General features: G+C 72.5%; 54 protein-coding genes and 1 riboswitch (1 of these 55 only partly in view). Of the genes, 26 read left to right on the top strand and 28 right to left on the bottom strand.

Annotated elements, in window-relative coordinates; translation table 11 throughout:
• The 3 genes from ACLQ2R_RS34225 to ACLQ2R_RS34215 all read right to left on the bottom strand — a co-directional run.
• A protein-coding gene (locus ACLQ2R_RS34225; protein ID WP_425965560.1) for a TetR/AcrR family transcriptional regulator crosses the window boundary here: on the bottom strand, positions 1-186 show its start. It extends 444 nt beyond the left edge of the window; 186 of the gene's 630 nt are visible here — the first part of the coding sequence; it begins with the start codon at positions 184-186; its stop codon lies off the left edge, out of view.
• A gap of 81 nt (positions 187-267) precedes the next feature.
• Entirely contained in the window at positions 268-1815 is a 1548-nt protein-coding gene (rox, locus tag ACLQ2R_RS34220; protein WP_425965559.1) for a rifampin monooxygenase, read from the bottom strand.
• A gap of 456 nt (positions 1816-2271) precedes the next feature.
• On the bottom strand, positions 2272-3618 hold the full coding sequence (locus tag ACLQ2R_RS34215; RefSeq protein WP_425965558.1) for a PLP-dependent aminotransferase family protein: 1347 nt from the start codon (positions 3616-3618) through the stop codon (positions 2272-2274).
• A 168-nt stretch (positions 3619-3786) separates the two neighbouring features.
• Here ACLQ2R_RS34215 and ACLQ2R_RS34210 point away from each other — a divergent pair, with 168 nt between their 5' ends.
• Positions 3787-4416, top strand: a complete 630-nt coding sequence (locus tag ACLQ2R_RS34210; RefSeq protein ID WP_425965557.1) for a LysE family translocator — start codon at positions 3787-3789, stop codon at positions 4414-4416.
• A gap of 58 nt (positions 4417-4474) precedes the next feature.
• Here ACLQ2R_RS34210 and ACLQ2R_RS34205 read toward each other — a convergent pair whose 3' ends face one another.
• From ACLQ2R_RS34205 to metE, 4 genes are all read right to left on the bottom strand, one after another.
• Positions 4475-4690: a hypothetical protein gene (locus ACLQ2R_RS34205; RefSeq protein ID WP_425965556.1), complete on the bottom strand. Its 216-nt coding sequence runs from the start codon at positions 4688-4690 to the stop codon at positions 4475-4477.
• Between the two features lie 15 nt (positions 4691-4705).
• The gene (locus ACLQ2R_RS34200; protein ID WP_425965555.1) at positions 4706-5455 is read right to left on the bottom strand and encodes a helical backbone metal receptor; all 750 of its coding nucleotides are present in this window, start codon (positions 5453-5455) and stop codon (positions 4706-4708) included.
• Between the two features lie 47 nt (positions 5456-5502).
• Complete coding sequence (locus ACLQ2R_RS34195) at positions 5503-6579, bottom strand: enoyl-CoA hydratase/isomerase family protein (protein WP_425965554.1); 1077 nt, start codon at positions 6577-6579, stop codon at positions 5503-5505.
• A gap of 25 nt (positions 6580-6604) precedes the next feature.
• Positions 6605-6769, bottom strand: a riboswitch (cobalamin riboswitch).
• A complete protein-coding gene (gene metE, locus ACLQ2R_RS34190) occupies positions 6731-8431 on the bottom strand; it encodes a 5-methyltetrahydropteroyltriglutamate--homocysteine S-methyltransferase (protein ID WP_425965553.1) in 1701 nt (566 codons plus the stop codon). (Overlaps the previous riboswitch by 39 nt.)
• On the opposite strand from metE, the gene ACLQ2R_RS34185 reads away from it, so the two are divergent.
• Positions 8409-8909: a FecCD family ABC transporter permease gene (locus ACLQ2R_RS34185; protein WP_425965552.1), complete on the top strand. Its 501-nt coding sequence runs from the start codon at positions 8409-8411 to the stop codon at positions 8907-8909. The genes metE and ACLQ2R_RS34185 overlap by 23 nt on opposite strands.
• On the top strand, positions 8906-9649 hold the full coding sequence (locus ACLQ2R_RS34180) for an ABC transporter ATP-binding protein (protein ID WP_425965551.1): 744 nt from the start codon (positions 8906-8908) through the stop codon (positions 9647-9649). The genes ACLQ2R_RS34185 and ACLQ2R_RS34180 overlap by 4 nt, the downstream gene beginning before the upstream one ends.
• 397 nt (positions 9650-10046) lie before the next feature.
• Here ACLQ2R_RS34180 and ACLQ2R_RS34175 read toward each other — a convergent pair whose 3' ends face one another.
• From ACLQ2R_RS34175 to ACLQ2R_RS34165, 3 genes are all read right to left on the bottom strand, one after another.
• Entirely contained in the window at positions 10047-10352 is a 306-nt protein-coding gene (locus ACLQ2R_RS34175) for a winged helix-turn-helix domain-containing protein (RefSeq protein WP_425965550.1), read from the bottom strand.
• Positions 10349-10792 (bottom strand): hypothetical protein, encoded by a 444-nt coding sequence (locus ACLQ2R_RS34170; protein ID WP_425965549.1) that lies wholly within the window; start codon positions 10790-10792, stop codon positions 10349-10351. The genes ACLQ2R_RS34175 and ACLQ2R_RS34170 overlap by 4 nt, the downstream gene beginning before the upstream one ends.
• A 490-nt stretch (positions 10793-11282) precedes the next feature.
• The gene (locus ACLQ2R_RS34165) at positions 11283-11945 is read right to left on the bottom strand and encodes an SDR family NAD(P)-dependent oxidoreductase (protein ID WP_425965548.1); all 663 of its coding nucleotides are present in this window, start codon (positions 11943-11945) and stop codon (positions 11283-11285) included.
• Between the two features lie 64 nt (positions 11946-12009).
• On the opposite strand from ACLQ2R_RS34165, the gene ACLQ2R_RS34160 reads away from it, so the two are divergent.
• The 21 genes from ACLQ2R_RS34160 (at position 12010) to ACLQ2R_RS34060 (ending at position 35268) form a co-directional block, all read left to right on the top strand.
• Positions 12010-12831, top strand: coding sequence for an IclR family transcriptional regulator (locus ACLQ2R_RS34160; RefSeq protein WP_425965547.1), 822 nt, complete (start codon positions 12010-12012; stop codon positions 12829-12831).
• 303 nt (positions 12832-13134) lie between these two features.
• The gene (locus ACLQ2R_RS34155) at positions 13135-13974 is read left to right on the top strand and encodes an ABC transporter permease (protein ID WP_425965546.1); all 840 of its coding nucleotides are present in this window, start codon (positions 13135-13137) and stop codon (positions 13972-13974) included.
• Positions 13975-13989: 15 nt separating this feature from the next.
• Entirely contained in the window at positions 13990-15042 is a 1053-nt protein-coding gene (locus ACLQ2R_RS34150; protein ID WP_425965545.1) for an ABC transporter substrate-binding protein, read from the top strand.
• A gap of 13 nt (positions 15043-15055) precedes the next feature.
• The gene (locus ACLQ2R_RS34145) at positions 15056-16498 is read left to right on the top strand and encodes an FAD-dependent oxidoreductase (RefSeq protein ID WP_425965544.1); all 1443 of its coding nucleotides are present in this window, start codon (positions 15056-15058) and stop codon (positions 16496-16498) included.
• A complete protein-coding gene (locus ACLQ2R_RS34140) occupies positions 16498-17268 on the top strand; it encodes a hypothetical protein (protein WP_425965543.1) in 771 nt (256 codons plus the stop codon). Before ACLQ2R_RS34145 ends, ACLQ2R_RS34140 begins: the two co-directional genes overlap by 1 nt.
• Complete coding sequence (locus ACLQ2R_RS34135) at positions 17258-18067, top strand: ABC transporter ATP-binding protein (RefSeq protein WP_425965542.1); 810 nt, start codon at positions 17258-17260, stop codon at positions 18065-18067. The genes ACLQ2R_RS34140 and ACLQ2R_RS34135 overlap by 11 nt, the downstream gene beginning before the upstream one ends.
• Complete coding sequence (locus tag ACLQ2R_RS34130; protein ID WP_425965541.1) at positions 18067-19461, top strand: MmgE/PrpD family protein; 1395 nt, start codon at positions 18067-18069, stop codon at positions 19459-19461. The genes ACLQ2R_RS34135 and ACLQ2R_RS34130 overlap by 1 nt, the downstream gene beginning before the upstream one ends.
• On the top strand, positions 19455-20030 hold the full coding sequence (locus ACLQ2R_RS34125) for an ureidoglycolate lyase (protein WP_425965540.1): 576 nt from the start codon (positions 19455-19457) through the stop codon (positions 20028-20030). Before ACLQ2R_RS34130 ends, ACLQ2R_RS34125 begins: the two co-directional genes overlap by 7 nt.
• On the top strand, positions 20027-22390 hold the full coding sequence (locus tag ACLQ2R_RS34120) for a xanthine dehydrogenase family protein molybdopterin-binding subunit (protein WP_425965539.1): 2364 nt from the start codon (positions 20027-20029) through the stop codon (positions 22388-22390). The genes ACLQ2R_RS34125 and ACLQ2R_RS34120 overlap by 4 nt, the downstream gene beginning before the upstream one ends.
• Positions 22387-23241, top strand: coding sequence for an FAD binding domain-containing protein (locus ACLQ2R_RS34115; protein WP_425965538.1), 855 nt, complete (start codon positions 22387-22389; stop codon positions 23239-23241). The genes ACLQ2R_RS34120 and ACLQ2R_RS34115 overlap by 4 nt, the downstream gene beginning before the upstream one ends.
• Positions 23238-23711 (top strand): (2Fe-2S)-binding protein, encoded by a 474-nt coding sequence (locus ACLQ2R_RS34110; RefSeq protein WP_425965537.1) that lies wholly within the window; start codon positions 23238-23240, stop codon positions 23709-23711. The genes ACLQ2R_RS34115 and ACLQ2R_RS34110 overlap by 4 nt, the downstream gene beginning before the upstream one ends.
• Positions 23708-24277 carry a nuclear transport factor 2 family protein gene (locus ACLQ2R_RS34105; RefSeq protein WP_425965536.1) on the top strand — a complete coding sequence of 190 codons (570 nt, stop codon included), beginning with the start codon at positions 23708-23710 and terminating at the stop codon, positions 24275-24277. Before ACLQ2R_RS34110 ends, ACLQ2R_RS34105 begins: the two co-directional genes overlap by 4 nt.
• Positions 24270-26180 (top strand): NAD(P)-binding protein, encoded by a 1911-nt coding sequence (locus tag ACLQ2R_RS34100; protein ID WP_425965535.1) that lies wholly within the window; start codon positions 24270-24272, stop codon positions 26178-26180. Before ACLQ2R_RS34105 ends, ACLQ2R_RS34100 begins: the two co-directional genes overlap by 8 nt.
• A gap of 74 nt (positions 26181-26254) precedes the next feature.
• Entirely contained in the window at positions 26255-26602 is a 348-nt protein-coding gene (locus ACLQ2R_RS34095; RefSeq protein ID WP_425965534.1) for a hypothetical protein, read from the top strand.
• Positions 26603-26604: 2 nt separating this feature from the next.
• Positions 26605-27780, top strand: coding sequence for a CynX/NimT family MFS transporter (locus ACLQ2R_RS34090; RefSeq protein ID WP_425965533.1), 1176 nt, complete (start codon positions 26605-26607; stop codon positions 27778-27780).
• A complete protein-coding gene (locus tag ACLQ2R_RS34085; protein WP_425965532.1) occupies positions 27780-29399 on the top strand; it encodes an FAD-dependent oxidoreductase in 1620 nt (539 codons plus the stop codon). The genes ACLQ2R_RS34090 and ACLQ2R_RS34085 overlap by 1 nt, the downstream gene beginning before the upstream one ends.
• A 67-nt stretch (positions 29400-29466) precedes the next feature.
• Positions 29467-30660 carry a CaiB/BaiF CoA transferase family protein gene (locus ACLQ2R_RS34080; RefSeq protein WP_425965531.1) on the top strand — a complete coding sequence of 398 codons (1194 nt, stop codon included), beginning with the start codon at positions 29467-29469 and terminating at the stop codon, positions 30658-30660.
• Positions 30661-30710: 50 nt separating this feature from the next.
• A complete protein-coding gene (locus ACLQ2R_RS34075) occupies positions 30711-31550 on the top strand; it encodes a cyclase family protein (protein WP_425965530.1) in 840 nt (279 codons plus the stop codon).
• Entirely contained in the window at positions 31543-32979 is a 1437-nt protein-coding gene (locus ACLQ2R_RS34070; RefSeq protein WP_425965529.1) for an MmgE/PrpD family protein, read from the top strand. Before ACLQ2R_RS34075 ends, ACLQ2R_RS34070 begins: the two co-directional genes overlap by 8 nt.
• Complete coding sequence (locus ACLQ2R_RS34065; RefSeq protein WP_425965528.1) at positions 32966-34432, top strand: dihydroorotase; 1467 nt, start codon at positions 32966-32968, stop codon at positions 34430-34432. The genes ACLQ2R_RS34070 and ACLQ2R_RS34065 overlap by 14 nt, the downstream gene beginning before the upstream one ends.
• Positions 34429-35268, top strand: a complete 840-nt coding sequence (locus ACLQ2R_RS34060) for an HpcH/HpaI aldolase/citrate lyase family protein (RefSeq protein WP_425965527.1) — start codon at positions 34429-34431, stop codon at positions 35266-35268. The genes ACLQ2R_RS34065 and ACLQ2R_RS34060 overlap by 4 nt, the downstream gene beginning before the upstream one ends.
• Positions 35269-35292: 24 nt before the next feature.
• Here ACLQ2R_RS34060 and ACLQ2R_RS34055 read toward each other — a convergent pair whose 3' ends face one another.
• From ACLQ2R_RS34055 to ACLQ2R_RS34040, 4 genes are all read right to left on the bottom strand, one after another.
• On the bottom strand, positions 35293-35652 hold the full coding sequence (locus ACLQ2R_RS34055; RefSeq protein ID WP_425965526.1) for a hypothetical protein: 360 nt from the start codon (positions 35650-35652) through the stop codon (positions 35293-35295).
• 7 nt (positions 35653-35659) lie between these two features.
• Positions 35660-36568, bottom strand: a complete 909-nt coding sequence (locus ACLQ2R_RS34050; protein ID WP_425965525.1) for a hypothetical protein — start codon at positions 36566-36568, stop codon at positions 35660-35662.
• A 202-nt stretch (positions 36569-36770) separates the two neighbouring features.
• Positions 36771-37022 (bottom strand): class I SAM-dependent methyltransferase, encoded by a 252-nt coding sequence (locus ACLQ2R_RS34045; protein ID WP_425965524.1) that lies wholly within the window; start codon positions 37020-37022, stop codon positions 36771-36773.
• A 189-nt stretch (positions 37023-37211) separates the two neighbouring features.
• Entirely contained in the window at positions 37212-37865 is a 654-nt protein-coding gene (locus tag ACLQ2R_RS34040) for a TetR/AcrR family transcriptional regulator (RefSeq protein WP_425965523.1), read from the bottom strand.
• A gap of 191 nt (positions 37866-38056) precedes the next feature.
• On the opposite strand from ACLQ2R_RS34040, the gene ACLQ2R_RS34035 reads away from it, so the two are divergent.
• Positions 38057-38755, top strand: coding sequence for a hypothetical protein (locus tag ACLQ2R_RS34035; RefSeq protein WP_425965522.1), 699 nt, complete (start codon positions 38057-38059; stop codon positions 38753-38755).
• A gap of 151 nt (positions 38756-38906) precedes the next feature.
• Here ACLQ2R_RS34035 and ACLQ2R_RS34030 read toward each other — a convergent pair whose 3' ends face one another.
• From ACLQ2R_RS34030 to ACLQ2R_RS33990, 9 genes are all read right to left on the bottom strand, one after another.
• Positions 38907-39989 (bottom strand): hypothetical protein, encoded by a 1083-nt coding sequence (locus tag ACLQ2R_RS34030; protein ID WP_425965521.1) that lies wholly within the window; start codon positions 39987-39989, stop codon positions 38907-38909.
• Positions 39986-40894 carry a hypothetical protein gene (locus tag ACLQ2R_RS34025; protein ID WP_425965520.1) on the bottom strand — a complete coding sequence of 303 codons (909 nt, stop codon included), beginning with the start codon at positions 40892-40894 and terminating at the stop codon, positions 39986-39988. The genes ACLQ2R_RS34030 and ACLQ2R_RS34025 overlap by 4 nt, the downstream gene beginning before the upstream one ends.
• A 559-nt stretch (positions 40895-41453) precedes the next feature.
• Positions 41454-42830 carry an alkaline phosphatase family protein gene (locus ACLQ2R_RS34020; RefSeq protein WP_425965519.1) on the bottom strand — a complete coding sequence of 459 codons (1377 nt, stop codon included), beginning with the start codon at positions 42828-42830 and terminating at the stop codon, positions 41454-41456.
• Positions 42827-43954, bottom strand: a complete 1128-nt coding sequence (eboE, locus tag ACLQ2R_RS34015; protein WP_425965518.1) for a metabolite traffic protein EboE — start codon at positions 43952-43954, stop codon at positions 42827-42829. Before eboE ends, ACLQ2R_RS34020 begins: the two co-directional genes overlap by 4 nt.
• The gene (locus tag ACLQ2R_RS34010) at positions 43954-44808 is read right to left on the bottom strand and encodes a TatD family hydrolase (protein ID WP_425965517.1); all 855 of its coding nucleotides are present in this window, start codon (positions 44806-44808) and stop codon (positions 43954-43956) included. Before ACLQ2R_RS34010 ends, eboE begins: the two co-directional genes overlap by 1 nt.
• Entirely contained in the window at positions 44808-45443 is a 636-nt protein-coding gene (locus ACLQ2R_RS34005) for an EboA domain-containing protein (RefSeq protein ID WP_425965516.1), read from the bottom strand. Before ACLQ2R_RS34005 ends, ACLQ2R_RS34010 begins: the two co-directional genes overlap by 1 nt.
• Positions 45440-46363 carry a sugar phosphate isomerase/epimerase family protein gene (locus tag ACLQ2R_RS34000; RefSeq protein ID WP_425965515.1) on the bottom strand — a complete coding sequence of 308 codons (924 nt, stop codon included), beginning with the start codon at positions 46361-46363 and terminating at the stop codon, positions 45440-45442. Before ACLQ2R_RS34000 ends, ACLQ2R_RS34005 begins: the two co-directional genes overlap by 4 nt.
• Positions 46360-47244 (bottom strand): SCO3242 family prenyltransferase, encoded by an 885-nt coding sequence (locus tag ACLQ2R_RS33995; protein ID WP_425965514.1) that lies wholly within the window; start codon positions 47242-47244, stop codon positions 46360-46362. The genes ACLQ2R_RS34000 and ACLQ2R_RS33995 overlap by 4 nt, the downstream gene beginning before the upstream one ends.
• Complete coding sequence (locus ACLQ2R_RS33990; RefSeq protein ID WP_425965513.1) at positions 47244-48392, bottom strand: inositol-3-phosphate synthase; 1149 nt, start codon at positions 48390-48392, stop codon at positions 47244-47246. Before ACLQ2R_RS33990 ends, ACLQ2R_RS33995 begins: the two co-directional genes overlap by 1 nt.
• A 1117-nt stretch (positions 48393-49509) precedes the next feature.
• On the opposite strand from ACLQ2R_RS33990, the gene ACLQ2R_RS33985 reads away from it, so the two are divergent.
• Positions 49510-50706: an RNA-guided endonuclease InsQ/TnpB family protein gene (locus tag ACLQ2R_RS33985; RefSeq protein WP_425965512.1), complete on the top strand. Its 1197-nt coding sequence runs from the start codon at positions 49510-49512 to the stop codon at positions 50704-50706.
• Positions 50707-50750: 44 nt separating this feature from the next.
• Here ACLQ2R_RS33985 and ACLQ2R_RS33980 read toward each other — a convergent pair whose 3' ends face one another.
• The 5 genes from ACLQ2R_RS33980 to ACLQ2R_RS33960 all read right to left on the bottom strand — a co-directional run bounded on the left by ACLQ2R_RS33980 (position 50751) and on the right by ACLQ2R_RS33960 (position 56058).
• On the bottom strand, positions 50751-51491 hold the full coding sequence (locus ACLQ2R_RS33980) for an ABC transporter permease subunit (RefSeq protein WP_425965511.1): 741 nt from the start codon (positions 51489-51491) through the stop codon (positions 50751-50753).
• Positions 51488-52372 carry an ABC transporter ATP-binding protein gene (locus ACLQ2R_RS33975; RefSeq protein ID WP_425965590.1) on the bottom strand — a complete coding sequence of 295 codons (885 nt, stop codon included), beginning with the start codon at positions 52370-52372 and terminating at the stop codon, positions 51488-51490. The genes ACLQ2R_RS33980 and ACLQ2R_RS33975 overlap by 4 nt, the downstream gene beginning before the upstream one ends.
• A gap of 86 nt (positions 52373-52458) precedes the next feature.
• Entirely contained in the window at positions 52459-53112 is a 654-nt protein-coding gene (locus tag ACLQ2R_RS33970) for a response regulator (protein WP_425965510.1), read from the bottom strand.
• Positions 53109-54236, bottom strand: coding sequence for a sensor histidine kinase (locus tag ACLQ2R_RS33965; RefSeq protein ID WP_425965509.1), 1128 nt, complete (start codon positions 54234-54236; stop codon positions 53109-53111). Before ACLQ2R_RS33965 ends, ACLQ2R_RS33970 begins: the two co-directional genes overlap by 4 nt.
• 316 nt (positions 54237-54552) lie before the next feature.
• Entirely contained in the window at positions 54553-56058 is a 1506-nt protein-coding gene (locus ACLQ2R_RS33960; protein WP_425965508.1) for an FAD-dependent oxidoreductase, read from the bottom strand.
• Between the last annotated feature and the right edge of the window lie 142 nt (positions 56059-56200).

The raw sequence follows: 56200 nt of genomic DNA, 5'->3' as shown, positions 1-56200 counted from the left end.
CGTGACGTGATGGTAGATGGCCGGTTTCGTCAGGCCGAGCTCCCTGGCCAGGTCTCCCATGCTCGTGGCGTCGTACCCCTTGCGGTTGAACAGCTCCACCGCGGTGCGCAGGATCGCCGCCTGGTCATGGCCGGGACGGCCACGCCGGCGGGCCGGGGTGGAGGCGGCGGAGCCGGTCGTCGTCACCCGTGCAGCATCTCACGCGCGTCCCCGGCGAACCTCCACGGGCCGTCCGGCCGCCAGGGCCGGGGACGGGGGCGGGGGTGATCAGCCGATGGGCTCGCCGAACCAGCGGGAGAGGTGGTCGTCCAGGTCCCGCTGGTCGTCGCCGATCCAGGCGACGTGGCCGTCGGGGCGCAGCAGGACGCCCGGCACGTCCAGCGCCGCGGTGGGATCGGCGAGGTGATCGACCCGGTCCGACCAGCCGCCGGCGCTCAGCCGTTCGGTGCGGTCCAGCAGCAGGCCGCGGCCGCGGTGCAGCAGCCCGTAGAGGCTGCCCTGCTTCACGTCGATGTCGCGCAGGCGGCGGCCGAGCAGGTCGGGGCCCTCGCCGAAGTCGTAGCGGATGCCGATCGCGGTGATCTTCTCGATCAGACGGCGGTTCACCTCCTCGAGGTCCATCAGTTCGGTGAACAGCCTGCGCACGGCCCGCGGGCCCGGTTCGGGGGACGCCAGCGCCACCTGGGCGCGGGTGTTGTCCAGCACGTCCTCGGCGACCGGATGACGTTCGGCCTGGTAGGTGTCCAGCAGCGTCTCCGGCGCCCAGCCGCGGATCTGCGCGGCCAGTTTCCAGCCGAGGTTGAACGCGTCCTGAACGCCCAGGTTGAGGCCCTGCCCGCCCATGGGCGGATGGATGTGCGCCGCGTCGCCGGCCAGCAGCACCCGCCCGACCCGATAACGGTCGGCCAGCCGGGTGGCGTCCCCGAAACGGGACAGCCAGCGCGGGGAGTGCACGCCGAAGTCGGTCCCGGCGATGGCGCGCAGTTGCCGTTTGAAATCCTCCAGGGTGGGCGGTTCCGTGCGGGCGCTGACCCCCTCGGCGGGGACCACGACGCTGTAGACCCCTTCGCCGAAGGGCCTGAGCCAGAACGGATGACGGCTCGCGCCGATCTCGGCCACCTTGGCGGCGATCTCCTCCTGTGGCGCGTCCGCTCTCATCTCGCCCATGAGCGTGTCGTTCCGTGAGGGCTCGCCGGGGAAGCCGACGCCGAGCAGTTTGCGCACCGTGCTGCGCGCGCCGTCACAGCCGACGAGGTAGCGCGAACGCAGCCGTTCCCCGTCGGACAGCTCGACGGTCACGCCCTCGTCGTCCTGCGTGAAACCGGTTACCGCCTGACCGCGCCGGACCAGCGCGCCCTGTTCGATCACGTGCTCTTCGAGCAGGCGGACGATGACCGGCTGCGGGATGCCCAGCAGGTAGGCGTACGAGGAATCCAGGCCCGTGGGCGCGGGTGTGGGGATGGCGGCGAAGAAACCGCCGGCCGGGCGCCGTCTTCCGTGCGGGAGAATGCGGTCCAGCAGCCCGCGCATCGCCATCAGCTCGAGACTGCGGATGTGCAGGCCGACGATGCGGACGAACGACGTGGGCTCGGTCTCCCTCTCCAGGACGAGGACCCGCACGTCGTGCAGCCGCAGTTCGGCGGCGAGCATCGCACCGGTCGGCCCGCACCCGGCGATGATCACGTCGAACGTGAGGGGCGGGTGGCCGGCGCCGGAGGCCGGCGACGGGAGGACGCGGGGGACGTCGCCCGTCGTGGAGTCGTGCCCGGCCCCGTCTTTCGACGGCGGCTCGGCGGTGACCTGCTGAGAGTGCATGGGTGTTGCCTTTCGGAAGTGCCCTGTTGGGAGGCGCTCCCGGCGACACCTACGTCGATCGCCCGACCGTGACGGCAAGGGGGAGCACCCACATCGATACAGCGTTCATGGGGCTCACCTCCTCGGGCGGTGTCACGATCGACGGAAAGCTACAGGTCCGGGAATCGCCCCGTCCACTCCTTTTCCGATCACGTGATCACGGTTCCGGACGGGCCCGTGCGGTCGCGGTGTCCGTCATCGGCCGGGCCGGTCGGAGGACGCCGTGAACGGGGCCGGCGCGCCGGGTGCCCGCCGGCGCGAGCCCGGGGGACGCACCTCGCCGCCGAACGCGGGGGGCGGATCACCGGCCCGGGCCGCGGGTTCGGGCGATCGGGGTTCCGGCCGGGTTTCGAGGCGCGGGGCCTGGTCCGGGGGAGCAATGCACCGAGGTCCCTCGCCCCGTTGATCCGCCCCGCCTCACTCGGCCAGGAGCTCCTCCGGAGTGGAGCGGGCGAGGCGGGCGAGCGTGGACAGGGCTCGTTCCAGGGTCTCGGCGGGCGGGGAGGCCAGACCGACGCGGACGGCGTTCGGGGCGCGGTACCGGCCCACCGCGAAGGCCGCCGCAGGTGTGACGGCGATGCCCTGGCGGGCGGCCGCGGCGACGAAGGTGTCGGTCCGCCACGGCTTGGGCAGCTCCCACCAGCAGTAGTAGGAGCGAGGATCGCCGCGCACCGCGAACCCGCCCAGCTGCCGGGTCGCGATCTCCTGCCGGAGCGCGGCGTCGCGCCGTTTGGCGCGGGCCACCGTCCCCGCGGTGCTCTCGGCGCCCTCGCCGATCCAGCGGACGGCCGCCTCGATCGCGAAACGCGTGGCCGTCCAGCCTCCGGCGCGCAGGGCCGTCGCGACGTGCGCCGACACGGCCTCGGGCACGACGGCGAATCCCAGCGTCAGCCCGGGGGCGAGCCGCTTGGAGAGGCTGTCGATCAGAAGGACGCGGCCGGGGGCGAAGGCGGCGAGGGGCGGGACGTCCTCGTACAGGAACGACCAGACGGAGTCCTCTATCGCGTGGACGTCGAGCCGCTCCAGCACGTCGGCGATCTCGGCCCTCCGCTCCGGGGGCATGGTGAGCGACAGCGGATTGTGCAGCGTCGGCTGGAGGTAGACGGCGTTGAGCGGGGCCCTGCGGAAGGCGGCCTCGACGGCACCGGGCAGCAGCCCGGCCTCGTCGACGGCCAGCGGCACGAGGGTGACCCCGAGGTGGCCCGCGATGGTCTTGAGCAGCGGGTAGGTGAGCTCCTCCACCCCGACACGGGTCCCGGGAGGGGCGAGCGCGGCCATGGCCCCGGCGATCGCCTGCCGCCCGTTCCCCGCGAACAGGACGCCATCGGGGGAGGGGCGCCAGTCCCCGCGCGCCAGCAGGTCGCGGACGCGGTCGCGGGCCACGGGGGTGCCGGCCGCGCCGACCGGCCGCATCGACGACTCCAGTACGCCGGGCCGCAGCAGGGCGCCCAGGCCGTCCGCGAGCAGCGCCGCCTGTCCGGGCACCACCGGGTGGTTGAGCTCCAGGTCGATCCTGCTCGCGGACGGTTCAGCGAGGGCCGGGCCGGGAAGCGGGGCGGTGGCGCGGACGAAGGTGCCGCGCCCGACCTCGCCCACGGTCAGGCCGCGGCGGGCCAGCTCCTTGTAGACGCGGGCGGCGGTGGAGTCGGCGATGGCGCGCCGCCGGGCGAAGTCGCGCTGCGTCGGCAGCCGGTCACCCGGCCGCAGCCGCCCGGCCCCGATGTCCGCGGCCACCTCGTCGGCGACCAGACGGTAGTCGTTCATGCCCTCTCCTCTCCGGTAAGGATGAAAGCACGACATTGCTCCGAGATCAATTTTTCATATTGCAGTGCGACGGGAGGGGACTTAGGCTCGCGATATTCCGGAGATCGGTGCGAACAATCGTCCGTTGTCGAGGTGGAAGGTCCGGTGACGATGGTCGAGGAAAGCGCTTTGATCGGTGTCGTGTCGATCGCGCTGGGAATGGTGCTGTCCCCTGGCCCGAACATGGTGTACCTGGTGTCGCGGACCGTCAGCCAGGGGCGTCGTGCCGGGATCATCTCCCTGGGCGGTGTCGCGGCCGGGTTCCTGGTCTACCTCGCCGGGGCGAACCTGGGGCTGGCGGTGCTGTTCCACGCCTTTCCGCACCTGCTCACCGTCATCAGGATCGCCGGGGCCCTCTACCTGCTGTGGCTCGCCTGGAACACCGTCAGACCGGGGGGCGTCTCGGTCTTCACCGTCAGGGACATCCCCTTCGATTCCCCGCGCCGGCTTTTCGGCATGGGGTTGATGACCAATCTTCTCAACCCGAAGATCGCCATTCTCTACGTTTCGATCATTCCGCAGTTCGTCGACCTGGAAAAGGGGAACGTGCTGCTCCAGGGTGTCATTCTCGGAGGTTTCCAGATCCTGGTCGCCGTGTCGGTCAACCTGTCGATCGTGCTCGCGGCCGGGGCGATCTCGGGTTTCCTGGCGCGTCGCCCCGACTGGTTGCGGGTGCAGCGGATCGCGATGGGAGGCCTGCTCGGCGTGCTGGCCGTCATGCTCGTCGTCGGCAACGCGGGGACCGCGACTCGGCCATGACCCTCTCGCGTCACCGGGCCGCGTCCGGAGGGTCATGGTGCCGTGAGGGGCACCGTGTTCAGCCGACCCGTCGCAGGGCGCGCTCGCGGCGGGCGGCCACGCTCGAACCGGACTCCCCGCGCACCATCCGCCGCAGCAGGACCGGCGCCAGGAGCAGGCCGAGCACCGCCCAGGCGCCCAGCACCCCCGCGGTCTCCAGGTGCCGCCAGGACTCGCCGATCTCGACGGCGACCGCCGCGTCCGGCAGCAGCGCCGAGCGCATGCCGAGTCCCATCCAGTAGATCGGGTCTCAGCCCAGGGCGGCTCGCAGGACGTCGGGCGCCTCGACCAGGGACGGGCCGTACCAGGTCAGGTGCCGGCCGCTGACCAGCGCGGCCGGTGTCCCGGGGAAGAATCCGGGGCCGTCCTCGGCGGTGAACCGGTAGGGCTCGTCGGGCAGGACCACGAGGTCGGCGCCCGCCGCCAGCAGCTCGGGCAGGGCGATCCCCGGATAGCGTTCGGGGTGGCCGGCGTAGAGGTTGCGGACACCGAGCTTGAGCAGGAGGTCACCGGCGAAGGTGTCGCGTCCCAGGACCATCCAGGGTTTGCGCCAGACGGGGATCACCGCCTTTCGTTCCGCGGTGACCGGGGGAGCGGCCCATGCCCGTTCGGCGGCGGCGAGCCAGTCCGGCTCGGGAAGGCCGCAGGCCAGCGTGAGCATCCGGCGCAGGGAGGCGAACGCCTCCGGCAGGGTGCGGACCCTGGTCACCCAGACCGCCACCCCGGCCGACCGCAGCGCCTCCAGGTCGGCCGGGCGGTTCTCCTCCTCGTTGGCCAGCACCAGGTCCGGCTCCAGGGCGACGATCGCGTTCAGGTCCGGGTTCTTGGTGCCGCCGATCCGCCGTACCGGCAACGGCGCGGGGTGGGTGCACCAGTCGGTCGCGCCGGCCAGCAGGTGCGGCGCGGTCGCGGCGAGCGACTCGGTGAGGGAGGGGACGAGGGACACCACGCGCCGGACGGCGCCGTGCGTCCCGGCGGGGGTGCCGAGGTCGTCGAGCATCGTCGAGGTCCTCCCTGGCCCCGGCCCCGGGCGCGGGGCCGGTGATCTCATCGGGTCCCTCCCGCCAGGCCGAGCTCGTTCTCGCCCAGGGGTGCGAAGAAGCGTTCCACCTCCCGCTCGCCCACCTCGGCCAGGGTGGGGGGCGACCAGCGCGGGGAGCGGTCCTTGTCGATCACCTGGGCGCGGATGCCCTCCACCAGGTCGGGACAGGTCAGGGCCCTGAGTGAGACGCGGTACTCCTGGTCGAGCACCTCCTCCAGGGAGGCGAGCTCCCGGGCGCGGCGCAGGGAGCGCAGGGTGACCTTCAGCGCCGTCGGCGACTTGCCGCCGATCCGCTCCGCGGCCTCCTCGGCCGCGCTCTCGCCGCTGTCCAGCAGCCGCTCCACGATCTCCTCCACCGTGTCGGCGGCGTAGCAGGCGTCGATCCACCCGCGCTGCCCGGCCAGCTCACCGGGGGGAACGGGGCGGGCGAAGGAGGCGACCGTCTCGGTCACCTCCCGCCGGGCCAGCTCGGCGGTGAACGCCTCCAGGTCCCGCGACGGCACGAAATGGTCGGCCAGCCCGCAGGCCACGGCGTCGCCCGCGCCGACGGAGGAGGCGGTGAGCGCCAGGTGGGTGCCCAGCTCGCCGGGCGCGCGCGACAGCAGGTAGGTGCCGCCGACGTCCGGGACGAAGCCGATGCCCGTCTCGGGCATGGCCAGGGTCGTGCGCTCGGTGACGATCCGCACGCCGCCGTGCGCGGAGACCCCGACACCGCCGCCCATGACGATGCCGTCCATCAGGGCGACGTACGGTTTGCCGTACCGGGCGATGCGGGCGTTGAGGTGGTACTCGTCCCGCCAGAAGGCCGCCGAGGCGCCGCCGCCCGCCCTGGCGTCGTGGTAGATGGAGCGGATGTCGCCTCCGGCGCACAGCCCGCGCTCGCCCGCGCCGCCGACGAGCACGGTGACGACGCTCTCGTCGTCGGCCCACTCCCGAAGGGCGGCGTCGATGCGGCGGACCATGTCGTGGGTCAGCGCGTTCAGGGCACGCGGCCGGTCGAGCAGGACGCGCCCGAGGCGGCCGACGACCACGGTCTCGACCCCGACGTCGGTTCCGGGTTCGCGGGCGCGTACCGATGCCATGCGTGTTCGCTCCATCCTCGTGGACAACACGGATCACCCCGCGGCCGGTGTCCTGACTCCCGGATCGACATGCGTCATCAGGCCTTCCCGGCTTTCGCCGGTGGCCGTCGATGTCGCACTTCCCGGTCACAGTGGCGGGACCGCGCTGGATTCACACCGGCTTCCCCGCGCCGCGGGCCTTGCCCACGAACATATAGTTGGACGTCCTAGTAAGTCCAGATCGGCACCCGATCATCGGGTCAGGGAAGAAGGGGCGAGGGCCCGGCGGGCGGACGTAGCGGCTGCCGTAGGACTGCACCCAGCCGTGCTCGGTGGCCACGTGGCCCTCCAGCCGCTCGGCGAAGTACTGGACCATGTCGTTGCGCTCGGGCTCGCCGTGGACCAGGACATCGAGGCCGGCCTCCTCCTGGAAGGCGAGGACGTCGCGGATCTCGGCGGCGATGCGCTCGTCGTAGGCGGCCTGGTCGATGCGGCCCGCGCGCAGGTCGGCGCGGGCTACCCGCAGTTCGTTCGTCTGCGGGAAGGAGCCGATCGTCGTGGTGGGCAGGAGCGGCAGCTTGAGCCGGGCGCGCTGGGCCGCGACCCGCTCGCCGTAGGGGGCGGCACGGCGGCTGTCGGCGCCGGTGACGTCCGCGCTCCGCTCGCGGACGGCCGGGTCGCGGGTCAGCGTCGACTCGGCGCGGGAGCGCAGGGCGGCCCTGTTGTCGTCGAGCAGATCGGCGACGGCGTCCGTCCCCAGGGTGAGGCCCCGGGCGAGAGTGACGATCTCGGCGCTCTTCTGGCGGGCGAAGGCGAGCCAGCGCCGGACCTCGGGGTCGAGGTTCGTCTCCAGTGTGGCGTCGTGGGGCACGTGCAGCAGGGAGCAGGAGGCCGCGACGTCCACGCGGCCGGCGAGTCCGCGCAGCGTCCCGAGCGTCGCCAGGGAGCGTTCGAGGTCGTTGATCCAGATGTTGCGCCCGTCCACGACGCCTGCCACCAGCCGCTTGCCGGGCAGGCCCCCGACGGCGGCCAGGTCCTCCAGGTTGGCCGCCGCGGAGCCGGTGAAGTCGAGCCCCAGGCCGTCGACGGGCGCGGCCGCCAGGACGGGAAGAGCCTCACCGAGCCGGTCGAAGTAGGCGGCGACCAGGATCTTCGGGCGCCGCGTCAGGCCGCCGAGCAGCCGGTAGGCGCGCGCCAGGGCCTCGAGGACCTCCCGCGGCCGATCCTGGACGAACGCAGGCTCGTCGAGCTGGACCCACTCGGCGCCCCCCTCCGACAGGGAGGCGAGGATCTCGGCGTAGACGGGCAGCAGCTCGTCCAGCAGCGAGAGCGGGTCGAAGTCCGCCGCGACGCCGGGGGCCGGCTTGGACAGCAGCAGGTAGGTGACCGGGCCGACCAGCACCGGCCGGGGCCTGTGGCCCCGCAGCAGCGCCTCGTTCAGCTCGCCGAGCTGCTTGCCGGGGTCGGCGGTGAACACGGTGTCAGGGCCGAGCTCGGGCACCAGGTAGTGGTAGTTGGTGTCGAACCATTTGGTCATCTCCAGCGGGGCGGCGTCCCGGGTGCCGCGTGCCATGGCGAAGTAGCCGTCCAGCGCGTCGGCCGCGACGGCGGCCCGGTGACGTCCGGGGACGGCGCCGACCATGACGGTGGTGTCCAGCACGTGGTCGTACAGCGAGAAGTCACCGCAGGGCACCTCGTCCAGGCCGGCGTCGGTCAGTTCGCGCCAGGTGGTGGCGCGCAGCCGGGCGGCGGTGTCGCGGAGCCCGGCGGCATCGACCCGGCCCGCCCAGTAGCCCTCGACGGCCTTCTTCAGTTCGCGGTCGGCTCCCTGTCGGGGGTAACCGTAGACGGTGGCGAGCGAACGCTCGGTCACGGAACTCTCCTTCGCGAGTCACGAAAGACACGTCCGGCGCTCGAGCGAGGACACGGCCGCAGCGCGGGCATGGCTCACCCGCGTGCTCGCCCAGCCCGCCCTCGAGGCCGTCGATGTCGCCGCGGGGGAGGAGACGGCCATCTCGCTCGGCGTGAACGTACACCGCCTGCGCCTGACCCTGTTCGTGCTGACCTCGCTGCTGGTCGGCGTGATGGTGGCCACCAGCGGCGCGATCGCGTTCGTCGGACTGATCGTGCCGCACGCCGCCCGCCTGCTGGCAGGCGCCGACCATCGCCGCGTGCTGCCGGTCACCGCCCTGCTCGGCGCGGTGTTCCTGCAGCTCGCGGACATCGCCGCCCGCACCGTCAACGCCCCGCAGGAACTGGCTCTCAGTATCGTCACCGCCCTGTTCGGCGTGCCGTGCTTTCTGTGGCTGCTGCGCCGCCGCTCGGCGGACCGGGCGGTGAACCTCACGTGAGGCTCGACGTGTGCGGCGTGTCCGTCGCCCTCGACGGCCACCCGATCGTGCACGAGGCCGACCTGTGGGTGGACGAGGGGGAGTTCGTCGGCCTGGTCGGGCCCAACGGCTGTGGCAAGTCCACCCTGCTGCGTTCGATCTACCGGGCGCTGCGCCCCGCGGCCGGGATCGTCACCGTGGGCGGCGACGACGTGCACCGGCTGCCCGCCCGCCAGGCCGCCCGGCGCACCGCCGTGCTCACCCAGGACAGCCCGGCCGACCTCGACTTCACGGTGGCCGAGATCGTCTCCATGGGCCGCACCCCGTACCGGGCCGACGCCGCCGCCGACGAGGAGCTGTGCGCGCGGGCGCTGGAGCGCGTCGGCCTGACCGGCGCCGCCGAGCGGATCTTCGTCACCCTGTCCGGCGGGGAGAGACAACGCGTCCTGCTGGCCCGCGCCCTGGCCCAGCAGAGCGGCCTGCTCCTGCTGGACGAGCCCACCTCCCACCTCGACGTCCGCCACCAGCTGGAGATCCTGCACCTGGTACGCGAGCTGGGCATCACCACCCTGGCCGTGCTGCACGACCTCAACCAGGCCACCGCCTTCTGCGACCGCCTCTACGTGATGAACGCCGGTCGCGTCGTGGCCGGCGGAGCGCCCGCTCAGATCCTCACCCCCGGCCTGATCCGCCAGGTGTACGGCGTGCGCGCCGTGCGGCGCACCCAGCTCGTCTTCGAACGGTTCAAGGAGGAGCGATGATCCCTCGGCTGCGGGCCCTGTCGCCGTCCGCCCGGTTCCGAAGGCACGGTATCGCCGGAATATTGGACATTAGTGATCTACTTTGTAAAGGGCATCGTATTGTAAAAAACAAACGAAAGACGCAAAAGCAACTATGGCAAATGACGGCCGATCCGTGTCCGTCCGGTGTCCGCGTGATGTTCATGGGCGATCCCGTCCCCGCCGAAAGGCGGACACCGGTCGGCGGGGACGGGCACGGCTCGCGCTGACGGGCGGAGCCGTGCCGCTCGTCCTGGACGTGACGGTGACGATACTCCCGGCCGGGCGCGCCACCGATGACCGGCCGGGGTGTCCGTCAGGTCATGACGTGCAGAGGGCCGGTGCGAAACGTGTCGTGGGCCCCGGACGCCCCCGCGTCTCAGGTGCGGTGGGACCCCTCCGTGATCTGCCGGAGGATGGACGTGTAGTCCCGGAAGGCGCCGCGCCCTTCGTCGGTCAGCGCCAGCCAGGTCCGGGGGCGTTTGCCGACGAAGCCTTTCGTCACCAGCACGTATCCGGCCTTCTCCAGCGTGCTGACGTGCTTGGACAGCAGTGAGTCGCTGACCTCGACCGCGTCCCTCAGGAAACCGAACTCGACCGTCTCCGCCGCCGCGAGCATGGCCATGATGGACAACCGCACCGGGGCGTGGATGATCTCGTCGAGCGCGTGCCGTGGATGGCTCACCGATGCTCCGGGGAGCGGAGCATGCGCACCGCGCCGTACAGCAGAGGGGCGCTCGCGATCAGCGCGACCAGTACACCGGCGACCGTGCGCGGGGCGCCCGGCTCCTGCGGGTGCAGGAACATGACGTAGAGGGTCCCGGCCACGGTCGTTCCCATGAACGCGCAGGTGACGGTGTAGGAGAGCCGGGAGTGTAGCCGGCCGTAGACCCGTTGCCGGGAGGCGTGGAGGAGGCCGGTCACGACAGTGACGCCGAGGGCCACAGTGGCGTACGTCATAACCGTCGCCGGGCCGAGCAGCCTGATCAGCCAGTAGCCGGTGACTGCGAGCCACATCCCCAGGAAGAAGTACGCGCCCCGGCGATCGGACTTTCGTACGGTGCCCTGCGCGCGGTCCACTTCGCGGAGGGCGGCCTCCGCCGACAGGCCGTTGTGTTCATGCATGTTTCCTCCTACTCATCTACTTCTCTTGTAGAAGAGTACTTAACCGTCGTTCAAGCATCCAGTCCTGCCCATCGGAGTCCCACGGTCGTGGCCGCGTACGCCCCGCGTGGTCGGCCTGGAGGAGCTTCCGCGAGAGGACGCTCTCAGATCATCCGCCCCCGGCATCGGAGCGGGGCGCGTTCATCACGAGGGCGTCCATCACGGTCGAGGCCGGCGACAGTCCCGATGAGACCGGTGGGCGTGACGGCCCCGATCGGGCACACCGAACCCGCGCGCAAGAGCGCCACCCGCCACGGGCGGCGAACGGGCGGCCGGCCATGCGCGAGGCCGTGACCCGGCCGAAGGCGCCTGGCTCGAAACCCGGCCTCACCGGTGTTCGCCGGAGGTGAGCGGGACGGGGCCGGGCGCACCGGACGTGTTCTTTTCAAGGGGGATCGCGAGCCCGGCCTGACCGGCACGGGCCGCGTCGTGTCCTGGGTGGAAGCGGCCGTCAGCCCATCCACATGCCGCCGTTGACGTCGATCACCGCTCCGGTGACGGACGCGGCGGCGGGGGAGCACAACCACTCGACCGTGCCGGCGATCTCCTCGGGCGGGGTGACCCGGCCGAGGGGGATCTGGCCTCGCAGGTCGTCCAGTTCCTCCTGGGACAGGCGGCTCAGCATCGGGGTCGCCACCGGGCCGGGGGCCACCGCGTTGACCCGGATCCTCCTGGCCGCCTGGTCCTTGGCCAGGTGGCGGGTGAGGCCGATCAGGCCGGCCTTGGCGGTGGCGTAGGCGGGGCCGGACAGGCGGTTGCCGCCGTGGCGGCCGTTGACCGAGCTGAACAGGACGATCGAGCCGCCCTCGCTCATCAGGGGGAGCGCGGCCCGGGTGACGACCAGGGCGGAGGTGAGGTTGTCGTCCAGTACCCGGCGCCATTGGGCGAGGTCGAGGTCTTCGATGCCGCCCTCGCCGACCGATCCGGCGGCGTGGACGACGTTGGTCAGGTGGGGGACGCCGTCGAGTGCCGCCCGTACGGAGGAGGGGTCGCTCGCGTCGTGGCCCAGGGCTTTGTCGATGACGACGAGGTCGTGGCCCAGGGCGCGCAGGCGGTCGGCGCAGGCACCTCCGATGCCGCCCATACCCCCCACTACCAGGGAAATCTTCGCCATCCGGACATTTATAGCAGGATTGAATGAGGCCGGAGGAGCCGGGGCCGGGCTATGCTCTGGGCTTGTGCGGGCGGAGGAGAGTAAGGCGGACACGGCCGGCGGAGCGGCTTCCGCCGACGACGGGCAGACCAGCAGCGGCATCGACAGGGCCCTGCAAGTGATCTTCGCCGTCGCGGCGGCCAGGGAGCCCGACATCGGCGTCTCCGAGCTGGCACGGTCGCTCGGGCTGAGCAAGGCCGTGGTCCACCGGGTGGTCCGCACCCTGGTGGCGGCCGATTTCTTCTCCGTCGACGAGCGCACCCGGCGTTATCGCCTGGGGCCCGGCGCGGTGAGTGTGGGGCTGGCGGCGATGGCCCAGATGGAGGTGCCGAAGATCGCCCAGCCCTATCTCGAACGGCTGGTCGCGCACACCAAGGAGACCGCGACCCTGTCGGTGCGGTACGGCACCCAGCGCATGTACCTGACCCAGGTGCTCTCCCCGCAGGAGATCCGCATGTCGGTGCGGCTCGGGCCGCTCTACCCCCTTCACGCGGGCGGGTCGTCGAAGGCGATCCTGGCCGCCATGGAGCCCGAGGAGATCAGCGGTTACCTGTCCTCGCAGCCGCTGGAGGCGTTGACCGCGATCACGATCCAGGACTCGGCCCGGCTGGCCGGTGAGCTGGAGACCATCCGGGAGCGTGGGTACGCCGTGAGTCTCGGCGAGCGTCAGCAGGGGGCGGCGTCGGTCGCGGCGGCCGTCCGCGAGGCGACGGGCCGGGTCTACGGTTCCATCTCGGTCTGCGGGCCGGTCAGCCGGATCAGCGTCGGCAACATCGAGGAGTACGGCCGTCTGGTCCACGAGGCCGCCACCGAGATCTCCCGCCAGATCGGTTACCGGTCCTCCTGAGCGGAACGCGTCCGGCCGGCTGAGTCCGGCCGGCCTTCGTCGGTGATCGGCCGGATTTCCGGCCCACCTCTCGTCGCCGATGTCGCGGCACCTTCCTCACCTCGTTCGATCACCCTGTGTAGCGACCTGTTGCGCATTTATTGCCTCGTATATGGTGACGAAAGAGACAAATCACCCATTCGTGTTACAAGCTTGAAAAACCACAGATAGATACCTTGACTTGCTTTTGGCGTCACATCTAGCATCACCGTATCCGGTACGGCGTTCCGCCCAGCGATACACCGGAAGCCTGGAGGACAGCGCATGTCGACGCCAGTCAGCGCTTCGGAGGCGACGCGACCCCGCGTCCCCCGGCGTAAGTGGACCGATTCCTCGCTGATGCTGTGGATCACCACGCCTCTGCTGCTGCTGCTCTTCATCGTGGTGTGGAAGGCCTACACCGTGCTGTTCGGCGTCGGGGAGCTGATGCTTCCCCCGCCCGAGACGGTCGGCACGGCACTGGTCGAGCTGATGCAGGGCTCGCTCATCTACGAGGCGATCAAGATCACCCTCTACGAGACGCTGGTCGGGTTCGCCCTCGCCGCCGTCGTCGGGGTGGCCCTGGGCATCGTCCTCGGCAAGGCCCGCAAACTGGAACGGGTCCTGTCGCCGTTCCTCATCGCCACCCAGGTCGTACCGAAGGTGGCCATCGTCCCGCTGTTCCTGCTGTGGTTCGGTTTCGGGACCACCTCCAAGATCTTCATGGCGGCGATCATCGCGTTCTTCGTGATGATGCAGAACACGATCCTCGGGATCCGGTCGATCGAACCCGGTCACCGCGATCTCATGCGCGTCATCCAGGCACCCTGGTGGAAGCGCGTGATCTCGCTGGACATCCCGTCCTCGCTGCCCTACGTGCTCACCGGCGTGGAGCTGGGCATCGTCTTCGCCATCACCGGCGCCGTCGTCGGCGAGTACCTCGGTGGCGACGAGGGCCTGGGCGCCCTCGCGACGATGATGCTGGCCGGCCTCCGCACCGACATGCTCTTCGCGGTCGTGATCGTGATGACGGTGCTCGGTTTCCTCCTCTACGCCGTCACCGCGGCCGTCCGGAGGTTCGCGATCCCCTGGCACGAGTCGTCCGGCCGCCCCACGTCTCTCTAGAACAGGAACACCCACATGGACCGCCGCACGTTCATCCGCGGGGCCGGGCTGCTCGTCGCCACCGCCGCCGGAAGCCAGTTCGTCATCGGCTGCTCGTCGGGCGAGCCCGGCGGGGCGGCCGCCCCCACCACCGGCCCCTCCGGGCAGCAGCTGCGCAACCTCGTCTACATGACCCCGTTCCAGCACATCATCTCCCACTCCGACGTCTACGTCGCCCAGGCCCAGGGGTACTTCGCCGAGGAGGGCCTGCTGATCACGTCGATCGGCGGCACCGGCACGGCCAGCTCCGTCTCGCAGGTGGCCGGCAAGCAGGCCATGTTCGGCAAGGCCGCCGCCGTCATCACCTGCCCGCTGATCGCCGACCAGGACACCCCGATCGTCACGATCGGCCAGAAGGACCAGGTCAGCCAGTACAGCGTGGCGTCCCTGCCGGGCAAGCCGCTGACCGAACCCGGGCAGTGGCAGGGCAAGACCATCGGCGTCATCTCCAAGGGCGGCACCACCGAGTTGCTGCTCGACGCCATGTCGGTCGCCGCGGGACTCGACCCCACGAAGGTCAGGAAGGTCGTCACCGGTGCCGACGTCGGCTCGCTGGAGTTCCTCAACCGGGGCGAGGTGGACGGCTTCATCACCTTCATCGGTTCCGAGACGGCCCTGCGGCAGCGCGGCGTCGAGCTGAACTACCTGAACACCGACCTGTTCGCGCCGCTTCCCGGTGACTCCTACTTCGTCACCACGGAGACCGCGAAGGCCGAGGCCGAGGCGATCACCGGTTTCCTGCGGGCCTGCCGCAAGGCGTGGAAGTTCATGTCCGACACCGCCAACATCGACAAGGTGCTGGAGGCCGTGGGCGTGCTCAACGAGATCGAGGTCTCCGACAAGGCCCTGGCCACCGCGAAGGTCGCCGCCGAGGTCAAGGTCAGCACCCCCAAGAGCGGCGACTTCCTGTCGATGGACACCGCCGTCTGGGAGAGCGGGATCGAGCTGATGCGCAAGTCCGGGATCATCAAGGACACCGCGCGGCCGGTCACCGACTTCATCGACACCACGTTCATCACCTCCGTGTGAAGGGCCTCTCCTGATGCAGCGCACCACGACCGCCGACCTCGTGGTGGTCGGCGCCGGCACCGCCGGGTTGCCGGCCGCGATCGAGGCCGCGGCGCACGGCCTGCGGGTCACGGTCGTCGAGAAGGGCGACCGGCCGGGCGGCACCCTGTGGCGGTCCTGGGCGCAGCTGTCGGCGGGCGGCACCGCCCTGCAGCGGGCCAGGGGCATCGATGACAGCCCCGACCTGCACTTCGACGACGTCATGCGGATCAGCAGGAACACCGCCGACCCGCACCTGGTCCGCCTCGCGGTGGACCACGCGCCCGCGACGATCGAATGGCTGATGGCCTCGGGCTTCGACATGCACCCCGACGCCCCGGCGGTGCTGCACTTCCACGAGCCCTACCTGCTGCCGCGCACCTACTGGGGACGCGACGGGGGCCGGTCGGTGCTGGAGGTGCTGCTGCCGGCGTTCGAGAGGGCGTGCGCGGGTTCGGTGACCATGGAGTACGGCGCCGAACTGGTCGCGTTCCGGGTGGCGGGACCCGGCAGGGTGGCAGGCGTGACGATCCGGGACCGTGATGGAGCGTTCCAGGACGTCGACGCGGAGAACGTGATCCTCACCAGCGGCGGCTACGCGGGCAACCCCGAGCTGTTCCCCCGGCTCACCTCGGGGGCACCGCTCGCCGGGCCGGCCTCGCCGGACGCCGCGGGCTCCGGCCTCATGGCCGCCGTCGCCGCCGGTGGCCGGGTGCGCGGCCAGGAACGCTTCCTCCCCACCTACGGCGGGGTGCTGCGGGAGGGCAGTACGTGGGAGACGGTGGGACTGGACGACTACCCGGCCCTCACCCCGCAGTCGCGGCCCCCGTGGGAGATCCACGTGAACACCCGCGGCGAGCGGTTCGTCGCCGAGGACGCCCCGAGCGTCGACGACCGCGAGAACGCCCTGCTGGCCCAGCCCGGCCTGAGGTTCTGGGTGGTGTACGACGCCGCGATCCGCCGGTCGGCCCCGGCGCTGTTCCCCACCTGGGACGACGCCGGTCTCGACCGGGCCTTCGAGGGCCACCCGTCGTTCGTCGCGGCGGGCGACCTGACGGAACTGGCGCGGGCCGCCGGGATGGACCCCGGACGCCTGAACGGCACCGTGGCGCTCTACAACGCGGCCGTCGCCTCGGGCGCCGACCCCCTCGGCCGGGTCCACCTGCCCGCGCCGATCGCCGAACCCCCGTACTACGCCGTCCTCAACCACGGCACCACGCTGAAGAGCCCCGCCGGCCTGGCCGTCGACGGCCGGTTGCGCGTCCTCGGGCCCGAGGGCCCGTTCGCGAACCTGTGGGCCGCCGGCGAGGTCATCGGCGGCAGCACCTTGTCCGGCAGGTCGTTCGTGAGCGGGATGAGCGTCACCCCCGCCCTCGGGTTCGGCCGGATGCTCGGACGCCGGGCGGCCGGCGTCACCACCGACCCAGGGAGTATGTGATGTGGAACAGGCCTGACGTCGACTTCATCCAGAGCCAGGACGTGCCGTGGCAGTCCGTCGCGGACGGGGCGTTCGGCGCGGCGCAGGGCGGGCGCAAGCGCCTGCTGAGCCGCGACGCCGCGACGGGCGCGGAGACCGCGATCCACCGGCTGACCGGCCGCCACCGCGGCGTGCTGCCGGCCGGGGTGGACCTGTTCGTGATCGCGGGGGAGGGGCTGCTCGACGGGGAGCCCCTGCGCACCGGCGACTACGTTCACGCCCGGCCGGGCAGCGCGATCGACCTGGTGGCCTCGGTACGCGGCCTGACCCTTTACGCCGGATTCTGGGGCGAGCCCGGTCTGGCCCCGGGCACCGGCTCGGGTGAACCGCTCCTGAGGATCACCACCGAACGGCAGGAGTGGGTGCCGGCCGGGTGGAGCGGTGAGGTGCGGCTGGAGGCCGGGGCGATGTCGAAGACGTTGCGCTCCGACGGCGACGTCCACGTCTACCTCGCCGCGATGCTGCCCGGCTGGAAGTCGCCCATGGCCGAGGCCCACCCGGTCTACGAGGAGTCGTTCAAGATCTACGGCGACGTGCTGATGGGGCCGCTCGGGGTGATCCGGGAAGGCGGCTACTTCTTCCGTTCCCCGGGCGTCTTCCACGGCCCGCTCTACTCGCGCGGCGGGACGATGTCGTTCATCCGCTCCGACGCGGCGCCGACCACCGAGTACCGCGCCCCCGGACCCGGCGACACCTGGGACGAGCTCTCGGAGCGTGCGTATGTCCGCTGACCCCACCCCCGGCGGCGGCGCGGCCATCTCGATCAAGGGCGTCGGCAAGGAGTACACCACCGACGCCGGGCCGGTCCGCGCCCTCACCCCGACCGACCTGGAGATCAAGCCCCGCGAGTTCGTCGTCCTGCTGGGCCCCTCGGGGTGCGGCAAGACGACGCTCCTGCGGATGCTCGGCGGGCTCATCATGCCCACCGAGGGCACCATCACCATCGGCGACCGGCTCCTGTACCCCGAGGGCGACGACCGCCCGTCGGGGGAGGCGCTCGGCTCGCTCGGCTTCGTCTTCCAGCAGTCGACGCTGATGCCGTGGCGCAAGGTCTGGAAGAACATCGCCCTTCCGCTGGAGGGCAAGGGCGTCGGCCGCAAGGAGCGCCGCCGGCGGGCCGAGGAACTCGCCGAGACGATGGGCCTGACGGACTTCCTGGAGCACCTCCCGCGGGCGCTCTCCGGCGGCATGCAGCAGCGGGTCGCCATCGCGCGGGCGCTGATCCACCGGCCGTCGATCCTGCTCATGGACGAACCCTTCGGCGCCCTCGACGCGATGACGCGCGACCGGATGAACTCCATGCTCCAGCAGCTGTGGATGGACACCGGCAAGACGACCGTGCTGGTCACCCACTCCATCTCCGAGGCGGTCTTCCTGGCCGACCGGGTGGTGCTGCTGTCGCAGCGGCCCGGACGCATCCAGGACGTCGTGGAGATCGACTTTCCCCGCCCGAGGTCGCTCGACATCGTCAAGTCGCCCCTGTTCGGGGAGATCGTCCAGCACCTGCGCTCCCAGCTCGGTGAGATCTGATGGCCGGCCCGGCGGACACCCCGGCCGGTGGCCCGGCGCGGGGGGCGACCCGCGCGCTGGCCCGCTTCGTGGCGGAGCTGACCTTCGAGGACCTGCCCGAACCGGTGGTCCTCAAGGCCCGCCACCTGCTGCTCGACTTCTTCGGGGCGGCGCTGGCGGGAGGCCGGATCCCGGAGGCGGCCACCGTCACCGAGCTGGTCCGCGCCCGGGGCGGCACCCCCGAGGCGACCGTGCTCGGCGCCGGTTTCGCCACCACCGCGGCGGACGCCGCCTACGCGAACGGGTGCGCGGCCGACGTCCTGGAACACCAGGACGGGTACCGCTTCGGCGGATTCCACCCCTCCCACGCCCTTCCGGCGCTGCTGGCGGTGGCCGAGTCCCGCGACGCCGATCTGCGCGCGCTGCTGACGGCGACGGTGGCGGCCTACGAGGTGGCCAACCGGATCGGCCGGGTCATGCACCCCGGCGCGACCGTCGCCGGATGGTTCCCGGTGGCCGCCGGGTACGGCGCCGCCGCCGGGTGCGCCAGGCTGCTGGGCCTCGACGAGGACGGGATCGTCTCGGCTGTCGGCGCCGCCGGGTTCTTCGTGCCCGCCGTCATGATCGAGGCGATCTTCGCCGGGTTCACCGTGAAGCCCGCGTTCGCCGGGCAGATCGCCCGCGCCGGGGTCGAGGGCGCCCTGCACGCCCAGGCAGGTCTCACCGGCTGGGACGAGGTCGTCGAACACCCCAGGGGACTGGTCGCCCTGTTCCGCGGCGACCGTGAGGACCCCCGCCTGACCGGCGGCCTGGGCCGGGAGTGGACGATCCTGGAGGTCCACCAGAAGCGTTTCGCCGGGTGCCGCCACACCCACGGCGCCGCCCAGGCGTGCGCCGAACTCGCCGCCGAGCACGACCTCGACGTGGCCGAGGTGACCGCCGTCGACGTCGAGACCTACGACGTCGCAAAAGTCCTGGTCGACCGCCCCGCGGGTGCCTCGGTGGTGCCGTGCACGCTGAGCCTGCCCTACGTGGCGGCCGTCGCCCTCGCCGACCGCGACGTCACCGCCGCCCAGTACGCCCCCGAGCGCACCGGCGATCCGCTCGTCCACCGGGTGGCCGCCTCGGTCCGCATCCGGGTCGCCCCCGACCTCGACGCGCGCTATCCGGAGTACACCGCGACCCGCGTCACCGTCACGACCCTCACGGGCGTGCACACCCGCCAGATCGACCTGCCCGCCGGCGACAGCCGCAACCCGCTGACCGGCGAGGAACTGCTCGGCAAGTACCGGGGCTCGGCCGTTCCCGTCGCCGGGGAGAAGGCCGCCGGCCGCGCCGCCGAACTGATCCTGACGGCGTCCGACACCCCCGTACGCGCCCTGATCGCGATCACGACAGGAGGACACCCGTGCTGAGCGCCGACAGCCCGCAACACGTCATCACCCCTCAGCCGCTCACGGCCGCCGACTTCGCCCCCTACGGGGAGGTGATGTCGCTGGAGGCCACCCCCCGGCTGCCGATCGACTTCTACTCCGGGAGGAACGCCGTGCACGGGCCGGTCCGGCTCGACTCCGACACCCCGCCGGAGTTCCTGGTGTTCCGCGTCGGCCTGCGGGGCGAGGACCTGCGCTACCTGGAACGCCACGTCGAGATGACCCAGACGATGATCCCGCTCGGCGGCCACCCCTACGTCGCCGTCGTCGCCCCGCCCGGCGTGCCGCTGGAGGACGGGTTCCCCCCGCTCGACCAGGTCAAGGCGTTCGTGGTGCCTGGTGACGTGTCGATCAACCTCTACCGGGGCACCTGGCACGAACCGCCGTTCCCCTCCGTCGACGGCCAGCTCTTCCTGATCACCAGCCACGAACGGCTGACCCGGGGCCTGCAGCGCCGCCTCGACGAGAACGGCGAGCTCGACGAGCTCGACGTCGAGAAACGCAACCCGTTCCACCGCACGGGCCAGCGGGTCAGGGTCCGGCTGCCGTGAGGGCCATCGGCGCCTCGGTCCGCAAGGCGGACGGAGAGGCCCTGCTGACCGGGCGCGGCCGGTTCGTCGACGACCACGTCCTGCCCGGCATGCTGCACGCCGTCGTCGTCCGCGGCGACGTCGCGCACGCGCGCATCACCGGCGTCGACACCTCCCTGGCCGAGCGCGCCCCCGGCGTCGAGCTGGTGCTCACCGGAGAGCGGGCGGCCCGCCACACCGCGCCGATCCCGCACTTCATCGACCCGGCCGCCCGGGGCGGACGCCGCGCCGAGGTGCGCTGCCTGGCCGTGGGGAAGGTGGTGCACGCCGGGCAGGCCGTCGCCGCCGTGGTCGCCCGTACCCGCCGCGAGGCCGAGGCCGCGGCCGCGCTGGTCGAGGTCGGCTACGAGCGCCTGCCCCACGTGCTCGACGCCGACGCCGCGCTGCTGCCCGGCGCGCCCCGGCTGTACGACGACTGGCCCGACAACGTCATCCTGCACAACCACTACGGCACCGGCGACGTCGGCGCCGCCCTCGAAACGGCCGACCTGGTCGTCACCGAGACGATCCGCATCGGCCGCAGCACCACCGCGCCCATCGAGCCGCGCGGCTACCTGGCCTCCTGGGACGCCTTCGACGAGTCGCTGACCCTGCACGGCTCCGTCCAGAACCCCCACCAGCTTCGCTGGATGCTCTCCCGCAGCCTCGGCCTCGACGAGACCCGGATCAGGGTCGTCACCGCCCGGGTCGGCGGCAGTTTCGGGCTGAAGATGCAGGGCCACCCGGAGGAGACCCTGGTCTGCCTGCTCAGCAGGCTCACCGGCGCGCCGGTGAAGTGGATCGAGGACCGCCGCGAGTGCTTCCTGGCCGGTGCCCGCGAGCAGGTGCACCGCGTCACCGTCGGGGCCACGCGCGACGGGCGCATCGTCGCCGTCAGGGACCGGATCGTCGCCAACGCGGGCGCGGTGACGGCCCAGCCCGGCTGGGCGATGCCCAACATGTCGGCCACCACGCTGGCCTCCGGCTACCTCGTGCCGAACGTCGAGGCCGAACTCCACGTGGTGGCGACCAACAAGCCGCCGCTGAACGCCGCCCGCGGCTTCGGCAAGGACGGCGCCCACTTCGTCATGGAACGCATCGTCGACCTGGTGGCCCGCGGTCTCGGCGCCGACCCGGCGCACGTGCGGCGGGTCAACCTCATCCCGCCGGACCGGTTCCCGTTCCGTACCGCGACCGGCCTGAACATCGACAGCGGCGACTTCCCCGGCCTGCTCGACAAGGTCCTCAAGGCCCTGGACTACGACGCCCTGCGGGAGCGCCGGAGCGAGCTGCGCGCCCAGGGCCGCTACCTGGGGATCGGGCTGGCCTTCGAGCTGACGCCCGAGTCGGCCGACGGGCCCGGCACCTTCGTCTCCGGGTTCGACGTGAGCACGGTCCGCATGAACATGAGCGGCGGCGTCACCGTGCTGACCGGGGTGACCAGTCCCGGCGGCGGCAACGACACCGCCATCGCGCAGATCGTCTGCGACGAGCTCGGCGTGCCGCTGAGCTGGATCCGGGTCGTCCAGGGCGACACCGACCGGTGCCCGAGCGGGTTCGGCAACTTCAGCGGGCGCGGCATGGTCGTCGGCGGAGGGTCGGCCGCACTGGCCGCCCGCGACGTACGGGCCAAACTCGCCGCGGTCGGCGCCCGCATGATGGGCGTCCACCGCGACGAGGTCGAGGTGACCGGCGGCGTGGTGCGGGTCACGGCCGAACCGGAGCGGTCGGTGCCGGTGCCCGACGTCGCCGCCGCCGTGACGACCCGCGCGTTCGCCGTGGCCTCCGAGGTCGAACCCGTCCTGGAGGCCACCCGCGCCTTCAAACCGGGCAACATCAACCACGTCCCGGACGAACGCGGACGCATCCAGCCCTACCCCACCTACTCCAGCTGCCTGCACGCCGCCGTCGTCGAGGTCGACCCCGACACCGGCCTGACCACACCGCTCGACTTCGTGATGGCCCACGACTGCGGCGTCGTCATCAACCCCGCCCTGGTCCGGGGGCAGGCACACGGCGCGATCGCGATGGGCCTGGGCGCGGCACTGACCGAGGAACTCGTCTACGACGAGGAGGGCCGGCTGCTCAGCGACCGCTTCAAGTCCTACCTGCTGCCCCGCGCCGGGGACCTGCCGGCGGTCCGCCTCGAACACCAGGTCACCCCGAGCCCCTTCACCATGTACGGCAACAAGGGCGCGGGCGAGGCCGGGGTCGGCGGCGCGCAGGCGGCGCTGGCCAACGCGATCGAGGACGCGCTGGCGCCCTTCGGCGTCACCGTCACGCAGGTGCCGCTGTCCGCGCCCGTCGTGCTCGACCTCATCGAACGGGCCCGCTCGAAATGATCACACGGAACTTCGCCTACCACGCCCCTGCCGACCTCGACGGGGTCGTGGCCGCGCTGGCCGCGCCGTCCGGGCACGACGTCGTGGTCGTGGGCGGCGGCACGATGGTCGTGCCCGACCTGACCCACGGCCGGATCTCGGCGGACGTCGTCGTCGACCTGTCGCGGGCCGGCCTGTCGGGGATCTCCCGGACCGGCGGGGACACCGGGGACACCGGGGACACCGGGGACACCGGGGACACCGGGGACGTGGTCGTGGGAGCGATGACCACCTACACCCAGCTCCTGCGCGGCGGCGAACCGGTGCCGGCGCTGCGGCGGGTCGCGGGCGGCATCACCGGCGGCCCGCAGATCCGCAACAGGGGCACCGTCGGCGGGTCGGCCTGCTACGCCAACCCCTCCTCCGAGATCCCGGCCGTGCTGGTGGCCCTCGGAGCGGGGCTGCGGCTGGTCTCGGCCGCCGGGGTCCGGGAGGTCGCGGCGGCCGACTTCTACACCGGAGCCTTCACCACCGCGCGAGCGCCCGGCGAGGTGCTGGCGGCGCTCGTGCTGCCCGGCCCGTCCGGGCAGGTCTTCGGCTACCACAAGCTCAAGCTCGCCGAGAGCAGCTGGCCCGTCGCCACGGCGGCCTGCGTGCGCCTGCCCGGCGGAGCGCTGCGGCTCGCCCTCGGCGGGGTCGCGGCCACGCCGCTGCTGGTGCACCTCGAGTCAGGCGATCCCGATCATGTGCGCGAGGCGGTCGGGCGGGTGCTCACCGACCCGTGGAGCGACGTGCTCGCGGGCGGCGACTACCGCCGCCGGGTCGCGCCCGTGGTCGCCCTGCGGGCCATCCAGGAAGGAGACGCGTCATGACCAGGGTCACACTGACCGTGAACGGCCGGGTGCGGGAGATCGACGTCGAGACCTCCACGCTGCTCGTCCACGCCGTCCGCGAGAACCTCCGGCTGACCGGCACCCATGTCGGCTGCCTCACCGGCGACTGCGGCGCCTGCACCGTGCGCGTCGACGGCGCCACCGTCAAGTCGTGCTCGGTGCTCGCGGTCGGCGCGCAGGGCGCCGACCTGGTCACGATCGAGGGCCTGGCGGGCGACGACGGGCTGCACCCGGTGCAGCAGGCGTTCTGGGACGAGTTCGGCTTCCAGTGCGGCTACTGCCTGCCCGGCATGCTGCTCACCGCCTGCGAGCTGCTGGAGAACGACCCCGATCCCGACGACGCCGCGATCGTCGAGGCCGTCAACGGCAACCTGTGCCGCTGCACCGGCTACGCCGCCGTCGTGCGCTCGATCCGCTGCGCCGCCGACCGGATGAGGGAGACCCCGTGACCGCCACCGACGCCCCCGACGCCCCCGACGCCCCCGACGCCCCCGGCGTCACCGACGCGGCCGTCGCGATCGTCGAGGACTTCCTGGGGGCGATCGGCCGGGGCGACCTGGAGTCGGCCGGGACCCACCTGGCCCCCGGCGCCGTGATGATCTTTCCCGGCGACCGCCGTCACGCCTCCCTGCGCGACCTGGCCGTCGCCTCGGCCGGCCGCTACCGGCACGTCGACAAACACCGCACCGAGTACGAGGCGTTCACCGAACCCGGCGGGGACGTCGTCGTCTGGTCGATGGGCACCCTGTTCGGCGAGAACAACCAGGGCGTGCGCTACGACGGCGTGCGCTACGTGGACCGGTTCCGGCTGCGCGCGGGCCGGATCGTCGAACAGCGGGTGTGGAACGACCTGGAGATCAGCGGCGTGCTCCGGGCCCGTACCGCCGGCGAGCTCGACCCCCGGTGGCGCCCGGCCGCGACGACGGCGGCGGCGACGGCGGCGACGGTGGTGCGCCGCTCCGCGACCGCGACCGCGGCCGTCACGGTCACCGTGCGGGAGCGCCGGGATGGCTGAGCGCTACCCGCACGTGTTCGCGCCCCTGCGCCTGGGGGGCCTGACCCTGCGCAACCGCGTCTTCGTGTCGGCCCACACCACCAACTTCGGCGTGGATTTCCTGCCGACCGCCCGCCACGTCGCCTACCACCGGGAACGCGCCCGGGGCGGGGCCGGGCTGATCGTCACCGAGCCGTTGCGCGTGCACGACACGAGCCTGGGCCGCGCGGGCGGGCTGGGCGCCTCCCGGGCCGCCCTGCCGGGCCTGGCCGACATCGTCACCGCCGTACGCGACGAGGGCGCCGCGGTCTTCACCCAGATCACCCACACCGGGCGCCACAGCGACAACGTCTTCCGGCGGACCGCGTCGTGGGGACCCAGCGCCGTGCCCTGGCACACCACCGGGCCGGTCCCGCACGTGATGACCGCCGCCGACAGGAGCGAGGTGCGCCGGGCCTACGTCGCGGCGGCACTGCTGGCGGTGGAGGCCGGATTCCAGGGGATCGAGGTGCACTTCGGCCACGGGCACCTGCTGCACCAGTTCATCTCCCCGGCCGCCAACACGCGGACCGACGCCTACGGCGGCACCGAGGAGAACCGGTTGCGCTTCCCGCTGGAGGTGCTCGACGACGTGCTGGAGGCGGTCGGGTCGTCGGTGCCGGTGGGGGTCCGGATGAGCGCCGACGAACTGCTGCCCGGCGGACAGGACCTCGCCGCCGGGCGGCGCATCGCCGAACTCCTGTCCCGGACCCGGCCGATCGCGTTCCTCGACGTGTCGATCGCCTCCTACACGGTGCCCTCCATCGGCCACCACGTCGCCGACATGAGCGAGGGCCGCGCCCCCTACCTGCCCGAGGCGCTCGCGATCGCCGAGGTCGCCGGCGACGTGCCGGTACTGGCGGCCTGCCGGTTCGTCACCGTCGGCGACGCCGAACGGGCCCTGGCCGGCGGCCGGATCGCGGCCGTCGCGATGACCCGCGCCCACATCGCCGACCCCCACCTGCTCGCCAAGACGGCCCGGGGCCGCGAGGACGAGGTACGGCCCTGCGTGTCGTGCAACTTCTGCATCGGCGAGATCGCCGGGCACCGCGCCATCACCTGCATGATGAATCCCGCCGTGGGACGCGAGGCCGAATGGCCGCCCGTCCCGCCCCCCGCGACCCCGGCCAGGACGGTGCTCGTCGTCGGCGGCGGCCCCGCGGGAATGGAGACCGCCAGGGTCGCCGCCGAACGCGGCCACCGGGTGAGCCTGTGGGAACGGGACGACGACCTCGGCGGCCAGGTACGGACCGGGCGGCGGGGGAGCGGACGGCACGAACTCGACCTGTTGCGCCTCTACGAGGAGCACGCGCTGGAAAGGCTCGGGGTCACCGTCAGGACCGGTACGGAGGTGAGCGCCCCGGAGGTGCTCGCGGCCGGCCCCGACGTCGTGGTGATCGCCACCGGGTCGGCCCGCCGCCGCCCCCTGGACGCCTTCGAACGCCGCTCCTGGCGGGGGAGGACCGTCGTCGTGGTCGACCGGGAGGGCGCCTGGACCTGCGCGTCCGTCGCCGAGACCATCGCCGCGTCCGGCGGGACGGTGCACGTGGTCACCCCGGCGACGTCCCCGCTGTGGGGGGTCACCGAGTACAGCCGGATGACCGCGCTCGAACGGCTGCGAGCCCTCGGCGTCGACATCTGGACCGGCGCCGTCGCCGAGTTCGGCGACGGGCGGGCCGTGGTGCGCTCGTCCCTCGTCTCGGCCGAGACCGTGATCCACGGGGTCACCGACGTGATCGAACTCGACCCTCCCGACGCGCTCGACACCCTGGCCGCCGACCTGGCGGGCAGCGGCCCGGCCGTGCACGTCATCGGCGACGCGCTGGCGCCCCGATCCCTGCTCGAAGCCATGTACGAGGGCCACGCCCTCGCCCGTGCCCTGTGAAGCCCCGCCCGTGAACCCCTGCCCCGTGAACCCCCGCCCTGGGAAAACGACACACGAACGAAGGAGACGCCGCCATGGCGCGCAAACTGGTGATGCTCACCTACAACATCCGGCCCGGATCCGACCTGACCGAGTACGCCGACTTCACCCGCTCGGTGGACTACCCCGCGTTCCGCCAGAACCCCGGCATCCAGGACTACGCGAACTTCGTGGTCAGGGAGAACGTCCGGGGCGAGGAGTGGTTCCGGCACTTCGACCTCATGTTCGTCGACGACCTCGACGCCTTCCACGCCGAGGGGAAGCTGCACTTCGGCGACCCGGTCATCCTCGAGCACGCCGCCCGCTGGCGGGCCAGGTGGGGACAGGACGAGTCCACCGGCTGGCGTACGGACGTGAACATCACCTACGCGGACGAAATCTGAGGGTGAGCGGCCTGCCGGCATCGCGCCGGGCGGTCGCCCTGGCCGTGCTGCTCGGCATGACCTACATGTACCCCGCCTACCTGGTGGGCACGCTGGGCGTGGCGATCCGGAACGACCTCGGCCTCGACAGCGCGGGGCTCGGCCTGACCGTCAGCGTCTTCTACGCCGTCGGCGCGGTCGCCATGTCCCCGGGTGGCCGGATCGCCGATCGGATCGGCTCGCGCCGCGCCCTGCGGTTGTCGGCCGTCCTGACCGGTGCCTGCCTGGCCGGGGTGGCGGTGTTCGGCGGGTCGTGGCCCGGCCTGATGGTCTCGCTGGCCGTGGGCGGGATCGGCTCCGCCATCGGCGCCCCCATCGGCACCGTGCTGATCGTCGACAACGTGCGGGCGGCGCGGCGGCCGATGGCGTTCGGGTTCGAACGGTCGTCGATCCCGGCCTCGACGCTGGTCGCCGGGCTGGCGCTGCCGTTGCTGACCGCGGTCATGCACTGGCGGCTGGTCTTCCTGGTGGGCGGCGTCGCGGTCACCGCGCTGCTGCTGGTGCGGGTGCCCGGCCCGGTGGCCGCGGCCCCGGTGGAACGTTCCGCACGGACGCAGCGGACGCAACGGGTGCCACGGGTGCCACGGGTGCCGCTGACGCCGTTGGCGCCGCTGCTGCTGATCACCGGCGCGTTCCTGCTCGGCTCGGCCGCCGCCACCGCGCTGAGCACGTTCTTCGTGGACTACGGCGTCACGCTCGGCCTGTCCCCGTCCACCGCGGGCCTGGCCCTGGCCGTCAGCAGCGCGGTCGTCATCGCCGTGCGGCTGACCCTGGGCCGGACCCGGTACGGCCGCCTCACGGTCGCCGTGATGATGGCGTGCGGCGCGGCCGGGTTCCTGCTGTTCGTCCCCGGTGAGCGGGGACTGTTCCTGGTCGGCACGCTGGTGGCCTGCGGCGCGGGCTGGGGCTGGACCGGCCTGGTCGCCCTCACCGTGGCCGAGACCTACGCCGCCATGCCGGGCGCCGCGACCGGCGTCGTGCAGTCGGGCGGCGCGGCCGGGGGCATCCTCGGGCCGCTGCTCGTGGGGGCGGCGGCGCACTACCACTCATACGCCGCCGGCTGGTTGCTGGCGGCGGCGTTCTGCGGGCTGGCCGCACTGCTCGTGCTGGTCAACCGGGCCGTATGGAAGGCGACCTGATGAACTTCACCACCCTCGAACGGCCGCCGGCGTCGTGCGACGTGCTGATCGTCGGCAGCGGCGCGGCCGGGCTGACCGCGGCCTGCCGGGCCGCCGACGCCGGCCACCGCGTCCTCGTCGTCGAACGAGCCGCCGTGCTCGGCGGCACCACCGCCGTGTCGGGAGGCGTGATCTGGGCGCCCGGCAACCACCTCGCCGACGCCGACGCCGACGCCGAAGCCGACGCCGACGTAACCGACGACGCCGGCGACGACGCGACCGACGCCGGGCAGGGCGGCAGCGCGCTGCGCCACCTCGTCGCGGTCACCCGGGGGAGCGTGCCACGGGCCCGCATCGAGTGGTTCCTGCGCACCGTCGAGGAGGCCGTGCGCTACCTGTGCGACGAGACCCACGTGGATCTGTTCGCCCTGGAACGCCCCGACTACCGGGCCGACCTGCCCGGTGCCCGGCGCGGGGGGCGGGCCCTGGACAACCGGCCGTTCGACGTCGCCGCGTACCCGGGACTGGAGGGTCTGCTCCGGCCGCCCACCTATCTGCCCTGGCTCACCATGGCGGAACGGGAGCAGGACGGCGGAGCCGACCTGGCCGCGATCGACCGCGACCGCCGCGAACGGGGGACGCGCACGATGGGCGGGGCGCTGGCCGGGGCGCTGGCCGTCTCGGCCCGCGCCCGTGGCGTGGACTTCCTGCTGGGCGCCCGCGCCGTCGGCCTGGAGCGGTCGGGCCACTCGTGGGACCTGACCCTCGAACACCTCGGCCGCGTCACCGCGCGCCGGGCGGTCGTGCTGGCCAGCGGCGGCTTCGAATGGGACCCGGCGCTGCAGCGGGCGTTCCTGCCCTCCCGGCTGACCCCGATCGGGGCCCCGGGCAACGAGGGGGACGGCCTGCTCATGGCGCTGCGTTCCGGGGCGGCGGTGACGGACCTGACCGCGTCGTGGGGGGTGCCGGTCTTCTGTGACCCCGAGGTCCGCTACGAGGGGCTGCCCACCGGGCGGCTCGCCGCCGGGGAACTGACCCGGCCCGGCTCGATCATGGTCGACGGCTCGGGCCGCCGGTTCGCCGACGAGGCGGGCAACTACCACGACCTGACGAAGGTGTTCCGCGAGACCGACCCCGCCACCGGAGCGCCCCGGCACGTGCCCGCCTGGTTCGTGTACGACGCCGGCCACCGCGCCCGGTACCCGGTCGCGGGGACCCCTCCCGGCGGCACCCCCTCCTGGGCGATCACCCGCCCGACGCCGCGTGAACTGGCCCGTGCCTGCGACATCGACGCGGAGGCCCTGGCCGAGACGATCGCGGAGTTCAACGCCGGCGCCGTCGCGGGCGCCGACCGGCGGTTCGGGCGCGCTCCGGCGTCCCTGGCGCCGCTGGCCGAGGGGCCGTTCACCGCGATCCCGGTCGTCGCCGGAACCCTGGGCACCTGCGGCGGTGTGGTCACCGACGACCACGGACGGGTCCTCACCCGTGACGGCACCCCCGTGGAGGGCCTGTTCGCCGCCGGCAACGTCGCCGCGACCGTCCTCGGCGACCACTACCCGGGCGGTGGCACCTCCCTGGCCGTCGCCGTGGCCCGCGCGTACGCCATCGGGGCGGCGCTCGGAGAAGGAGCGCGACATTGACCGCGCACACCCCCTGACATACTCTCTGAGCGGACCGGCGTTCGCTATAGCGGAACAAGGAGTGATCGTGGAAGACGGGCCTCTGACGGGTCTGCGGGTGATCGACGCGTCGACCATCCTCGCCGGACCACTGTGCTGCCAGATCCTCGGAGACCAAGGCGCCGAGGTCGTGAAGGTCGAGCACCCCTCCGCCGGGGACGGCATGCGCGGGCACGGCCCCTCCAAGGAGGGCGTCCCGCTCTGGTGGAAGGAGATCTCGCGCAACAAGCGCACGATCGGGCTGAGCCTTTCCGTTCCGGAGGGCGCACGGCTGTTCCTCGAACTGGCCAGGACGGCCGACGTCGTCGTGGAGAACTTCCGGCCGGGCACCCTCGAACGCTGGGGCGTCGGCCCGCAGGCGCTCCACGAGGTCAACCCCGCCCTGGTGATCGTCCGGATCACCGGCTTCGGGCAGGAGGGGCCCTACGCCGCCCGCCCCGGGTTCGGCACCCTCGCCGAGGCGATGAGCGGCTTCGCCCACCTCACGGGCGAGGCCGGCGGCCCGCCGACCCTCCCGGCCTTCGGGCTGGCCGACAGTATCTGCGGCATCGCGGCCAGCTCGGCGACCATGATGGCGCTCTGGGCCCGGGAGCGGACCGGCCGGGGCCAGGTCGTCGACATCAACCTCCTCGAACCGATCATGACCGCGGTCGGCCCCCAGGCCACCGTCTACGACCAGCTCGGCGTCGTCGGCCACCGCCAGGGCAACCGGTCGGGCAACAACTCCCCGCGCAACACCTACCGCTGCAAGGACGGCCGCTGGGTCGCGGTCTCCACCAGCGCCCAGAGCATCGCCGAACGGGTGATGACGCTGGTCGGCCACCCCGAGGTGATCGCCGAACCGTGGTTCGCGTCCGGGCGGCAGCGGGCGGCCCACGCCGACCTGCTCGACGCCCACCTCGGCGGCTGGATCGCTGGACGCACCCGCGAGGAGGTGATGGCCGAGTTCGAACGGGCCGGCGCCGCCGTCGCACCCGTGTACGACGCCCGCGACCTCACCGAGGACCCCCACGTGACCGGCACCGGCATGCTCACCCGCGTCCCCGACGACGAACTGGGCTCGGTGCTGATGCACAACGTGATGTGGCGGATGCCCGGCGCCCCCGGGCGGATCCGCTTCACCGGCCGGCGCCCGGGCGCCGACACCGACGCGATCCTGCGGGAGCTCGGCCTCGACGCCGACACGGCCGCGGACCTGCGTGAACGCAAGGTGATCGCATGACAGGCGCCGGGACCACCGGCGTGAGGACCGGAAACGGAAGGCGAGGCGACGTGAGCGGCGCCGCTACCACAGACCCGCTGCTGCAGGCGGTCCGCGACGGGGTCGGCATCTACGACCTGGGCCGTCCGCTGACCATCGGCATGCCGCAGTCACCGAACCACCCCCCCTTCTGGCACGCGCTGCCCCGCCGCCACGGCGACATGGTCCGTGCCGACGGCGGCTCCGCCGCCAACGACATGATCACCATGGGCACCCACGTCGGCACCCACATCGACGCCTTCGCCCACGTCTCCCAGGACGGCCGCCTCATCGACGGCTCCGACGCCCGGGCGGCCGGCGTCGGCGGCCGGTTCGCCGAGCTCGGGGCGCACACGATCGCCCCCATGGTGCGGCGCGGCGTGCTGCTCGACGTGCCCGCCGCCCTCGGCGTCCCCGCGGGCTGCGAGCCCGGTTTCGAGATCACCCCCGGCCACCTGGAGATGACGGCCGCCACACAGGGCACCCCCGTGACCGCCGGGGACGTGGTGCTGGTCCGCAGCGGCTGGGGCCGCCTCTTCGGCGACCCCGACCGCGACGTCTACGTCGGCCGCGACTCGGGCGTGCCGGGAGTCGGTGAGGCCGGCGCGACCTGGCTGGCCGACCGGGGAGTCCACGCGGCGGGCGCCGACACGATCGCCTTCGAGTGCCTGGGACCCGGCAGCGGCCACAGCGCGCTGCCGGCCCACCGGGTGCTGCTGGTCGAGCGCGGCGTCTACATCATCGAGACGCTCGACCTGGAGGGACTGGCCGCCGCCGGAGTGCACGAGTTCACGTTCGTGCTGGCCCCGCTGCCCATCTTCGGCGCCACCGGCTCTCCGGTCCGCCCCCTGGCGGTGGTGGGCCGTGGATGAGCCGATCCTCGCGGCCGAGCTGGGCCGGTTCGCCGCCGCCACCCTGTCCGGGCCGCCCCCCGCCGACGTGGTCGCCAGCGTGCGGCAGCGGGTGCTCGACGTGCTCGGACTGTGCGTGGCCGCCTACCGGCTGCCGACCAGCGAGGCCGCCTGCGGCTACGTCGCCGACCAGGGCGGACGGCCCGAGGCGTACGCCGTCGGGATCGCCCAGGCGCTGCCCGCCGCGCAGGCCGCGTTCGCGAACGGCGTGCTGGCGCACTCGCTCGACTACGACGACACCCACCTTCCCTCGGTGCTGCACCCGAGCGCCACGGTGATCCCGGCCGCGCTGGCCGCCGCCCAGGCCTCGGGGGCCTCGGGGGCCGACACGGTCGCGGCGATCGCGGCCGGGCTGGAGATCACCGTCCGGCTCGGCATGGCCGGCTACGACACGAAGCTCGGCAACTCGGTCTTCTTCGAACACGGCCAGCACGCCACCTCCATCTGCGGCACGATGGGCGGCGCCGCCGCGGCGGCCCTGCTCATGGGCCTGGGCGAGGACGGCGTGCGCAACGCGCTGGGCGTCGCCGCCTCGTTCGCCTCGGGCATCATCGAGGCCAACCGCACCGGCGGCACCGTCAAACGGCTCCACTGCGGCTGGGCCGCCCATTCGGCCGTCACCGCCGCGTCGCTGGTCGGGCGGGGCTTCACCGGCCCGCCGACCGTGCTGGAGGGCCGTTTCGGTTTCTTCGAGGCGTTCATCCGCGACGACAAGACCGACCTGTCGCAGGTGCTCGACGGGCTCGGTGACCGGTGGGCGGTACCGGGCATCTTCTTCAAGCCCTATCCGGCCAACCACTTCACCCACACCGCCATCGACGCCGGGCTGGCGCTGCGCGCGCGTGGCCTGCCGCTCGACCGGATCGAGCGCATCGAACTCCGGGTGCCCCACGCGGTGATCCGCACGATCGGCCAGCCGATCGACGGCAAGCGCGCCCCGGAGACCGGCTACCAGGCCCAGTTCAGCGGCCCCTACGCGCTGGTCGCGGGGCTCGTCGGCGGCTCCGGCCTCGGCGTCGGCCTGGACGACTTCACCGACGACCTCGCCAGGGACCCGGGGCGAAGGGCCCTGATGGCGAAGGTCGACGTCGTCGCCGACGAACGCTGCGACGCGATCTACCCCCACCAGTTCCCCGCCGTGGTCCGGGTGCGCACCGACGACGGCCGCGAGTGGACCGAGGAGGTGCTGGCCAACCGGGGCGGCCCGGCCCGGCCGCTCACCGACGCCGAGCTGTCGCGCAAGTTCCGTGAGAACGTCTCCGGCCGCCTGGCCGACGAGACCGCGCGGACCGTCCGCGACCAGGTACTCGCGCTCGACCGGCTCCCCGGCGTCGCCGGCGTGCTGCGCCCGCTCACCCACCTCGAAGGAGTCCCCCGTGACCTCGTTTGATCTGATCATCAAGAACGTCCGGGTCGTCCACCACGACCGGGCCGAGCCAGCGGACGCCGACATCGCGGTGCTCGACGGGCGGATCGCCCGCGTCGCGGCCGGCATCGACCCGGCCCAGGGCCGCACGGTGGTCGACGGCGGCGGGCGGCTGGCGTTCCCCGGCGTCGTGGACGCCCACCAGCACTGGGGCATCTACAACCCGCTCGCCACCGACACCGAGACCGAGAGCCGCGCCTGCGCGCAGGGCGGCGTGACCTCCGCCCTGACGTACATGCGCACCGGGCAGTACTACCTCAACAAGGGCGGCGAGTACGCCGAGGTCTTCCCCGAGGTGCTCGCCGCCTCCCACGGCAGGGCCTACGTCGACTACGCCTTCCACCTGGCCCCGATGACGCGCCGTCACATCGAGGAGATCCCGTCGCTGATCGGCGACCACGGCGTCACCTCGTTCAAGGTGTTCATGTTCTACGGCAGCCACGGCCTGCACGGCCGCTCGGCCGACCAGAACTCCTTCCTGATGATCCCGCCGGACGAGCGCTACGACGTCGCCCACTTCGAGTTCGTCATGCGCGGCGTCCAGGACGCCCGGCGGCGGTTCCCCGACCGTGCCGAGGAGATCTCCCTGTCACTGCACTGCGAGACGGCCGAGATCATGACGGCGTACACGAAGATGGTCGAGGAGGAGGGCACGCTCACCGGGCTGGCCGCCTACAGCGCCTCCCGCCCGCCCCACTCCGAGGGCCTGGCCGTCAGCGTCGCCTCCTACCTCGCCCACGAGACCGGCCTGCCGACGATCAACCTGCTGCACCTGTCGTCGGCCAAGGCCATGGACGCCGCCCTGCGCATGGCCGAGGCGTTCCCGCACATCGACTTCCGCCGTGAGGTCACCGTCGGCCACCTGCTGGCCGACATCACCACCGCGAGCGGCATCGGCGGCAAGGTCAACCCGCCGCTGCGCCCCCGCGAGGACGTCGAGGCCCTGTGGGGCCACGTGCTCGACGGCAAGGTCGACTGGGTCGTCAGCGACCACGCCTGCTGCCGCGACGAGCAGAAGTTCGGCGACCCCCGCGAGGACGTCTTCGTCGCCAGGTCGGGCTTCGGCGGCGCCGAGTACCTGCTGCCCGGCCTGGTCACCGAGGGCTCCAGGCGCGGCCTCGGTTACGGCGAGATCGCCCGCCTGCTGTCGTGGAACCCCGCCCGGCGGTTCGGCCTGCGCACCAAGGGCGCCATCGCCGAGGGGCTGGACGCCGACCTCTGCCTGGTCGACCCCGACGCCGACTGGACGGTGCGCGCGGCCGACTCGGAGTCGGCGCAGGAGTACACGCCCTTCGAGGGCTTCGCGCTCACCGCCCGGGTCACCGACACGTTCCTGCGCGGCCACCGGGTGCTCGACGACGGCAAGGTCACCGGCGACCCGCGGGGCCGCTACCTGGCCCGGCCGACCGGCGCATGACCCCGCGCAGCTACCTCTACGTCCCCGCGGACCAGCAGGACAAGCTCGCCAAGGCCGCCGGGTGCGGGGCCGACGCGCTGATCCTCGACCTGGAGGACGCGGTCGCGCCCGGCGCGAAGGCCGCCGCCCGCGCGAACGCCGCCGCCGCGCTCTCGGCACTGACCGGCGAGGTCTGGGTGCGCGTCAACGCCGGCACCCCGGAGGCGGACGTCACGGCGGTGGCCGTGCCCGGACTGACGGGGATCGTGGTCCCGAAGGCCGAACCCGCTCTTCTGGAGATCGCCGACGCCCTGCTCACCGGGGCCGAGGCGGCGCACGGTCTCGCACCGGGCACGTTCGCGCTGCTCGCGCTGATCGAGTCGGCCGCCGGGGTCGTCCAGGCCGAACGGATCGCCGCCTCGCCCCGGGTGATCCGGCTCGGCGTGGGGGAGGCCGACCTGGCCGGTGAACTGGGGCTGCGCCCCGGCCCGGGGCGGGAGGAACTCTGGCCGATCCGGTCCCGGATCGTCGTCGCGTCGGCGGCGGCGGCCATCCTGCCGCCGGTCGGCCCGGTCGAGACCGCCGTCCGCGACACGGAGACGCTGGCGGCGGGCACCCGGGTCCTGCTCCGGCAGGGGTTCCGGGCCCGCACCGCCTTGTCGCCCCGCCAGCTCCCGCTGATCAACGAGGTCTTCACCCCGTCGCCCGGGGAGGTGGAGGAGGCCCGCGACCTCGTCCGCCGCCTGGCCGGGGCGGGCGGCGTCGCGCTGGACGCCCGGGGCCGGTTCATCGACGCGGCGGTCGCCCGGAGCGCGCACGAGGTGATCGGACGTGCCGGGAGGGTCGCCCACCCGTGAGCGGCCGGGGCGTCGGCCGCGCGGTCAGTCCGCACCCCAGATCGGCCGGCCGGGATCGGCGGGAGGAAGTGCCGACAGGACGTCGTCCACGGTGTTCCAGTCGGTCACCTCGACGTTGCCGGTCATGAGGCGCAGTCGTCCGGCGATCTCGTGGTGCGCGTCGAGGAACACCGTGAGGCCCGAGATGATCTGACCGGTGACCGCCTCGTAGCCGCTCGCGCCGCCCTGGCCCTTGAAGAACGTCACGCCCTCCGCGGTGCCGCCCCAGAAGTCGCCGATGGCGTTCAGTTCCTCGGTGGCCTCGGTGACGAACGCGGCCAGGTCGTTCCCTTCGAGGGTGAACGCGCCCGCCGCCGAGCGGATCTGTGGTTTGTCGAACTCCACGTCGTCCTCAGCCTCCCGCCGGCTTGTGAGCCATGGTGAAGTACAGAAGCGCGCGGCCCAGGGTCTGCTCCCAGGTGGGGACGAGGTCCTGGCCCGACTGCCCGTTCATGGCCTCGTAGGAGGGGCCGTACCCGATCGACCCGCCGGCCATGCGGTTCAGGAAGTTCTGGACGTCCGCGTTCGCGGTCACCTTCCTGGCCAGGGGCGCGGCCGCGTCGAACACCCCGTAGAAGGCGACCGAGGCGGTGAACTCCTTCAGCGCCTGCGTGGTGTTCTCCTGAAACGAGCCGGGTGACTCACCGCGTGCCGCCTTGACGCCCGCCACGGCCGCCACGTCGCCCACGGAGAAGAAGACGCTGCCGATCGTGTACTCCGTCAGCTTGCTCAGCACGATCTTGGCCATGTTGTGTTCCAGCAGCTTCGCCAGCAGCCGGGCCTGCGCCCGCCGGATGAGGATCTGCGTGATCTGGTACGCCGCCCCGGCCTGCCAGGGGAAGGTGGTGATGAAGACGAAACTGGCGAGGTTCGCCAGGGCCAGCGTCCAGTACGCGTCCCGGGCCGCCTCGACCGTCTCGGCGAAGGCCGTGCAGGCCGCGCTGTTGTCGCGGCACCGTTTCGCGAGCTTGGCGGCGTACCCGTCCTCCTCGGCCGGCGGGTACAGCTCGGCGGTGACCGCCGCCTTGAACTCCTCCACCCCGCCCCCGCTGTTCCTGCGCCACACCGACTCCGCGGCCGGGTAGGTGTGGCCGGGGCTCTTCTCGACGCGGTCGGCCAGGCGGGCCCAGACGGCGGCGGCCCGGCGCGCCTTGTCCGGGTCGCCCTCGGGGTGGTCGACGGCCAGCATCTCGAACACGAAGGCGGCGATGCCGAGGGTGCCGAACCCGTAGATGCTCGCGCGACCGGGACTGATCTTCAATGCCGCCGGGCCCTGTCGTTACGGTCGCCGTCCGGCAGTGTGCCGGCGACGAACGGATCTGCCGGTGATGTCATCCTGCCTCCTGGGTCACCCACATGATCTTCGCAATATACACAAAAAAAGTAGGAAATAAGGGTTGTTCTCAACTCGCAGGAGGGCCTTGGCCCGCTTTCCCGCCGAGCTGGACGGCTATACGGACATTTCATTCCACCGCCACGCCGCGCTCGTCCGCCTTGCGCCGGGCCTCGGCCAGCATGTCCGGCGAGGAGTCCAGGCCGACGCACGGGTGCCCGTCGGAGGCGATGGGGATCAGTTTGTGCCCGGTGCCGCATCCGAGTTCCAGTACGTGCCCGCCTTGCCGACCGGCTTCGGCCCGGTAGAAGCCGGCCGCGGGTTCGCTGCCCGGGAACATGAGGTCGTACAGCCTCGCGTGCGCGTAGAACGCTTCACTCATGAGACGTCTCTTTCTTCCGGCTCGTCCGGTGGTGGAGTGCTCGTTGCCCGGCGGCGTCGCGTGCGGGTGTGAGGGGTGGGAGTCACCACGCTGCGCGAGCAGGGCCGCGTGGTCCCCGACGAGTTGCTGTCGTTCGTTGCCCCCGGCCACCGGGAGAACGTCGAAGCTGTGGGTGCCGGAGCGGTTCGGTCAGCGGGTGGCGTAGGCGCGCATGAAGGCGCGGGCTCCGTCGGTCATGATCTGGCGGATGCGGTCGGGGTCGGCGGAAGCGGGGTCGGGCTGGTCGTTGTAGGCCAGCAGGACGGTCAGCGCGGCGAGGTGGTGGGTGGCGGTGCGCACGTCGTCGGTGTCGAGGAGGCCGGCTTTCGTGAAGTGGGTGAGGCGTTCGGCGAGGGCCTGCTCGGCCGGCGCGGTGACGACGTCGTCCTGGCTGCTCGGCTCTCGCCAGCGCCGCTGGGCGACGAGCGCGAACGCGGCGGCGTAGTCGGCGGACCCGACGAGTGTCCTGCCGAGCTCCACGACCAGTGCGGTGATCGCCTCCTGGAGTGCGGCGACGGTGGTGATGGTGCCGTCGTGAGGGAGGTGCCGCTCCAGAGCCTGCTCGATCGAGGCGTTCAGGGCGTCGGAGGTGTCGGACAGGATGGCCAGGAACAGGCGGTTCTTGTCGCCGTAGTAGTCGTAGACGGTGCGCTTGGAGACTCCGGCGTGGGCGGCCACGGCGTCCATGCTCACCGCGTCCACTCCCCGGTGCGCGAACAGCTCGCGCGCGGCGGCGATGATCGCCGCCCTTTTCTCCCGGGATCCTTCGCGTACCTGCTTGTTCGTGCTCGCCGCGTCTGCCACACCCGGAGCCTACACCGGCCGGTGTAGAGCTACACTGCACGGTGTAGTGTTCGGAACGTGCCTGAATCCCCGGCGGCCGCACCGGCCGTGCCGGTCACCGATCGCCGGCCGACCCTCGGCCGAGATCACCGCACCCGCAACGATCCCCGCCCCAGGCGCGCAACCGCTTCCCACCGCAAAGGACGACACCCATGCCGCAGGCACCCACGCTCATCGGCAGACTCGCCGAATCCCTCATGGGCCGCCGCGCTCACGTCCTCGACCTGAGCGAGCCCGCCCCGGGGTTCGTCCACGTGGAGCTGCGCGCCGAGGCGCCACCCGGTGGCTGGCGACCGGGCCACGAGATCCAGATCCGCGCCACCCCCACCCAAGGCCGCCGCTACACCGTGCGCACCGTGAACGACCACGACCCCGAGCACATCACCATCCTGGCCGCCCCCCACACAGACGGCCCCGGCGCGCACTGGATCCGCCTGCTGCACGCCGGCACCGAGTTCACGCTGCTGACCGGACGGCACCGCCCCCTGCGCGAACCCGGAACCCGGCGCCTCTACCTCGGCGACGGCTGCACCCTCGCCACCATCGACGCCCACGCCGCCGGCCACCACACCACCGTCATCGAGGTCCCCCCCGACGCCCAGCGGCCGCTCGCCGACCGCTGGCCCCACCACCACTTCGTCCCCGCCCAGCAAGCACCCGGCGACGCCCTCCAGGCCTGGCTCGAACACGCCACCGCGAACGACACCCTCACCGGCATCGACGGCGCGGTCCTCCTCGGCCACGCCCAGTCCATCCAACGCCAACGCCACGCCCTCCTCGACAGCGGGCTCCTGAGCCGCCGCGCCATCACCACCAAGCCGTACTGGGCCACCGGCAAGCACGGACTGTGAGCAAGCCGACCACCACACCACCACAGCGGCGGCCTGTACTCCCGATGACCGGCAGCACGAGACCAGGTGTTCGCTGACAGGACGCTCCACCGGATGCTCTGCGAGACTGAGGACGGCCGAGCGAGCGGCCGTCCCGGTGCACGAGCGGCCGTCACGGCTGGGAGATGAGCTGGATGCGGATGCTGCCGTCGTAGGGGACCACGATCGTCTGGTCGCGGCCGAGTTTCCACGCCGGGTTGACCAGGAAGAGCCGGCCTCCGGAGGCCAGGAGCAGCCGGAAGCCGCGGTAGCGGTGCGCGAAGCCCGGGTCCTTGCCGGTGGTGGTGAGCGGGATGTGGGTGATGCCGGGGGGAACGTCGCGCAACGGCTCCTTCACGTCGAGGACGACCTCGGCACGCCGGGGCAGTTCGTGCGCGTCCTGCTCACCCCTGCCGATGCCGTAGGCCCACGCGATCGTGGTCAAGGCCCACAGCAGACCGGCGGCGGCCAGGCCCAGCACGCTCACCACGCCGTACCTGGCCAGGCGTGGTGACATGAGCGGCCGGTCGCGGTTCCTGCCGTGGACGTACAGGCCGTACGCCACGGTGGCCGGGCCGGACGCCAGTGCCAGCGGCGTGGTGCCGATGACCACGCTGGTGCTGGGGTCCTCGAGGAATATGCCGATCATCGCGCGGCCGGTCAGGAGGACGCCGACGAGCGCGATCCCGGCGGCCAGGAAGGTGTTGGTCACGTCACCGGGGTGGCGGGCGAGCCGGGCGGACACGGCGGCGTGGACGCCGATGACCGGCAGCGCGCCGAGGCAGAGCAGCGCGGCCGGCACGTGCACGACCTCAAGGCCGTAGAGGAGCAGGTTCTGGTTGGACAGGCCCGTCAGCTCCAGGGAGACGCCGAAGTAGTCGAAGCGGCCACGGGTCGCCAGGTAGCCGAAGTAGACCAGCAGGGCGGTGACCAGCGTGGTGGGGCCCACGGCCTCGGCGAGCTGCCGGATCCGGGCCGGGAGCGTCTCCTGGGCGCCGGGCGTTCCGCTGTCGGACGGCTCCCGGGCGTCGGGGCCGTCCCGGCCGTCGGATGTCCCGGGGACGGGCGCGCGCGTGTGCGTGACGGGCGTCGGCGCCTGGACGGTGGCCGAGTCGTCGCGTGCCGCCGGTGCCGGTGCCGACGGTGCTGGTGCGGGTGGTTCACCCGCACCCGGCCGGCCGGACGTCGGGGGCGGCGGCCGGATCTCGCTCGTCACCGCCCCTCCTCGGTCGGCGCCGGGTCACCGCCGGTCGTGCCGTCGTCCCGGGTGCCCGTGTCCTCCTCCCCGGCCGGAGTGTCCGTGACCTCAGGGGAGGGGGCGGTGTCGTCCGGCGACGCTTCGGGGGACGCCTCGGGAGAGGTGCTCGAACCGCCCTCGCCGTCCGGGGGCGAGGTGGAGGAGTCGCCGATGAAGAACTCGAACCGTGGGACGTTGGTGTCGGTCGTGCCGGTCACCTCCACCGGTGCCTCCGCCGTCGGTGTCAGGCCGCGCCAGTCGCGGACCTCGTCGCAGGGGGCGTCCTCGACGTCGACGCACATGTACCGGAAGCGGACCACCGCCTGGATGACGTACGGGCTGTCGGAGGCGTCGCCCGTGATGATCGCTCCCGCGAGGCACTGGTAGCCGGTCTTGAGCCGGACCCCCTGGCACAGGGGATCGCCGGTGGGCTCGCAGTGTTCGGGGGCCGAGCGGGCGGTGGCGCGGCCGGGGCCCGACACCACGGTGAAGGAGACGGACTCGATCGTTCCGGGGGTGGAGGTCTTGTTGATGATCGTGACGCATCCGGGGCCCCCGGAGGAGCCGTCGAGGCGCACACCGTTCCAGGTGATGCTGCGGCGGTCGTTGCGCGACGCCTGTGGCGTGGACCCGTCGCCGGGCCGCCGTCCGTCGCCCGCACCCGTGCCGGTCGGGCCGCCGGTCGGGTGTCCGGACGCGTCCGTCGCGTCGCCGGGCGTGCTCGCCGCGTCACCGGGGGCGCCGGTGCCGCCCGTGGTGGTGTCGTCGGTGACGCCGTCGGTGGCGCTCGTGCCGCTGCCGACGGGGTCCCCGCCGTCGTTCGTGGCGACGCCGACCAGCCAGGCGATGCCGAGGATCGCCACGAGGCCGAGGATGCCGGTCATTACCAGGACGCGTGGTGGTAATGGCGCCATGGGTCCCCCTGGGGAACGTCGCCGATTCCTTTCCGAGTCCCAGAGTCGGCTCCTCCGGCGGGGAACGCAAGAGTGCCCACATGGTCAATGCGGTATGGCGGTAACGATCGGATATTACGACAAGCGAAATAACGGGAAATATCGTATTTTCTGTGCTTTATCGTGGGTGTCGTGGAGGCGGTACCGACGGGCTGTTCCCCGCCCCTCGCCCGCCGGTCCTCCGGGACGGCGTCGCAGGCCCCGGTCCGCGCCGGCCCGGGTGGTGACCGCGGCGGACGGCGGGACCCGCTCCGTGCCCGGCCCCGCCCCGCGCGTTCATCCGGTCCGGACGGAACGTGAATTCTCTCATGAGGAAAACGCCCGGAACGACCGTAACAGGTGAACGGCCGCGAACAACCCCGGAGAGCGTCCGGAATGCGCGCTCCGGGGATTCTCGGGCCGGGGGGAACCATCACGACAAGGAATGATCGGACTTTTTCTTCGGGCCATCGGCCGGCGAGCCGGAAACCGCTGTGGGCGACGCCGCGGCTCAGCGCAGGGACAGCCGGAGCAGCAGATCCTTGACCTCGGTGGCGGCGATCCGGCCGTCGGCCTCGGAGGGGTCGGAGCAGAGCAGCACCGGCCCGTCGAGGGGGTCGTCGGGCAGGCGGCCGTGTGAGCCCCGGACGGCGCGGGCGCCCGCGTCGAGGCCGACGACGTTCATCGTGTAGCGCATACCGGTCTTCTTGCGCAGCAGCGCCACCGCGGCCCTGCGCTTGGCGGCGCCGGGGGCGGCGGGGTCGAAGAGCAGTTCGGCGGGGTCGTAGCCGGGCTTGCGGTGGATCTCGACCAGGTTGGCGAAGTCGGGACGCCGGGCGTCGTCGAGCCAGTAGTAGTAGGTGAACCAGGAGTCGGGCTCGGAGACCAGGACCAGCTCCCCGGCGCGGGGGTGCGCCAGCCCGTTCCTGGCCTTGCCCTCCTCGTCGAGCACCTCGGCGACCCCGGGCAGGCCCGCGCAGAGCTTGGCGACGGCCGGTACGTCGGCGGGGTCGGCGACGTAGACGTGGGCCACCTGGTGGTCGGCGACGGCGAACGCGCGGGAGGTCCAGGGGTCGAGGTACTCCATGCCGTCCTGGGTATGGACCTTCAGCAGCCCTTCGGCGCGCAGCATCCGGTTGACGTCGACCGGGCGGGAGACGTCGGTGATGCCGTACTCCGACAGGACCACCACGGTGGTGCCGCGCGCGGCGGCGGCGTCCAGCAGGGGGGCCAGGACGGTGTCGAGTTCGGAGGCGGCGGCGGCCGAGCGCGCGTCGGACGGGCCGAACCTCTGCAGGTCGTAGTCCAGGTGCGGCACGTACGCCAGGGTCAGGTCGGGGTCGTGGTCCTTCATGATCTGCTCGGTGGCGCGGCAGATCCAGGTGGAGGAGGCGATTCCCGCTCCCGGGCCCCAGTAGCTGAACAGGGGGAAGGCGCCCAGGGAGGCGGTGAGCTCCTCGTGCAGTTCCGGCGGGTAGGTGTAGCAGTCGGGGTCCTTGCGCCCGTCGGCGCGGTAGATGGGCCGGGGGGTGACCGTCCAGTCGACGTCGGCGCCCATGGCGTACCACCAGCAGATGTTGGCCACGGTGAAACCGGGCCGCTCGCGCCGGGCGGCGTGCCACAGCTTGTCCCCGCCGACCAGCGCGTTGTGCTGGCGCCACAGGAGGACCTCGCCGAGCTCGCGGAAGTACCAGCCGTTGCCGACGACGCCGTGCTCGGCGGGGGTGACGCCGGTGAGGAAGGTCGACTGGGCCGAGCAGGTGACGGCGGGCAGCACGGTGCCGAGTTCGGCCTGGAAGCCGCCGTCGGCGACGGCGCGCAGCCTGGGCATGTGCGCCAGCAGTCTGGGGGTCAGGCCCACCACGTCCAGGACCAGCAAAGACGTCATGCTCTCACTCCCAGGTGGCGCATCTCGGTACGGGCGAAATCCAGCTCGTCGGCGATGCCCGCGGCCAGCCGGTCGGGGGTCTGCGGGCGCAGCGCGACCGGCAGCACGCCCCAGGTGTAGGTCTCCACGTCGAAGTGGTCGCAGAGCGGTTCGGGGCCGCCGGCCAGCTGCGCGAGGGCCTCGCGCAGCACCGGCACGGTGGTGGCGAGCGGCGCCTGCGGCGCGACGTGCAGCGGCACGTGGTAGTGGACCCGCCACGGTCCGGGCAGTTTCCGCTCGAACGCCTCGTCGAGGTCGTCGGCGTCGTCGCCGGCCGCGTTGCGGGTCTGGTGCAGGAAGCGCGGCTCGGCGTACTCGCGCAGGGTTTCCGGGTCGTCGCTCTCCAGGGCCGCGGAGACCTGCACCTTGACGATGGGCAGGCCCGCCTCGGCGTAGCGGCGCAGCGCGTCGGCGGGCCGCTCCCACGCGCACGCCAGGTGGGCGAGGTCCAGGCAGACGCCGAGCCGGTCGGTGTCGACGCCGGACAGGGCGCGCACGGCCTGGTCGGTGGTCTCCACCACGCAGCCGGGCTCGGGTTCGAACGCGACCCGGACGGTTCGGCCGGTGGCGGACTCGACGGCGGCGAGCCCGGTGGCGAGCTCGTCGAGCCTGCGCGTGGCGAGGCCGGACATGTGCTCGTCCCAGGGGTGGCGCCAGGCGAGCGGGAGGGTGGAGATCGATCCCCTGGCGGCGTCGTCCGGCAGCAGGACGGCCAGGACGCGCGCCAGGTCGAGGGTGTAGGCGAGCCGTTCGGGGGTGGTCCAGTCGGGGTGGTAGACCGCGTGCTTGACCACCGGGTCCTGGAACGCGCGGTAGGGGAAACCGTTGAGCGTCACGACCTCCAGCTCCCGCGCGTCCAGCTCGCGGCGCAGCCCGGTCAGGAGCGCGGGGTCGGCGGCGAGCGCGGCGGCGACGGGTGCGGCCAGCCAGAGCCCGAGCCCCAGTGTCTCGGTGCCGAGGCGGGCGCGGATCGGCACCGCGTAGGTGTCGAGCTGCTCGACGATGCCGCCGAGGTCCTCGGCCGGGTGCACGTTGGTGCAGTAGCTCAGGTGCAGCACCTGCCCGCCGGGGTGACGCAGCCGCATCACGACCCTCCGCGCTTGATGGAACTGCCCTCGAACGTGGGCTCCGCGGCCCCGGTGACCTGCGACAGGTCCAGGCGTCCGGACTGGCCGTAGAACTCCACGGGGTTGCGCCACAGCACCCGGTCGACGTCGTCCTCGTCGAACCCGGCCTCCAGCATCGCCCTGCCGGTCTCCAGGGTGAGCAGCGGGTCGGACACGCCCCAGTCGGCGGCGGAGTTGACCAGCACCCGCTCCAGGCCGTGCTCGCGCAGGATCTCCACCATGCGTGGCGGCGACATCTTGGTCTCGGGGTAGATGGAGAAGCCCATCCAGCAGCCCGAGTCGTGCACGATTCCCGCGGTGACCTCGTTGAGGTGGTCGACGGCGACCCGTCCGGGTTCGATGCCGGAGGCGGCGACGACCTCCAGGGTGCGCCGGGTCCCCTTGGCCTTGTCGCGGTGCGGGGTGTGCACGAGCGCGGGCAGCCCGTGGTCGACGGCCATCGCGAGCTGGCGCTCGAAGGCGTCGTCCTCGGCGGGGGTCATCGAGTCGTAGCCGATCTCGCCGACCGCGACGACGCGGTCCTTGTCCAGGTAGCGGGGCAGCAGGTCGAGCACGGGGCGGCAGCGCGCGTCCCCGGCCTCTTTGGGGTTCAGCGCGATGGTGGCGTGGTGCAGGATGCCGAACTGCCCGGCGCGGTAGGGTTCCCAGCCGATCAGCGAGTCGAAGTAGTCGGTGAACGAGCCGGGGTTGGTGCGGGGCTGGCCCAGCCAGAAGGCGGGCTCCACGACGGCGAGCACCCCGGCGGCGGCCATGCGGGCGTAGTCGTCGGTGGTGCGCGACGTCATGTGGATGTGCGGGTCGAAGATCCGCATCAGGTCTCCTTCTCGCCGGCCGGCCGGCCGGGATTCTCGCCGGTCAGGTGGTCGAGCAGCGCGGTCGCGTCGGCGGGGACGTGGCGGCCGGCCGCGGCGCGTTCCTCGGCGAACGCGGCCAGCATCCCTGCCAGCTCGGCGTCGGCCCGTTCCTCCAGGCGGTCCACGGCGGCCAGCGGAACGCCCATGAACACGCACTTGAGCACCGCCTGCCGCCACATGGTCTGGTCGAGGTGGCGGGCGCAGGGGCCGAGCGCGGCGGCCACCAGGCGGGTGTCGTTGGTGCGGATCGCGTCGTGCAGGAGCGGCGTCGTCTCCGTGCCGGGGGGCAGCAGCGGCAGTGCCTTGAGCACGGCGCGTTTCTCGTCGGCGTCGCCGCCGCGGTACAGGTCGGTGACCTGGGCGGCCACCGCGTCCGGCGGGAGCGCGGCGAGCAGGACGGCCCTGGCCGCCTCGTCGGCGCTCCAGCCGGGCGCGTCCGGCAGCGGCGCCCGTCCGGCGCGCCGCCCGGCGGAGGCGAAGTGCCGCGCGAGGGTCGTGGGATCGGCGGCGATGTCGCGCCGGGCGTCGGCCGGCCACTCCTGGCCGAGCGCCGCCAGCAGGTCCTCCGTGCGGGGGGCGGGTGGCGGGGTCATGAGGTCGTCCTTTCCGCGGCGGCGCGCAGGAAGTCCAGGGAGCGGGCGGCCACCTGGGGCGCGGCGTGCGAGTGGCGGGGCAGCTCGACCGCGACCAGGCCCCGGTAGCCGCACTCGGTCAGGGCGCGCAGCACGGGAGGGAAGTCGATCTCCCCTTCGCCGAACTCCAGGTGCTCGTGCACGCCGCGGCGCATGTCGTCGATCTGTACGTTGACCAGGTGGGCGGCGACGGCCCTGACGCAGTCGGGGACCGGGTCGGGCTCCAGGCAGCGGCAGTGGCCGATGTCCAGCGTGATGCCGAACCCGGCCGGTTCGCCGAGTTCGGCGTGGAGTTTGCGCCAGTCGGCGATCGTCTCGACGAGCATGCCGGGCTCGGGTTCGAAGCCCAGCGGCACGCCGGCGGCGGCGGCCCGCTCGGTGACGCGGGCGCAGCCGTCGACGAGCCTGGCCCAGGCCGTGGCCTCGCCGACCGTCTCCGGGCGAACGCCCGCCCAGAACGACACCGCCTCGGCTCCCAGGTCGGCGCCTATGTCCACGGCCCGGCCCAGGAAGTCCAGGCGCGCCTCCCGCTCGTCGTGCAGCAGCGTGGGGGCGTGCTTGCGCCACGGGTCCAGCAGGTAGCGGGCCCCGGTCTCGACGACCACGCCGAGGCCGAGGTCGCCCAGCAGGCCGGAGGTGGCCGCGACCCTGCGTGCCAGTCCCTTCTCGTAGGGGTCCAGGTGGTCGTGGTCGAGGGTGAGGGCGACCCCCTGGTAGCCGAGGTCGGCGATGACGCGCAGCGCGTCGGCCAGCCGGTGGTTGGCGAACCCGTTGGTGCCGTAGCCGAACCTCGGCCCCCCGCCCGGGACCCCGCCCGGGACCACGCCCGGGACCACGCCCGGGACCACGTCGGGGATCGCGTTCGTGTCGCCGGGGCTCATGTGGGGGAGACCTTCCTGGCGAGGGCCCGGCCGAGCGGGACGGCCGCCGCGATCGCGATGCCCTCGCGGGTGGCGCCTCCGCGGGCGACGAGCGCGCCCTGCAGGGCGGGCAGCGCGACGATGCCGGTGCCGACGGCGGCCCGCAGCCGCGGGGCCGACGGCTCGGCGACCGCCCGGGCCTGGGACAGGCCGAACGCGGCGGCGTACCAGGCGGTGAGCCCGGCCCGCACCACCCGCACCGCCCGCGCGGCCCGGGGCGCGCCCGGGGTGTCGCCGCCCGCCAGGGCGGTCGCCACGGCGAGCGCGGCGGTGCCCGCGAGGGTCGCCGCGGGGAGGCCGTGACCGGAGCCGGAGACCTCGGCGCGCGACAGCGCGGTGAGCAGGTAGGTGTGGGCGGCGACGGTGAGGGCCGAGGGCAGCGCCCGGGTGACGCCCGGCCCCGGGGTGGCGCCCAGCAGCACGTCCAGGCCCCGGCACAGCGCCATCGCCGCGGGGCCCGCCGCCGTGTTCTTGGCCATCAGGTCGTAGGACCAGACGGCTGCGGCGAGCGGGACGGCGACCGTCAGGGCCCGGCGGCCGCCGGAGAGCGCGGCCGCCGCCAGACCGGCGGCGGTGAGTCCCGCGGCCAGGCCGAGCGCGGTGCCGGGCGACACGCGGCCGGAGGGGATCGGCCGCTCGGGGCGTTCCACCGCGTCCAGGTGGCGGTCGGCCCAGTCGTTGGCGGCCATTCCCGCCCAGTACAGGCAGACCGAGGAGCAGGCCAGTCCCAGGGTGCGGCCGCCGAGCACCTGCCCGGCGGCGGCACCGGCGGCGACGTCACCGGGCACGGACAGGGCGGCGGGGGCGCGCACGAGCTCCGCGAGATCGCGCACCGACGGCATCAGACCGGCTCCTGTCCGCCGAGGGTGACGGCGAACGCGCGGAGCGTCCGCCACTGGTCGGCCAGCGCGTGCGGCACCGTCCCGAGCGGGTCCTTGAAGAAGAAGGCCAGCTCGCCCAGCGGCCCAATGCGGCCCTGGCGGTGCGCCGCCGCCGTGAGCCTGGCCAGGTCCAGGATCAGGGGTGCGGCCAGGGCGGAGTCGCACCCGTGCCAGGTGAACTCCATGCGCATGGGCGTCCCCAGGAACCCCTCGAAGGTGACCAGGTCCCAGGCGGTCTTGAAGTCGCCGATGTCCTCCACGTACTCGATGCGGGTCTCGCCCTGCGGGGTGTAGCCGAGCGTCTCGCCCAGCACCCGCTGCTTGCTGGCGGCCTTGGCGGCGTTGGCGGCGGGATCGGCGAGGTTGGCGCCGTCCCCCCCGCCCAGGAGGTTCATCCCCGACCAGGTGCGGACCCGCAGGTTACGCTGGGCGAACATCGGGGCGAGCACCGATTTGACGAGCGTCTCGCCGGTCTTGCCGTCGTGGCCGGCGTACGGCAGTCCCCGCAGTTCGGCGAGCCGTTCCAGGGCGGGCAGCCTGGCGCCCGTCGAGGGGGTGAAGTCCACGTAGGGACAGTTCGCGCGGAAGGCGGCGTACGCCGTCAGGGCGCTGGGCGGCAGCAGGTCCCGCGAGCTCGCCAGCTCGGTCTCCAGCAGGTCCAGGTCGGCGTGTGCCGGGTGGGGCCCGGGGGCCGGTTCGGTGGTCGAGACGTTGATGACGACGACCCGCTCCAGATCGTGCCGCAGCCGGAACGAGGTGATGTCGGCGCCGATCAGCTCCGCGGTCGCGGCCTGGTCCCCGGCGAGCGGCACCTGCCGCAGGTCCTCCTCGACCCGCGCGAGCTCGTCGCGCAGGGCCTCCACCAGCCTGGCCGGTACGATCCCGGCCCCGGCCAGGGCGGCCGCCTTCTTCTCCAGCGGGGTCGGGACGATGTCGTGCCCGCCGAAGACCAGGTCTCCCAGACCCGGCAGCCCGGCGCCGTTGAAGCCGGGCAGTTCCGTGACGCAACCCGTCGGCGGGGCGAGGCCGGCGCGCACCGCCAGCGCTCCGATCACGCTCGTGACGGCGACGGACCCTCGGGCTCCTACCAGCCACACTCCCGTGCGCATCTGACCTCCTGTGGTGAGCCGGCCCCTGGGGCATGACGGTTCTCATCCGCCCGGCCGAGGCCGTGCGGTGCCGATGACATCACCGTTTCGGCCATCCGGCCGGAGAGGGATGTCACAGCGGGCATGCGTGGTGGGTGACGTGGAGAGGACGACCCCGCGGCGGGTCGAACCGGGGGGTTCGACCTACCTCCGCGATGAATCGTACTTTGTGCGGATATTACGGATATATGTTTCAGGAACATATTTTTTCGCCAGAGTGTCCTGGTGTAAGGACGGCCGGTCGGGAGGGGCGCCCGGACTGCCCGATCTGGGGATACCGGGATGGGGGAGACCGTCTCGGCCGGGCGCACCCCATACCTTTATGGGGCTTATGGGAAGTTTTGTCGGTTTCATTGGCCGGGTTTCGGTCCGGAGGGAAAGCGGACGTCACGGGCATCGGCGGGCATCGGCGGGTGTCGGCCGACAGGGGAGTGCGGGGCCGGGGGCCGTGGAGCCGGAAGCCGTGGGCCGCTCATCGTTCGACGGCGTTCGGCACGCTGCCGATCGGCCCCCGGCCGGCCGTCCCTGCGACGATCTCCACGTTCAGCATTAGGCAATATCGGACATTAGTAATCTACTTTGTAAAGGGCATCAATCGTAAAAAATAGACAAAAGAGACATAAAGGACTAAAGACAGCTCGCAGAACCCAAGGGTCCTGGAGGGCTGACGAGCTAACCGGCCGATGGCACCGCACGGGACCGGAATCCGGCGGTCCTGGATGAGGCCTTCGGGACGCCTCGGAAGACGCCGCCTGCCCGCCTGCCCGCCTGCCCGTCGAACGGAGGACGGAGACCGTGCGCCGTTCCACAAGGCCCTGGCGCGGGCCGGCGGCGCTCCGAGACGCCAGGGATGGGGGTGGCTACCGAAATGCGGGCTGGTGCTCCGGTCTTCAGGCCGGGGGTGAAGGCCCGCTCGGCCCACCAGGTGTAGGACACCAGGACGGCGCGGGGTTCGCCGTGGCGTTCTGCGATGGTGGGTTCGCCGGTGAAGTGGGCGACGTCGATGCGGTGGCCCAGTCGGTCTCGGAGTTGTCGGACACTCATCCGCTCAGCCATAAGGCAGGGCACCATTGGTGCCGTGCGGCTTCGTTACCGGTACCGGGTCTACCCCGACGCCATCCAGCGCCATACGCTGGCACGGGCGTTCGGGTGCGCGCGGACGGTGTTCAACGACGGGTTGCGCACACGCCGGGATGCCCACGAGGCGGGCCTGCCGTACATCTGCGACGGTGACCTGTCCAAACAGGTCATCACACAGGCGAAGCAGACCGCCGAGCGGGCCTGGCTCGGTGAGGTGTCCGCCGTGGTGTTGCAGCAGGCGCTCGCCGACCTCAACACCGCCTACCGCACCTTCTTCGCCTCCCTGTCGGGCAGGCGGAAAGGCCGCAAGGTTGCGCCGCCCCGTTTCCGGTCGAAGAAGGACAACCGGCAGGCGATCCGCTTCACCAGGAACGCCCGCTTCGCCGTCACGGCGGGCGGGAGGCTGCGTTTGCCGAAGATCGGTGACGTGGCGGTTCGCTGGTCACGCGCTCTGCCGTCGGAGCCGTCGTCGGTCACCGTGATCAAGGATGCGGCCGGTCGTTACTTCGCGTCGTTCGTCGTCGAGACACCAGACGAACCTCTGCGCGAGGTGGCGTCCGAGGTGGGTATCGACCTGGGGCTCACGCACTTCGCGGTCACCTCCGACGGCCGGAAGATCAGCAACCCGCGTATCCTGCGGCGCGCGGCGAAGAAGCTCCGCAAAGCGCAAAAGGCGCTGAGCCGAAAAACGAAGGGTTCAGCGAACCGGGTCAAGGCGCGGGTGAGGGTCGCCCGCGCGCACGCCCGCGTGGCCGACACGCGCCGCGACTTCGCCCACAAGCTCTCCACGCAGATCATCCGTGACAACCAAGCGGTGTACGTGGAGAACCTGGCCGTGTCCGGCCTGGCCCGCACCAAGCTGGCCAGGAGCGTGCACGACGCGGGCTGGTCGGCCTTCGTCGCGATGCTGGAGTACAAGGCCGCCCGGTACGGGCGGACCTTCGCCAGGATCGACCGGTGGTTCCCGTCGTCGAAGCTGTGCTCGGCGTGCGGCACCGTCGCCGGGTCGATGCCGTTGAACGTCCGGTCGTGGATCTGCGCCTGCGGCGCGTCCCACGACCGGGACGTCAACGCCGCGATCAACATTCTCGCCGCCGGACGGGCGGAGAGGTTAAACGCCTGTGGAGGTGACGTAGGACCACCGCTCGCGGTGGTGGACGCCGACGAAGCAGGAAGCCTCAGAGGTGCCGCATGACGCGGCACCGGCTGAACCCCCGGCTTTTCAGGCCGGGGAGCGCGTCAAGCGTCGCGGCGCTGCATCAGCACGGCGCCCGCGATCACGACGACGGCCACCCAGACCAGGTAGACCGCGAACCCGCTCCACGGGCCCAGGGAGCCGTTGTCCTGGCCGGACACGATCAGCGAGCCGGCGTTCGTGGTGAAGTACTCGGCCACGGTCCTGCCCCACCCGCCCGGGAGCTGGCCCGCCACGGTGGGCAGCACCAGGATCAGTGCGATGGCCGACATGATCGCGCCCGGCGTGTGCCTGACCAGCGTGCCCAGTCCCAGCCCGAGCAGTCCGCACGCGGTCAGGTAGAGGGCTGCCCCGAGCGTGGAGCGCATCACCTCGCCCATCTCGATCGACGGCGGCCGGGAGATCGCCAGGCCGACGCCGACCGCTGCGGCCGAGGCGACCGCGCAGACGACCAGCGAGATCGCGACGAACACCACGATCTTGGCGGTCAGCAGTCTCATGCGCCTGGGCACGGCGATGAGGGAGGTGCGGATGCCCCCGGTGCGGTATTCGCTGGATATGGCCAGGACGCCCAGGGTGGCCATGGACAGCGAGGCGAGCATCGTACCGGCCAGGCTCATCGCGATCGCCTGGTCGGCCGGGACCGGCCCTGTGGCGGCGTTCTCGGCCGCGGCGTTGATGAGGGCCGACAGGCCCGTCATCAGCACGGCGGTGACGGCCAGGGTCCACACGGTCGAGCGGACCGAGCGGATCTTGGTCCATTCGGACCTGAAGATGTCGATCATGACGTGAACTCCAGACTGTCCTTGGTGAGCTCCATGTAGGCCGATTCCAGCGAGGGCTGCACGAATGTCAGCTCCTCCAGCGGGATGGCGGCCCTCGCGGTGAGCGTGCCGATCTCGAGCGGGCTCATCGCGGTCACCCGCAGGTGATCCGGGCGCGGTTCGCCCACCCTGATCAGCTCGGCCACCTCGGCCAGCCGGGGTGAGCGCACCCGTACGTACCCTTGCGAGCTGCGCCCGATGAACTCCTCGACGCTCGTGTCGGCGATGAGCCTGCCCTTGCCGATCACGATCAGGTGGTCGGCGGTCTGGGCCATCTCGCTCATGAGGTGGCTGGAGACGAACACCGTGCGTCCCTCGGCGGCGAGTTCGCGCATGAGGGTGCGGATCCACAGGATGCCGTCGGGGTCGAGGCCGTTGACGGGCTCGTCGAAGATCAGGATCTCCGGGTCGCCGAGCAGGGCCGCGGCGATGCCGAGGCGCTGTGACATGCCCAGGGAGAAGCCGCCGACCCTGCGCCCGGCCACCTCCCGTAGCCCGGTGGTCTCCAGTACCTCGTTCACCCGGGTCGCGGGGATGCCGTTGCTCTGGGCGATGGCCAGCAGGTGGTCGCGGGCGCTGCGCCCGCCCTGCACGGCCTTGGCGTCCAGCAGTACGCCGACTTTGCGCAGCGGGTGCCGCAGTTCGTGGTAGGGCCGCCCGCCCACGAGTGCCGAGCCTCCGGACGGGCGGTCGAGCCCGAGGATCATGCGCATGGTCGTGGACTTACCGGCCCCGTTGGGGCCCAGGAATCCGGTCACCAGACCGGGTTTGACGTCGAAGGACAGGTCCGTCACCGCGGTGGTGCCGCCGTAGCGTTTGCTCAGGTTCATTGCGCGAATCACGGTCATGGTTCCAGCGTGCCGTCGCGGGCGGCCGGTTTCCTCCTGCCGGGGAACGGTTCCCGGGGGAGGGTTCTGGGATCGCGCTCCTACTCCCCAGGGTGGATCAGGGCCGCCTCGTAGGCGACGATCACGGCCTGCGCCCGGTCCCTGACGCCGATCTTGGCGAACAGGCTCGTCACGTGGTTCTTGACGGTCGAGGGGGAGAGGGACAGGCCGGCGGCGATCTCCGGGTTCGAGCGGCCGCGGGCGATCATCAGGAGGATCTCCCGTTCCCTGTTGGTCAGCCCGGCCAGTTCGGCGGGTACCGCCTTCGGGCGTGAGGCGCGGACGAAGGTGCCGATGAGCCTGGTCAGCAGGCGTGGCGCGACGGCCGACTCGCCGCAGTGCACCACGCGTACGCCCTCGATCAGCTCCTCGGTGGAGATGTCCTTGGGCAGGAATCCGTCGGCGCCGGCCCTCAGTGCCGCGACCACGTTCTCGTCCAGGTCGAACGTGCTCAGCGCGAGCACCCGGACGCCCGGCAGTTCCGCGGTGATCAGCTCGGTGGCGCGTACGCCGTCCAGGCCGGGCATGTGCAGGTCCATGAGCACCACGTCCGGCCGGAGTCTTCTGCTCAGTTCGACGGCCTGCGCGCCGTCGGCGGCCTCGCCGACCACGTTCAGGTCGGGCTGGGCGTTCAGCATCAGCCTGAAGCCCATGCGTACCAGCTCGTGGTCGTCGGCCAGCAGGACTCTGATCATGGTTTCTCCAAGGGGATGCGGGCGTGCACCCGGAAACCGCCTCCCGGGCGCGGGCCCGTGGACAGGCGGCCGCCGCACAGGGCCACCCGCTCGGCCATGCCGCCGAGCCCGAATCCCGGTACGCCGGTCTCTCTGGCCAGGCCGTCGTCGACCACCTCGACCTCCACCGCGGCCGGCTCGTAGGCCAGTCGCACGTCGGCCCTGGCGCTGATGGCGTGTTTGCGTGTGTTGGTCAGCGCCTCCTGGACGATCCGGTAGACGGCGTGGTCCACGGCGGCGGTCAGCTCGACGGGCTCGCCGGTCACCGCCAGGCTGACGGGGAGTCCCGACGATCTGGCCTCTTCGATCAGTACGGGCAGCCGCTCCGCGTTCAGTCCTGTCGCGGCGTCCGGTCCTTCGTTGCCGTCGGCCCTGAGTACGTCGAGCAGCTGGCGCATCTCCGACATGGCCTGGCGGGCCGTTCGTTCGGCGCTCTCCAGGGCGTTTCTGGCGACGTCCTGCCCGGGGGGGAGCGTGGCCCGCGCTCCGCCGACCAGGGCGTTGATCACGGTGATGTGGTGGGCGACCACGTCGTGCAGTTCCCTGGCGATGCGCCGTCGCTCGGCGCTTACGGCTGCGCCGGCGGTCTCCTGCCTGGCGCGCTCGTTGAGTTCGGCCCTGAGCCGGACGAACTGGCCGATGCCCACGGGGGCGAGGACGCCGAGCAGGGATGCCAGCCAGCCGCCTGTTCTGGGGAGGGTCAGTTCCATGTCGATCGCGTAGACGGCGAAGACCGTCACCGAGGTGATCAGTGTCGGGCGGCCGGTGGTGTAGCGGCCCAGGCTGTAGTAGGCGACGCATGAGGGCAGGCCGAGGAAGGACAGCGAGTGCGTGGCGATGCCCACGGCGCTCAGGGTGGCCACCAGCCCGGTGGTGAGGATCGGCCGGTCACGTCTTGTGAGCAGGCACAGGGAGCTCGCCAGGTGGAGGGCGATGGCCAGGATCACCCGGGTGTCGCCCGGGACGGTCGCGGCGGCGGTGTCCGGGAGTACGGAGACCATGCCCAGGAGCACCGGGACGGAGAGCACGATCACCAGCGTCGTGTCGAAGACCCGGGGGCGTCTGAGGAAATGCGTGATCTTCATGGGGGTTCGTGCCATACGCACGCTGAAACCTCATGTCAGGTTGCTTCGCCGTGGGCCCGGACGGCACGGTGTCCGTGCCGGGTCTCGTCCGGGTGGGCCGTCGCCACTTCGTGGCGCGGGCCGATGCCGTCGAATGTCATTGAATGTCGTTGAATCCCGGCCGGCCGCCGGAACGGTTCTTCTCGTACCTCGTACGCCGAGCGGTCCGGGGGCCCGGCTCGTGGCGTACCGGAGCGGGCGGGGCCGCGTGTGACCTGCGGGCGGGGAGGTCGCGTCCGTGCGGGGCCAGCCTACCCGAGGTCACGCGGGGCCGAGGTCAGGCCCGTGGTGGGGCGTTCCCGGGGGAGCCGGACCGCGACCGGTCCGTGGTGGGGCCATGATCGGCCGGGGCGTGCGCGGCCCGGCCGTCGGTGCCGGCCTCGCATGCGGCGGGGGAGGTCTTCGCCGGCGGGCGGGCCGACGCGCCGCGCAGGACGCGAAGCATGATCTTCGGTGTGAGGAGGCGGGCGGGGGCGTCGATCAGGTTGAGGACGCGCAGGAAGGCCGCGCCGAGCACGGGGTCGGCGGTCGCGGCGGCGTGCAGCCTGTGGACGTAGGCGTTGACGAGGCGCACCTTCGGCGTGCGCCTTCCCTTCACTTCGGGGAAGCGCAGGTCGGTTCCCACCGAGATCGACCAGGGGGCGTCGATGATCCTGGCCGCGCCGCGGAAGAACCGCCGTGCGATCCTCTTGTCCCCGCGGCCGTCTTTGCGGTCGCCTTTCCGGGTGAGCAGATCGGCCAGGAGCCGCGCCTGCAGCGCGGCGACCGTCATGCCCTGCCCGTAGAGGGGGTTGAAGCTGCACAGTGCGTCGCCCACGACGAGGTAGCCGTCGGGAAAGCTCCGCAGCCGTTCGTAGCGGCGCCGTGTGCTGGCGGGGAAGCGCATTCTCACCGGCGCGTCCAGCGGCACCGCCGACCGCACGACCTCGCCGATCTGCGGCGCGGCCAGGCTGGTGGCGTAGCGTGCCAGGCCCTCGTCGTCGGTGGGCGGCTCCTCGCCCAGCATGCCGGCGAGGACCACGGCGAAACGATCTTCCTCCTGGGCTGCCACGATCCCGGTGCGGGGCAGGGCGGGGACGGCGTTGGTCAGGACGCCGGACAGTCCGTCGAGATGGTGGGACTCGCGCCGGTAGTTGCGGGTGACGTAGGTGATGTCGACGCGTACCTGCTCCTCGGGAGCGCACTCGTATCCCAGCTCGCGCAGCCATACGGGCGTCCGTGAGGCGCGTCCGGCGGCGTCGACGACCAGGTCGGCGCCGATGACCGACTCTGTGATCGGCTCTGTGATCGGCTCGCTCGTCCCTGTCGTGCGGGGCCGTACCCGTACCCCCTCGACCCGCTGGGAGCCGGGTGTCACGGTGAGGCCGACCACCTCGTGCCCGGGGAGGATGCTCACGCCGGGCAGTGCGGTGACGCGGGCCCGGACCGCGTGCTCCAGCAGGGGCCTGCTGACCCCGAAGGCCCTCAGCTCCGACGGCGCGCGGTGCATCCGGTGTCCGTCGTTGTACCAGTGGACCTGGTCGTGAAGGTCGATCAGCGGAGCCCCGAGGCGGGCCAGCTCCTCCGACAGGCCTGGCAGCAGTTCCTCGAACACCTCCCTGCCGCGGGCCAGCAGGATGTGCAGCTGGCGCCCCTGCGGTACCCCGCGGCGGGCGGTGGCCTCGTCCGGCAGCAGGTCACGATCGACGAGGGTGATTTTCGCATACCGTCCGGTCAGGGCCCGGGCGGCCAGCAGGCCGCCGATGCTCGCGCCGATCACGACAGCGGTGCCCGCATGTTCCATGGTCGGAGGGTACGCCGATCGGGCGATCACCGATACCGCCGTGGGGGGGGGGGGGGGGGGGGGGCGGGGGGGCGCCGCCCCCCCCCCCCCCGGGGGGGGGGGGGCGGGCGGCGCGGGGGGGGGGGGGGGGGGGGCGGGGGGG

Origin of the sequence: Streptosporangium sp. DT93 (assembly GCF_049844535.1) — a bacterium.
In the GTDB taxonomy this organism is placed as follows: domain Bacteria; phylum Actinomycetota; class Actinomycetes; order Streptosporangiales; family Streptosporangiaceae; genus Streptosporangium.
The sequence above is the reverse complement of the archived record's forward strand: the minus strand, read 5'-3'. Positions and strand labels throughout refer to the sequence as shown.

Coding starts and splice junctions, on each gene's coding strand:
- rox (WP_425965559.1), bottom strand. CDS start 1,815: ATGCACTCTCAGCAGGTCACCGCCGAGCCGCCGTCGAAAGACGGGGCC.
- ACLQ2R_RS34215 (WP_425965558.1), bottom strand. CDS start 3,618: ATGAACGACTACCGTCTGGTCGCCGACGAGGTGGCCGCGGACATCGGG.
- ACLQ2R_RS34205 (WP_425965556.1), bottom strand. CDS start 4,690: ATGGGACTCGGCATGCGCTCGGCGCTGCTGCCGGACGCGGCGGTCGCC.
- ACLQ2R_RS34200 (WP_425965555.1), bottom strand. CDS start 5,455: ATGCTCGACGACCTCGGCACCCCCGCCGGGACGCACGGCGCCGTCCGG.
- ACLQ2R_RS34195 (WP_425965554.1), bottom strand. CDS start 6,579: ATGGCATCGGTACGCGCCCGCGAACCCGGAACCGACGTCGGGGTCGAG.
- ACLQ2R_RS34170 (WP_425965549.1), bottom strand. CDS start 10,792: ATGCATGAACACAACGGCCTGTCGGCGGAGGCCGCCCTCCGCGAAGTG.
- ACLQ2R_RS34165 (WP_425965548.1), bottom strand. CDS start 11,945: ATGGCGAAGATTTCCCTGGTAGTGGGGGGTATGGGCGGCATCGGAGGT.
- ACLQ2R_RS34155 (WP_425965546.1), top strand. CDS start 13,135: ATGTCGACGCCAGTCAGCGCTTCGGAGGCGACGCGACCCCGCGTCCCC.
- ACLQ2R_RS34150 (WP_425965545.1), top strand. CDS start 13,990: ATGGACCGCCGCACGTTCATCCGCGGGGCCGGGCTGCTCGTCGCCACC.
- ACLQ2R_RS34145 (WP_425965544.1), top strand. CDS start 15,056: ATGCAGCGCACCACGACCGCCGACCTCGTGGTGGTCGGCGCCGGCACC.
- ACLQ2R_RS34140 (WP_425965543.1), top strand. CDS start 16,498: ATGTGGAACAGGCCTGACGTCGACTTCATCCAGAGCCAGGACGTGCCG.
- ACLQ2R_RS34135 (WP_425965542.1), top strand. CDS start 17,258: ATGTCCGCTGACCCCACCCCCGGCGGCGGCGCGGCCATCTCGATCAAG.
- ACLQ2R_RS34130 (WP_425965541.1), top strand. CDS start 18,067: ATGGCCGGCCCGGCGGACACCCCGGCCGGTGGCCCGGCGCGGGGGGCG.
- ACLQ2R_RS34115 (WP_425965538.1), top strand. CDS start 22,387: ATGATCACACGGAACTTCGCCTACCACGCCCCTGCCGACCTCGACGGG.
- ACLQ2R_RS34110 (WP_425965537.1), top strand. CDS start 23,238: ATGACCAGGGTCACACTGACCGTGAACGGCCGGGTGCGGGAGATCGAC.
- ACLQ2R_RS34100 (WP_425965535.1), top strand. CDS start 24,270: ATGGCTGAGCGCTACCCGCACGTGTTCGCGCCCCTGCGCCTGGGGGGC.
- ACLQ2R_RS34095 (WP_425965534.1), top strand. CDS start 26,255: ATGGCGCGCAAACTGGTGATGCTCACCTACAACATCCGGCCCGGATCC.
- ACLQ2R_RS34085 (WP_425965532.1), top strand. CDS start 27,780: ATGAACTTCACCACCCTCGAACGGCCGCCGGCGTCGTGCGACGTGCTG.
- ACLQ2R_RS34060 (WP_425965527.1), top strand. CDS start 34,429: ATGACCCCGCGCAGCTACCTCTACGTCCCCGCGGACCAGCAGGACAAG.
- ACLQ2R_RS34045 (WP_425965524.1), bottom strand. CDS start 37,022: ATGAGTGAAGCGTTCTACGCGCACGCGAGGCTGTACGACCTCATGTTC.
- ACLQ2R_RS34035 (WP_425965522.1), top strand. CDS start 38,057: ATGCCGCAGGCACCCACGCTCATCGGCAGACTCGCCGAATCCCTCATG.
- ACLQ2R_RS34025 (WP_425965520.1), bottom strand. CDS start 40,894: ATGACCGGCATCCTCGGCCTCGTGGCGATCCTCGGCATCGCCTGGCTG.
- ACLQ2R_RS34020 (WP_425965519.1), bottom strand. CDS start 42,830: ATGACGTCTTTGCTGGTCCTGGACGTGGTGGGCCTGACCCCCAGACTG.
- eboE (WP_425965518.1), bottom strand. CDS start 43,954: ATGCGGCTGCGTCACCCCGGCGGGCAGGTGCTGCACCTGAGCTACTGC.
- ACLQ2R_RS34010 (WP_425965517.1), bottom strand. CDS start 44,808: ATGCGGATCTTCGACCCGCACATCCACATGACGTCGCGCACCACCGAC.
- ACLQ2R_RS34005 (WP_425965516.1), bottom strand. CDS start 45,443: ATGACCCCGCCACCCGCCCCCCGCACGGAGGACCTGCTGGCGGCGCTC.
- ACLQ2R_RS34000 (WP_425965515.1), bottom strand. CDS start 46,363: ATGAGCCCCGGCGACACGAACGCGATCCCCGACGTGGTCCCGGGCGTG.
- ACLQ2R_RS33995 (WP_425965514.1), bottom strand. CDS start 47,244: ATGCCGTCGGTGCGCGATCTCGCGGAGCTCGTGCGCGCCCCCGCCGCC.
- ACLQ2R_RS33990 (WP_425965513.1), bottom strand. CDS start 48,392: ATGCGCACGGGAGTGTGGCTGGTAGGAGCCCGAGGGTCCGTCGCCGTC.
- ACLQ2R_RS33980 (WP_425965511.1), bottom strand. CDS start 51,491: ATGATCGACATCTTCAGGTCCGAATGGACCAAGATCCGCTCGGTCCGC.
- ACLQ2R_RS33970 (WP_425965510.1), bottom strand. CDS start 53,112: ATGATCAGAGTCCTGCTGGCCGACGACCACGAGCTGGTACGCATGGGC.
- ACLQ2R_RS33965 (WP_425965509.1), bottom strand. CDS start 54,236: ATGAAGATCACGCATTTCCTCAGACGCCCCCGGGTCTTCGACACGACG.
- ACLQ2R_RS33960 (WP_425965508.1), bottom strand. CDS start 56,058: ATGGAACATGCGGGCACCGCTGTCGTGATCGGCGCGAGCATCGGCGGC.